This is a genomic window from Nocardia sp. BSTN01, assembly GCF_015354405.1.
Taxonomy (GTDB): Bacteria; Actinomycetota; Actinomycetes; order Mycobacteriales; family Mycobacteriaceae; genus Nocardia.
On the sequence record NZ_JADKYP010000025.1, the window covers coordinates 1 to 57,671 of the forward strand.

The window sequence follows — 57,671 nt, forward strand, 5'->3', positions numbered from 1 at the left end:
ATACGCCCGTTGTGCTCGGCTCCCGTCGCCGCACCGTAGAAGTCACGACTGTTCGTCGTAGGGCGATTCGCGATGCGCACCCGGGCCGGGCAAGTTCGGACGCGTTCGTGTCGCGTGATTGAATTTATGGTGGTAGCAGATAGGTGCCGGCGGACGGCGCACGGTTTGCATGTCGTCACCGGCTGCTCGTGCCGGATCAGAGAAAGGTAACGCTGTGTCGGAGCATGACGACGGTAGGAGACCCTTCCGCCGTGGCAGTACCGGTCCGGACTCGGCCGGCTCCGGCACACCTGCCCACGACCGCGGAGAAGGAGAGCGTCGCTCCGGAGGCTTCCGGCGCAGCGACGATACGCGCCGCTCCGGTGGCTACGGTGCGCGTGACGACGACCGGCGCGGTTCCGGACGCGGCGACGACCGTCGTGGATCCGATCGCGGTACCGGCGGTTACAGCCGCGGTGGAGACGATCGCCGCTCCGGTGGCTTCAAGCGTGGCGACGATGACCGCCGCTCCGGCGGATACGGCCGCGGCGGCGACGACCGGCGCTCCGGCAGTTACGGCCGCGGTGGCGACGACCGTCGATCGGGCGGATACGAACGCAGTGGTGATGACCGTCGTTCGAGTGGATTCCGACGTGACAGCGACGACCGGCGCTCTGGTGGTTACAGCCGCGGTAATGACGATCGCCGCTCGGGCGGTTACGGACGCGGAGACGACGATCGCCGCTCGGGTGGGCACCCGCGCGGTGGTGATGATCGCCGATCCGGCGGTTACGAGCGCGGGCGCGATGACCGGCACTCCGGCGGTTCCGGCCGTGGTGGTGATGACCGGCGTTCCGGCGGTTACAGCCGTGGTGGCGACGACCGTCGTTCCGGCGGTTCCGGCCGTGGTGACGACCGGCGTTCCGGTGGTTTCGGGCGCGGCGGGGACGATCGTCGTTCCGGTGGTTACGAGCGTGGTGGCGACGACCGGCGCTCGGGTGGATTCCGGCGTGACGAAGGAGATCGGCGCTCGGGTGGTTACGGGCGCGGCACGGATGATCGCCGTGGCGGCTTCCGGCGCGACGAAGGCGGCCGGCGTCCGGGAGGCGCGGGCGGTCGTGACGACCGTCCGGGCGGTTACGGCCGGGGCGAGGGCGATCGGCGCGGCGGGTTCCGGCGTAGTGGCGCGGACTCCGAGCGTCGGTTCGGGTCGGCCGACGAAGCCGATACCACCGCGCACACCGGGGAAGCGGCAGAGACCGGCGCGAACTTCGAGGACCGCGAGCCGCGGCGACGGGGCGGCGAAGGGGCCCGTGTCGGCGGCGAGAACCGGGCCGGGCGGCCCGACGAGCCCGCGTTGCCGGACGATGTGCAGGCGAGCGATCTGGACGGCGCGGTGCGCCGCGATCTGCTGAGCCTCGACAAGAACAACGCCGAGGCGGTCGCCCGGCATCTGGTGATGGCCGCCCGGCTTCTCGACGAGGATCCGGAGCAGGCACTCGAACATGCGCGCGCCGCCCGGCGCCGTGCCGGACGCATCGCGGTGGTCCGCGAAACGGCCGGTGTCACCGCCTATCACGCCGGCGAGTGGGCCGAAGCTTTGTCCGAGTTGCGCACCGCGCGCCGGATGTCCGGCGGCTCGGGTCTGCTTGCGGTCATGGCCGATTGCGAACGCGGGCTGGGACGGCCCGAACGCGCGATCGAACTCGGCCGCAGCGACGAGGCACGTGCGCTGTCGGGCGACGAGGCGACCGAGCTGCGGATCGTCGTCGCCGGTGCGCGAATGGATTTGGGCCAATACGATCAGGCCGTGGTCACCTTGCAGACGCCGGAACTGGATCCCTCGCGCTCCGGTCCCGCCTCGGCACGGTTGTTCTACGCCTACGCGGAGGCGCTGCTCGCCGCCGGCCGGTCCGACGAGGCACTGCAGTGGTTCCTCAATGCGGCCGCGGCCGATGTCGACGGTGATACCGACGCCGAGGAGCGTGCCGACGAACTCGCGGGCGCACAGGTCGACGACGACGTGGAGTAACCAGTGGCAGCATCGCTTCGGGAGGGCTTCGAGGCTCTCCTGCTGGATTTGGACGGCACGCTGTATCGGGGCGCGGAGGTGATCTCCGGCGCACCGGCCGCCCTGGAGGCCGGCGGCGCGCAGAAGCTGATGTTCGTCACCAACAACGCCAGCCGGTCGGCCGGTGTGGTGGCCGCGCATCTGCGCGAATTGGGTTTCGGCGCAACCGAAACCGACGTCGTCACCAGTGCTCAGGCGGCCGCGCACGTGCTCGCCTCCCGGCTGGCCGCCGGATCCACCGTGCTGATCGTCGGCACCGACGATCTCGCGGCGGAGATCGAACAGGTGGGACTGCAACCGATTCGGCGTTTCAACGGCGTGGCCCCGGCCGCCGTCGTACAGGGACACTCCCCGCAGACCGGATGGCCGGACCTCGCCGAAGCGGCCTACGCGGTGCGTGCCGGGGCGCTGTGGGTGGCCGCGAACGCGGACGCCACGTTGCCGAACGAGCGCGGCCTGGCACCGGGCAACGGTGCGATGGTCGCGGCATTGCGCGCCGCGACCGACCAGGAACCCGTGGTAGCCGGTAAACCCTATGCGCCACTGCTCGAGGATGCGCTGGTCCGCGCGGAAACCCGCGACGCACTCGTGGTGGGGGACCGGCTCGACACCGATATCGACGGCGCCCGGTGCGTCGGCCTGCCGTCGTTGATGGTGCTCACCGGCGTCAGTACCCTGGACGACCTGCGAGCCCGTCCCACCGACCACCGCCCCACCTACATCTCCCGAACCCTCGACGCGCTGAATCACCCTGTGATCCGGCAGGAAACGCGCGAGGGCGACGCGATCGACCACCTGGCGAGTTTGTTGGACGAAAACCCCGGCCGCGCAATCGAATTGGCGCGGTAACGGTTCGGCTGACGGTGATGGTCGAGTCGCTGCGGTGACCGCGGCCGAAATGACGGCTCGGCCTCTACCACGCCTTCAAGGCTGCGACACGCCGTCGGGCCTCCTCAGCAATGGAGGGCGGCAATACAGCGGCGGAAGGCTTCGCGTTGAGCTGTACCGGGAGGCGACATCGCTGCCGAGTGTCATCGGTACTGCATGCCTGAGGCGCGGGCACCTGCTCCATCGCGGCGGCGCGCACGATACGCCGGCCGCGGCTTGGAGACGGCGACTCCGACCAAGAGGCCGACAACGTACAAAAAGCAGCCCGCTGACCATGTCGAGGATGCGGCGCGTTCGTTCGCTGCCCGACCCAGGCCCGGTTCGCCGGTCAATCGTCGCGGTCTTCGGCAGCCATGGATGCCGCCGCGGTCTCCGAAATCAGGCCCAGGCGGCGTAGGAGCGGGATGGCGGCGGCTCCGGCGCGGCGTCGGCTGATCGCCGCGGATTCGTGTGCGGCAGTGGGGATTTTGAGCCACCAGCGTTCCAGCGGCCGGTAGTCGGCGGCGGGGACCAGGCGCGCGGCGAGGTCCGGTCGCTGCGCCCACAGGTAGCGGCGGGCACGGGCGGCGTGCATGGGGTCGGAGGCGATCATGATGCGGTCGGCGCGTTCCAGGGCGGGGACGGTGAATTCGATGTTCTGCCACGTGGTTTCGGCGGATGTTTCGGTGCGGACGCGCTCGGGCGGGACGCCGAGGTGAGTGCGGGTGTAGTCGGCCATGACCGTCGCTTCGACCCAGGGACCGTGCACGGCGCCGCCGCTGAAGATCAGGAATCCGTCGCGGTCGGGCGGCAGCGAGCGGGCGCCGATGCGGCAGCGCCAGCGCTGCAGCGCACGCGTCCGGCCGTCGGCGGCGGCCGGGTAGCCCAGCACGACCACCGCGTCGGTGTCGCCGGCTCGAGCTTCGCGCCGCGGTCCGAACAGTTGCCGGGATGCGCGCCAGTGGGCGTATTCGGCGGCGGCGACCACCGCGGTCGCCGTCCATGCCGCCGCGAGTGCGACGAACCGGGCGGATCCATGTCGTCGCTTACCTCCCACGCCGCCATTGTGCCAACATCTGCGGCACACCACCGGTCCTGGGGCTTCGGCTGTCGACGCCGAGCGGGCGGCGCCCGGGCCGGGTCGACTGTCATGCCCACCTCACCGACGCCGGAATCGACGCGACACGCCCGGCGGAGGGAGGTCGTGGTCGATTTCCCGGAAACGCACCAGCGACTCGTCTCCCAGGGAAGAGAGCTACGACTCGTCTGAGTCAGCCACCCACGACCGATTCCGGTGGGTCCGCTGCGCTGCGGCCATCGAGATATTTGGTCGGGCCGCTGCGCTACGGCCATTGAGATATTCGGTGGGTCCGCTGCGCTCCGGTCATCGAGTTATTCGGTCGGGCCGGAGCGCTCCGGCGATCGGTGTATCAGGTTTCGTTTCGGCCGCGCTGGGGAGGCCATCTGGTGCCGAACAGTCCTCGGATGGTGTGGCTGATCCCGCCTTTCATGGTCCGGCGTTTCCGGCCATGGCGGGGCCCACTCGGCCGGTCACGCGTTGGCGCCCTTTCCTGTGGGGTCTGGGGCATTCACGTGGCTGCCTCGGGCGGCTCGCCTAGAGCGGCTGTGGGCCACAGGGACGCGGCCGGCAGGCGGCCCGCTGGGCGCCACCGTGACCTCCGTTTCACCCGTGCCGCCGCTTGCCGGGATGTCGGTGAGCTCCGGTAGCGTTGTCGGCACCATGACTACGCCCATTCCGCGTCCGCATCCGTCCGGTTCCTCCGGTCCTCGTCCGGGAGTTCCGCTGCCCGGGCAGCATCTCGCGGGAGGGACGGCGGAGTTCGCCGACCCGGAGAAGGTGCGGGCCGAGGTGGCGGCGCTGCTCGCGGAGTTGCCCGGGGGCCGGCGCCAGAGCAGTGACGATGCCGAGGGGGTGGACCGCGCGGGAACCGATATCACCCGGCGGGCGCGCATTCTCGAACAGGCACACGAGGTGCTGGTCGGCGCCCTGGCGACGGTGGACAAGATCTGAGGTGGCCAGGCGCGCGCGAGTGGACGCCGAACTGGTTCGCCGCGGATTGGCACGATCGCGAGAACACGCGGTCGAGCTGATCGGTGCGGGCCGCGTCCTGATCAACGGTGCGGTCGCGTCGAAACCGGCGACCGCGGTCGAGCCGAATACTCCCTTGCTGGTTCGCGAGGAACCCGACGAGGTCCAGTGGGCCTCGCGCGGTGCGCACAAGGTGCTGGGCGCGCTGGAGGCGTTCGAGCCGCTCGGGGTGAGCGTCGCCGGGAAGCGCTGCCTCGACGCCGGCGCCTCGACCGGCGGATTCACCGATGTGCTGCTCGCCCGCGGCGCCCGCGAGGTGGTCGCCGTCGATGTCGGTTACGGCCAGTTGGTGTGGCGGCTGCGCAACGACGAGCGGGTCCGGGTGTTCGACCGCACCAATGTGCGCGCGCTGACGCCGGAGGCGATCGACGGCCCCGTCGAGTTGGTGGTCGCCGATCTGTCGTTCATCTCGCTCGCGCTGGTGCTGCCGGCGCTGGCCGCCTGCTGTGCACCGGGTGCGGATCTGCTGCCCATGGTGAAACCACAGTTCGAGGTCGGAAAACAGCGAGTAGGCTCCGGCGGTGTGGTGCGTGATCCGGCTCTGCGCGCCGAGGCGGTGACCGAGGTGGCCGCCGCGGCCGCCGAACTGGGCCTGCGCACCCGCGGTGTGGTCGCCAGCCCGTTGCCCGGCCCGTCCGGCAATGTCGAGTATTTCCTGTGGCTGCGCAAGGAAATCCGGGGCGAGGACACACCGGACACCGACTCGGCCGAACCCGATTCGGAGCCCGATATCAGCGAATTGGTGCAGCGTGCGGTCGAGGAGGGGCCACAGTGAAGCGGGAGATCCTGCTCGTCGCCCATCCGGGCCGTTCCGAACTGCTCGAGACCGCGCATCGGGTCGCGAAGATCTTCGCCGATGCCGGAATCGGGCTGCGGGTCCTCGAGGACGAGGCCTACAGCACCAAACTGGATTTCGACGACACCGGCGAACCCGACGGCTATCCGGTGCGGGTGATGCCGCACGGCCCCGACGCCGCGGTCGGCTGTGAGATGGTGCTCGCGCTCGGCGGCGACGGCACCTTCCTGCGCGGCGCGGAGATGGCGCATCCGGCCCGGGTTCCGGTGCTGGGAATCAATCTGGGCCGCATCGGTTTTCTCACCGAGGCCGAGGCCGAACATCTCGACGACGCACTGGCCCAAGTGGTGCGCGGCGATTACCGCATCGAGCAGCGGATGACCGTAGATGTCAGTGTCCGCGTCGATGATGTCGTGGTGGAACGCGGATGGGCCCTCAACGAGGCCAGTATCGAGAATGCCGCCCGCATGGGCGTGCTGGAGGTCGTCCTCGAGGTCGACGGCCGCCCGGTATCGCAATTCGGTTGTGACGGTGTGCTGATCGCGACACCCACCGGCTCCACCGCCTACGCCTTCTCCGCGGGTGGTCCCGTGGTGTGGCCCGAACTCGAGGCGCTGTTGGTGATCCCCAGCAACGCGCACGCACTGTTCGCGCGGCCGCTGGTGACCAGCCCGGAGTCGCGGATCGCGGTGGAAACCGTTGCGACAGGCCATGATGCGATCGTCTTCCTGGACGGCCGGCGTACGCTGGCATTGCCGCGGGGTGGGCGATTCGAAGCGGTGCGTGGCGCCGAACCGGTGCGCTGGGTGCGGCTGGATTCCGCCCCCTTCGCCGACCGGATGGTGCGCAAGTTCCGCTTACCCGTGACAGGCTGGCGAGGCCGGCGGCCGGAACGGCCGTGCGCGCCGGAGCCGGCCCGCACCCCCACCGAGCAACCCGGCTCAGGCGATAGCGAACACCGCCGAACGGAGAGCACACGTGCTGACAGAGATCAGGATTGACGGCCTCGGTGTCATATCCACCGCCACCGCGCAGTTCCACGAGGGACTGACCTGTGTGACCGGTGAGACGGGTGCCGGCAAGACCATGGTGGTCACCGGACTGCATCTGCTCGGCGGCGCCCGCGCGGATGCCGGGCGGGTGCGTCAGGGCGCGCAGCGGGCCGTGGTCGAGGGCCGGTTCACCGTCGAGGATGTGCACGACAGCGCCCGCGACGAGGTCGAGAAGGTGCTGGAATCCTCCGGCGCGCAACGCGACGACGACGATAGCGTCATCGCCGTACGCACCGTCGGCAGCGACGGGCGATCCCGGGCCCATCTCGGCGGCCGCAGTGTGCCGGCCGCGGTGCTGTCGGATTTCACGGCACCGCTGCTGACCGTGCACGGGCAGAACGACCAGCTACGGCTGCAGCGTCCCGATCAGCAGTTGCAGGCGCTGGACCGCTTCGCCGGTGACGCGGTGGCCGGGCTGCTGCGCAAATATCAGCTGGCTCGCCGCACCTGGCTGCAGGCGCGCACCGAATTGCTGGAACGCACCGCGCGCAGCCGTGAACTCGCACTCGAGGCCGATCGGCTGCAGCATTCGCTGAACGAAATCGACACGGTCGCACCGGAACCCGGTGAGGACGAGCGCATCGTCGCCGAGGTGCTGCGGCTCGGCGATCTCGATTCGCTGCGGGAAGCCGCCGGCGCCGCCCATGCGGCCCTGGCGGGCTCCGGAGACGGTGAGGGAGCCGGTGCGCTGGACGCGCTCGGTGGTGCGCGGGCCCGGCTGGAATCCAGTGACGATCCGGCGCTGACCGCGTTGGCGCCGCGGCTGGGTGAGGCGATCGCGGTGGTGGTCGATGTGACCACCGAATTAAGTTCGTATCTGTCGGATCTGCCGTCGGATCCGGCGGCGCTGGACAGCCTGCTCACCCGCCAGGCGGAGCTGAAATCGCTGACCCGCAAATACGCGCCCGATATCGACGCGGTGATCGCCTGGGCCGACGAGGCACGCACCCGCCTGGCCTCGCTCGACGTATCGGAGGAGGCGCTGGCGGCGCTGGCCGCCGAGGTCGAGACCGCGGCCGTTCAGGTGCGGGAGACGTCGAAGAAGCTGACCGCGGCCCGGCGCAAGGCGGCCCGCAAACTCGCGACCGCGGTGAGCGCCGAATTGAGCGGTCTGGCGATGGGCCGCGCGAAACTCGAGGTGGAGGTGCGGCCGCTGGCGGCATCGGCGCAGGACAGCGCGCCCATCACCGTCGAGGGCGCGGAACTGCATGCGGGCGCGTCCGGTGTGGACGAAGTGGAATTCCGGCTGTCGGCCCACTCGGGCGCGCAGTCGCTGCCGTTGAGCCGCAGTGCATCCGGTGGTGAACTCTCGCGCGTGATGCTGGCGCTGGAAGTGGTGCTCGCGGCCTCCGAATACGGCTCGACCATGGTGTTCGACGAGGTCGACGCCGGTGTCGGCGGTCGCGCCGCGGTAGAGATCGGGCGGCGGCTGGCGCGGCTGGCCCGCACCCATCAGGTCATCGTGGTGACCCATCTGCCGCAGGTGGCCGCCTTCGCCGACACCCATCTCGTGGTGGACAAGGTCGACGACGGTAAGGGCGTCAACAGCGGGGTGCGGGCGCTGACCACCGACGAGCGGGTCGTCGAATTGGCCCGCATGCTGGCCGGCCTCGACGACACCGAGACCGGCCGCGCCCATGCCGAGGAGCTGCTGGCCACCGCGCGGGCGGAGAAGGCCGACACCACCTCGGCGGCGGGCTGACTGCGCGCGGGTCCTACTTGGCGACGGCCTTCTTGGCGGCCTTGAGGAACGGCGCGATCAGGCCGCGCAGAAACAGTTCCGTCGCCTTGTCCGGCACGGGCAGCTTGGGCTCGGATTCCATCCGGTACGACACCAGGGTCCCGCCCGGGGCGTCGGCGAAGGTGATGGTGCCGACGTGCCGCTTCACCGGCGCACCGGCGATGATCCGGTATTCCATGCGCTCACCGGGAACCAGTTCGGTGGTTTCCTCGGTCACGCCGACGCCGCCGACGCCGACGAGGTAGCGCGCGCCGACGCCGGAGGCCTCGGGGGCGCCGGGCTGACGCAGCGTAATGCGCACGGGCAGATAGCCGTTGAGACTGTCGCGCTCGGCGAACAGCTTGTAGACGACGTCGCGCGGTGCGGGAATGACCGTGTCGACGGTGGTACTGGCCATGGCGTTCTCCTTCGGATGCAGTGAGCCGAAGCATATCGGTACCAGCGGTACCACTCGGCACGCCAGTCGACGTCGCGGAGGCGCGAGTTTGCTGGCCTCATGCCAGGGGATGTGATACGACGTCGGCGCGCCTCCACCACAGGTTGAGAGTCGGCGGCCATCATCGGATGCCATGAAGATGCTGGCGCTGTTGTCCCGCAACACCGAAACGCTTCCCGGCGTCACCGGGATGGCCCGGGTGGACCGCAATACCCGGCGTCTGCTCAAGCGGGTCGGCTCGGGCGATGTGGTGGTCCTCGACGAGATGGACATCGATCGCCTCACCGCTGACCGGCTCGTCGAGGCCGGCGTGGCGGCGGTGATCAATGCCTCGCCCTCGATATCCGGCCGCTATCCGAACCTCGGCCCGGAAGTGCTGGCCGCCAACGGAATCGTGTTGCTGGATGCTGTCTCCGCCGACGTCTTCGGCAAGATCAAGGACGGCGGCAAGGTCCGCATCGATGCCGGTGTGGTGTATGCCGACAAGTTGACCAAGAAGGAACCGGAGGTTCTGGTCGAGGCCATCGAGCTCACCGACCAGGTCATCGCCGAGCGGATGATCGCGGCGCGCAACGGGCTGGCCGATCATCTGGAGGCCTTCGCCGGCAACACGACCGAATACATCCGGACCGAAAGCGCGATGCTGATCGACGGTCTCGGAGTTCCGTCCCTGGATCTGTCGATGCGCGGCCGCCACGTCGTGGTGGTCGCCGACGGGGTGGACAGTCGCGACGATCTCAAGGCGATCAAGCCGTTCGTCAAGGAATACGCGCCGATTCTGGTGGGCGTCGGCCGCGGCGCCGACATCCTGACCAAGGCCGGATACCGCCCCGATCTGATCGTCGGCGACCCGGAGGAGATCACCGCGAGCGCGCTGAAATGCGGTGCCGAGCTGATCCTTCCGGCCGATACCGACGGACATGCCAAGGGGCTGGAGCGAATTCAGGACCTGGGCATCGGCGCCACCACCTTCCCGTCCTCGGGATCGGCGGCGGATCTGGCGCTGCTGCTGGCCGATCATCACGGGGCCGCGCTGATCATCACCTGCGGGGCGCCGGCCTCGCTCGACGACTTCTTCGATCGCAGCCGCCGCGAATCGGCGCCCGCGATGTTCCTGACCCGGCTCAAGGCCGGGCCGAAACTGATGGACGCCAAGGCCGTGGCCACCCTCTACCGGCAGGGCAACTCCGGATGGGCGACCGCGCTGGTGGTGCTGGCCGCGCTGATCGCGCTGATCGTCGGACTGCTCGTGTCCTCGCATCTGGGCAGCGATGTGCTGGATTGGCTGGATTCGGCGTGGCGGCAGTCGCAGGACTGGCTGCATCGACTATCGGACCGTCGGGGGTAGAGAAAGCAGTGGGTTCCATGCGTCGGCTCGTCGTCTCCCTGACCGCGATCTTTCTGGCATTGGCGGTGGGTGCGGCGCTCGGCGCCGTCGTCCGTCACGGTGGTTCGGGTGGCGGTGACGATCTGGCCCGGCGCAACGACGCGCTCGCCGCGGCCAACGGGCAACTCGAACGGCAGGTCGGTGCGGCCAACGACTTCATCGCCCGCTCGGCGGGGCGCATCCTGAACGGAACCCTCGCCGATCACACCGTGCTCGTCTTCACCACACCGGATGCCGACGGCGGCGATGTCGACGCGGTGACGGCGGCGCTGACCACCGCCGGGGCGACGATCACCGGGCGGGTGGCGCTCACCGACGCCTTCGTCGACGCGTCGCAGGGGGACCGGTTGCGGACCGCGGTGACGAATATGATCCCGGCCGGGGCCCAGTTGCAGACCGAGGCGGTCGATCAGGGCAGCCTCGCCGGTGATCTGCTCGGCCTGGCATTTCTCACCGACCCGGCCAACGGCGCCGACCGTGCCACCGGGCAGGAGCGCGGACTGATCGCCGACACGTTGCGCAACGGTGGTTTCCTCGGCGCCGGCGATTTCGCGCCCGCGCAGCTGGCGGTGGTGGTGACGGGGGCGGGCGTGCGGGCCGACCACGACGGGCAGGGTTCGATCACCGCGCATTTCGCCGGGGCGCTGCGCGGACGCGGGGCGGGGCTGGTGCTGGCGGGGCGGGCCGGCTCCTCGGGCGGATCGGGTCCGATCGCCGAGGTGCGCCGCGACAACCGCCTCGACGCGGCGGTGTCCACGGTCGACAACGTGGACCGCGAGACGGGCCGGGTGACAACGGCTCTCGGCCTCGCCGAGCAACTGGGCGGCAAAACCGGTCACTACGGCACCGGGCCGGAGGCGACGTCGCTGTCGGTGACCGCTTCACCCGGCTGAGCGTGCCCACCGTCATCGACCGCGATCGGATGATCGGTCACGTCGGAGCGAGTGCCGGGCGATCGGCGCGTCCGGGGCGCTGCGTCATGGGGTTGCTGCGCTGAATGAGACGCAAGTGACAAACCGGTACGACGACCTCCGGTGTTCCCCGCGTGGCATTCGTTTCGCAACCGTTTTTCGTGTTAGCGTGGAGTTCCGTGAGTCAATCGCGGATTCCGGCGCGTTCCCCCCATCAGACGGCCACCAAACACATCTTCGTGAGTGGCGGTGTCGCCTCCTCCCTCGGTAAGGGACTGACCGCCTCCAGCCTCGGCCAGCTGCTGACCGCCCGCGGATTGCGGGTCACCATGCAGAAGCTGGACCCGTATCTGAACGTCGACCCCGGCACCATGAACCCCTTCCAGCACGGCGAGGTGTTCGTGACCGAGGACGGCGCCGAAACCGACCTCGACGTCGGCCACTACGAGCGGTTCCTCGATCGAGATCTGTCGGGTTATGCGAACGTCACCACCGGGCAGGTCTACTCGACCGTGATCGCCAAGGAACGCCGCGGTGAGTACCTCGGCGACACCGTGCAGGTCATCCCGCACATCACCGACGAGATCAAGAACCGCATCCTCGCGATGAGCGGTCCGGATCTGCAGGGGCAGACCCCGGACGTGGTGATCACCGAGATCGGCGGCACCGTCGGCGATATCGAATCCCAGCCGTTCCTCGAGGCCGCCCGCCAGATCCGGCACGAGGTCGGCCGGGACAACTGCTTCTTCCTGCACGTGACACTGGTGCCGTATCTGGCGCCCTCCGGCGAGCTGAAGACCAAGCCCACGCAGCATTCGGTGGCGGCGCTGCGCAACATCGGTATCCAGCCCGACGCGCTGATCCTGCGCTGCGACCGGGAGGTGCCGCAGGGGCTGAAGAACAAGATCGCGCTGATGTGCGACGTCGACGTCGACGCCTGCATCTCCACGCCCGACGCGCCGTCGATCTACGACATCCCGAAGGTGCTGCACCGCGAGGGGCTCGACGCCTACGTGGTGCGCAAACTGGGGCTGCCGTTCCGCGATGTCGACTGGACCGTCTGGGGCGATCTGCTCGACCGGGTGCACAACCCGCGCGAGGAGGTGACCGTCGCGCTGGTCGGTAAGTACGTCGACCTGCCGGACGCGTATCTGTCGGTGACCGAGGCGCTGCGGGCCGGCGGTTTCGCGGCCAAGGCCAAGGTGAACATCCGCTGGGTGCAGTCCGACGAATGCGAGACCCAGGAGGGTGCGCAGCATCACCTCGGTGATGTCGACGCGGTGCTGATCCCCGGCGGCTTCGGCATTCGCGGTATCGAGGGCAAGGTCGGCGCGATCCGGTTCGCGCGCACCCGCTCCATTCCGCTGCTGGGGCTGTGCCTGGGCCTGCAGTGCGTGGTGATCGAGGCCGCCCGCTCGGTGGGGCTCGAGGACGCCAACTCCGCCGAATTCGAGCCGGAGACAACGCATCCGGTGATCTCCACGATGGCCGATCAGGCGCAGGCGGTCGCCGGTGAGGCCGACCTCGGCGGCACCATGCGGCTGGGCGCCTACCCGGCCGTGCTGGAGAAGGGTTCGGTCGTGGCGCAGGCCTACGGCAGCACCGAGGTGTCGGAGCGGCATCGGCACCGGTACGAGGTCAACAACGCCTACCGCGACAAGATCGGCCAGAGCGGACTGCGGTTCTCGGGTACTTCGCCGGACGGACATCTGGTCGAATTCGTGGAGCTGCCGGCGAACGTGCATCCGTATTTCGTGGCCACCCAGGCGCATCCGGAGCTCAAGAGCCGGCCGACCCGGCCGCATCCGCTGTTCGCCGGACTGGTCGACGCGGCGCTGAAATACAAGGGCGCCGAACGACTTCCGGTGGAGATCTACGGCGAGGAGGCCGACGAGGCCGAGCGGGTCGGGCAGTGAGCGAACCCGGAAGCCACGATTTCCGCACCGTCGGCTCCGAAACCGTGTATTCCGGGGCGATCGTCGCGCTGCGCCGGGATCAGGTCGAGATGCCCGGCGGGCGGGTCGCCGAACGTGAGGTGGTCGAGCATCACGGCGCGGTCGCGATCGTCGCGCTCGACGACGACGGTGCCGTGGTGCTGATCAATCAGTACCGGCATCCGGTCGGGCGGCGGCTGCTGGAATTGCCCGCCGGTCTGCTCGATCAGGCCGGTGAGGATCCGCTGGCGGCCGCGCGACGCGAACTCGCCGAGGAGACCGGGCTGGCGGCACGGGAATGGTCCACGCTGGTGGATGTGGTGCTGTCGCCGGGATTCACCGATGAGGCACTGCGCATCTATCTCGCGACCGGGCTGTCGGACACCGATCGGCCGGATCCGGAGCACGAGGAGGCCGACCTGGCCATCGTGCGGATGCCGCTGCAGGACGCGGTGACCGCCGCGCTGTCGGGCCGGATCGAGAACGCGACCGCGGTGGCCGGCGTGCTGGCGGCCTCGGCCGCGCGGGCGAACGACACCACGCTGCGGCCCGCCGCCGCGCCGTGGCCGGGTATGCCGACGCAACTGCTCGAGCGTAAGGCCGCCGAACGCGCACAGGCCTGAGCGGAACCGGCCGGGTGCGGCACCCGGCCGGGCACCTCGGGCGCACGAACTGTGTTTCGTGCGAACGAATGTCGTCGGCTGCTGTCATGATGACACCGTGAATGTCGCTGTTCCCGCCGCTCCGGCGGTCGTCGCGCCGCTACCGGGCGGGTGAACCCGTGGTGGAGCGGCAGATCCAGGCCTATCTCGACCATCTGACGGTCGAGCGCGGCGCGGCGAGCAATACGCTCAGCGCCTACCGCCGTGATCTGCAGCGATACCGGGAGTTTCTGCGACAGCAGGATATCGGTGATCTGGACCGGGTGACCGAGAACCAGATCGCCGATTTCGTCGTCTCGCTGCGGGCGGGCGGCGAGGGCTATCCGGCGCTGGCCGCCAGTTCGGCCGCCCGCGCTCTGGTCGCGGTGCGCGGCCTGCACCGGTTCGCGGCCGCCGAGGGATTGACCACCGGAGATGTCGCGCACGGGGTGAAGCCGCCGACACCGGCGCGGCGATTGCCGAAAGCGCTTCCGTACGAAGATATTTCCCGGCTGCTCGAGGCGGCGGGCGGCGGAGACGACGCGGGATCGGGAGGCGGGCCGCGCGGGCTGCGGGACCGCGCCATGCTGGAGTTGCTGTACTCCACCGGCGCCCGGATCTCGGAGGTGGTCGGACTCGACGTCGACGATATCGACACCACCGGTCGCGCGGTCGTCCTGCACGGCAAGGGCGGTAAACAGCGCATGGTCCCGATCGGGCGGCCGGCGCTGGCGGCGGTCGACGCCTATCTGGTCCGCGGCCGGCCCGCGCTCGGCGCCCGCGGCAAGGGCACTCCCGCCCTGTTCCTCAACGCTCGCGGCGGCCGGCTCTCGCGGCAGAGTGCCTGGCAGGTTCTGCAGGACGCGGCCGATCGGGCCGGGATCGGCGCCGCGGTGTCGCCGCACACGCTGCGGCACTCGTTCGCTACCCATCTGCTCGACGGGGGCGCCGACGTGCGGGTCGTGCAGGAGTTGCTGGGGCACGCCTCGGTGACGACCACGCAGATCTACACCCTGGTCACGGTCAATACGCTGCACGAGGTGTGGGCCACCGCGCATCCGCGGGCGCGGTAACGCGCCGGCCGCGGCGGCGCGATATCGGGTGCGGATTGCCGCAAAGGGTTTCCCAACACCCCCTCGAGGCGACAGAATGCGGTTGGTGCCGTGAGGACACGGTGTTGTGGCACGGGCAATGACACAAGTGCGCAACGATCGGGGGCGTTCCCCAAGCGTGTCCGATCGGGGGTCTTGCGCTCGGAGGCGGTAGCGTCTATTGCGGCGGTCCGGTACATCGGCGTCCGGTGTAGCGATCGCCCGCTGTTCCGCAGCGCGCGGCGGGGCAATGAGCAGGAAAACTGAAGGAGCAGCGGACATGACGACAGCCGGCCCGGCCGAGCCGCCGAACAGCGCTGCGGCAGAACCGCTTTCGAATATCCGAACCGGCCTCCGAATCGAACAGGCGGCCCGCAGACTCTGGGAGGCGAACGACATCGTGGCGGACGGTACCGAACTCGGCCCGACCGGACGCCCGCTGCGCGACATTCCCGAACCACCCCCGTCGTCGCGCAACGGTGACGCCCTGATCGTCGCCATGTGCAATCAGAAGGGCGGCGTCGGCAAGACCACCTCCACCATCAATCTCGGTGCGGCGCTGGCCGAGTACGGCCGCCGGGTGTTGCTGGTCGACCTCGACCCGCAGGGCGCGCTGTCGGCCGGGCTGGGCGTGGCCCACCACGACCTGGACCTGACCGTGCACAATCTGCTCGTCGGCGGCCGGGCGAGCGTCGACGACGTGCTGCTCAACACCAAGGTCGACGGGATGGATCTGCTGCCGAGCAACATCGATCTCTCGGCGGCCGAAATTCAGCTCGTCAACGAGGTCGGGCGGGAACAGACCCTCGGCCGCGCGCTGGCCCCGCTGCGCGATCGCTACGACTACATCCTCATCGACTGCCAGCCGTCGCTGGGTCTGCTCACCGTCAACGCGCTGGCCTGCGCCGACGGCGTGATCATTCCGATGGAATGCGAATACTTCTCGCTGCGCGGGCTCGCGCTGCTGACCGACACCGTCGAGAAGGTGCGGGACCGGCTCAACCCGCGGCTGGCGCTGTCGGGCATCGTTGTCACCATGTTCGATGCGCGATTGCTGCACTCCCGGCAGGTGATGGCCCGGGTGGTGGAGGTGTTCGGCGATCTGGTGTACGACACCGTGATCAACCGGACCGTCCGTTTCCCCGATGCCAGTGTCGCCGGTGAGCCGATCACCACCTGGGCGCCGAAATCCGGTGGCGCGGAAGCGTATCGGGCGATGGCACGGGAAGTCATCCACCGGTCGGGCCGGTGAGCGAGGCCGGACCACCGGCTGCCGAGGTCGTACCGGAGAACAAGCCCGACGGGTTCCACCTGCGGCTGAGCAATTTTCAGGGTCCGTTCGACCTGTTGTTGCAGCTGATCAGCCAGCGGCGGCTCGATGTGACCGAGGTGGCGCTGCACAAGGTCACCGACGAGTTCATCGCCTACACCAAAGAGCTCACCGCGAGCCTGGAACGCGATCCGACGCTGCGGGCGGATCGGATTCTCGATCAGACCACCGAATTTCTGGTGGTCGCCGCGACCCTGCTCGATCTGAAGGCCGCCCGGCTGCTGCCCTCCGGTGAGGTCACCGATGCCGACGACCTGGAACTGCTCGAAGCGCGCGATCTGCTGTTCGCGCGGCTGCTGCAGTATCGGGCGTTCAAACAGGTCGCCGAACTGCTCGGTGAGCTCGAGGCCGCCGCGTTGCGCCGGTATCCGCGGGCGGTATCGCTGGAGGAACGCTTCCTGGATTTGCTGCCGGAGGTGAGTCTCGGCGTCGACGCGGCGGGTTTCGCCGATATCGCCGCGGCCGCGTTCCGGCCCCGGCCGCGGCCGACGGTCGGGCTGGACCACCTGCACGCTCATTCCATCTCCGTCGCCGAACAGGCCGCGCTGGTTCTGGAGATGCTGAAGAAGCGCGGGGTGGGGGAGTGGTCGACGTTCCACGATCTGTGCGCCGACTGCGAGATGCCGATCCAGATCGTCGCGCGCTTCCTCGCGCTGCTCGAGCTGTACCGCGGCAAGACGATCGAATTCGACCAACCCGACCCGCTCGGCCCGCTGGCGGTGCGCTGGATCGGCGACGAGGCCGAGGGTGCGCCCGCCGAGCCCGTGACAATCGATGAGGACTACGGATGATGCCGCACGGTGAGCAGCCCAGTGAACGCGCGGAGGCCGAAGGCCGCGAGACCGCGGTGGGGGCCGCGGGTACGCCGGAGCAGGCCCGAACCGAGGCCGCCGCCCCGGCAGACGATGTCGCAACCGAAACTGTGGCGGAGAACGCAGACATCGTGCCGGACGAGCAAGCGCCGCATACCGGCACCGTGGCATCACCGGCCGAACCGAGCGGGCTCGACGTCGATGACACGCGTATCGACGACGCTGGGAGACGAGCCCCGGCGATCGACGCAGCGCCCACCGACGATGCAGGGACCGGTGCGGCGGTCGCGGGCGCGGGGGTTGCGCCCGCAGGTGGTGTGCCGGAGATCGTTGCCCCGTCCGGAGTTCCGCAGAACGGAGTCGCGCGGGCCGGGCGTACTCGACCATCCGCCGGTGCAGCCGGGTCTCCCGGCGAGGCGCGAACCGCGGCAGGGAACGACGCGGACGACGAGGAGGCTGCCCGTCCGCTCGACGATCAGGAGTTGCGGTCGGCGCTCGAGGCGATGCTGCTGGTGGTGGATGCGCCGGCGCCGGTGGAACTGCTCGCGGCGGCGGTCGACGACGCACCCGCGCGGGTCGAGCGGGCGTTGCGGGAGATGTCGGCGGAATGGACTGCGCGGGGCAGCGGAATCGACCTGCGCTACGTGGGCGACGGGTGGCGTCTGTACACCCGCACCGAGTACGCGCCCTACGTCGAACGTATGCTGTTGGATGGGGCGCGGTCCAAGCTCACCAGGGCCGCTTTGGAAACATTGGCGGTTATCGCCTATCGTCAACCGGTTACGCGAGCACGAGTGAGTGCCGTGCGCGGGGTGAACGTCGACGGCGTGATCCGCACCCTGGTGGCGCGGGGACTGATCGCCGAGGCGGGCGCCGACGTCGACACCAACGGCACCCTCTACGTCACCACCGAACTGTTCCTGGAACGGATCGGGCTCGCGTCGCTGGCGGAACTTCCGTCGCTGGCGCCCCTGCTACCGGGCGTCGACCTGATCGACGAGATCAACGAGAGCCTGGAGACCGACCCCCGGTACACCAGGCTGAAGAAACCCGCCGAATCGGATATCGATCTCGGCACCGAGGATTGACCGGATCCGCAGCGGATCCTGTCGACTGATCAGAGGACCACGTGAATACACCCGCTCGCCGAGATGGCACACCGGACCGTAGGAAAAGACAGAGCGACCCGCCCCGCGGCGGCGGACGCACGGCACGAGGGGCGGCCGGCCGCTCCGACCGCGCCGACGACGGCCGCGGCGGATCGCGCGGCGACCGGTACGGACGCCGGGAGGACAGCTACAGCCGCGGCGGCGACAACCGCGGAGCACGCTCCGGCCGCGGGGACGACCGTTACAGCCGCGGGGGCGACAGCGGCTACAGCCGGGGTGGTGACCGCCCAGGGCGAGGCGACGATCGTTACGGGCGTGGTGGTGACCGCTCCGGTCGTGGGGACGACCGTTACGGTCGTGGAGGGGACAGCTACGGACGTGGTGGTGACCGTTCAGCCCGAGGAGATGACCGTTACGGCCGCGGGGGCGACAGCGGCTACAGCCGGGGTGGTGACCGCCCGGGCCGAGGGGACGATCGTTACGGCCGCGGGGGCGACAGTTACGGGCGTGGTGGTGACCGGTCCGGTCGCGGAGACGACCGCTACCACCGTGGCGGCGAGAGCTATGGCCGCGGTGGCGACAGCGCCGGACGCGGTTCGCGGTCCGAAGGCGGCTACGGCCGCGGTGATCGGTTCGCTCGCGGCCAAGCGGCCGGTGACTCGCGGTACGGCCGCGGCGATGCCCGCCCGTCGCGCGGCGATTCGCCCGCCGGATCGCGGGACCGCGGCGCCGCCGCCGGTCGCCCACGCGCGGCCGCCCCGAAGCCGAAGAAGCGCAAGACTCCGCCGACCGTGCTGAGCTTCGCCAAACCCGCCCGTCACCAGCATGTCGAGGCCGCGGAATCCGGTCCGAAGAAGTTGCCGTGGGGTGAGGGCGAGCGGCTGCAGAAGGTGCTCGCCAAGGCGGGCGTGGCCTCGCGCCGCGCGGCCGAAGAGCTCATCGAACAGGGCCGCGTCGAGGTCGACGGTGCGGTCGTGCGCGAACAGGGCCTGCGCATCGATCCCGATACCGCCGTGGTGCGGGTCGACGGGGTCCGGGTCGTGGTTCGCGACGAGCAGGTCTACCTGGCGCTGAACAAGCCCAAGGGCTTCCAGTCGACGATGTCGGACGAAATGGGCCGCCCCTGTGTCGGCGATATCGTCGCCGAGCGGGTCATGGCCGGTCAGCGGCTGTTCCACGTCGGCCGCCTCGACGCCGACACCGAGGGTCTGCTGCTGCTCACCAACGACGGCGACCTCGCGCATCGGCTGATGCACCCGTCGTTCCAGGTGTCGAAGACCTATCTCGCGACGGTGCAGGGTGAAATGCAGCGTGGCGTCGGCAAGCAGCTGCGCGACGGTGTCGAACTCGAGGACGGCCCGGCGAAGGTCGACAAATTCCAGGTGCTCGAGGTCGCCGAGGGCAAAACGCTGGTCCGTGTGATCCTGCACGAGGGCCGTAAGCACATCGTGCGGCGGTTGCTCGCGGAGGTCGGGTATCCGGTGATCGCGCTGGTTCGCACGCATATCGGGCCGGTCGCGCTGGGTGATCAACGGTCGGGCACCCTGCGGGTGCTGGGCCGCGACGAAATCGGGAAGTTGTACGAGGCGGTGGAGTTGTGAGTGGTGTGGACATGCTGGACGATCGGATCCGAGGAGGCCGTGACGTGGTGGAATCCGGCATCGGCGACGGCATCCCCGGCGCGGAACTCGTCGTCGCCATGGACGGGCCTTCGGGCACCGGCAAGTCGAGTGTGTCGCGCCGTCTCGCGGCGCGGCTCGACGCACGCTATCTCGACACCGGCGCGATGTACCGCGTCGCGACGCTGCGGGTGCTGCGCAGCGGTGTCGAGCTGACCGATCCGGCCGAGATCGCGGCCGCCGTCAAGGATCTGCCACTCACCATCGGCACCGATCCCGGCCACGAGCTGATCGAACTCGACGGCGAGGACGTCTCGTCCGAGATTCGAGGCGACGCCGTGACCAAGGCGGTCTCCGCCGTCTCCGCCGTGGCCGAGGTACGGACGCAGCTCGTCGCGTTGCAGCGCGAGCTCGCGGCCGCGGCCGGGCGCATCGTGGTCGAAGGCCGCGACATCGGCACGGTCGTGCTGCCCGACGCCGATGCCAAGATCTATCTGACCGCCTCGGCGCAGGCCCGCGCGGCGCGGCGCAATCAGCAGAACATCGTCGAGGGCCGCGGCGACGATTACGAGGCGGTGCTGGCCGATGTGCAGCGCCGCGACAATCTGGATTCCACCCGCGCGGTCTCGCCGCTGCGCCCGGCCGCGGACGCGGTGCAGGTCGACACCAGCGAGCTGAGCATGGACCAGGTCATCGACGAGCTGTACCGGGTTGTGGCGCAGCAGATTACGGTGGGAGAGCGTAGATGAGCCCGAGTGTGACACCGAGTTCGAACTCCGACACCCTCGCCGGCGACGGCATCTGGACCGACGAAACCGAGTGGGAGATCGCCGATTTCGAGGGTGACGCGGATGCCCACGAGCATGTGCCGATGCCCACCCTGGCCGTCGTCGGCCGGCCGAACGTCGGCAAATCGACGCTGGTGAATCGGATTCTGGGCCGCCGCGAGGCCGTCGTGGAGGATATCCCGGGCGTCACCCGTGACCGGGTGTCCTACGAGGCGAGCTGGGCCGGACGCCGATTCCTGGTGCAGGACACCGGCGGCTGGGAGCCCGACGCCAAGGGGCTGCAGCAGGCGGTGGCCCGGCAGGCCGAACTGGCGATGCAGACCGCCGATGCGATCCTGCTGGTCGTGGACGCCACCGTCGGTGCGACCGCGACCGACGAAGCGGCGGTGAAGGCGTTGCGGCGCTCCAAGACTCCGGTGATCCTGGTCGCCAACAAGGTCGACGGCGAGAAGGCCGAGGCCGATGCGGCGGTGCTGTGGTCGCTCGGTCTCGGAGAGCCGCGGATGGTGTCGGCGACGCACGGCCGCGGTACCGGCGATCTGCTCGACGATGTCCTGGCGGTGCTGCCGGAGACTCCGCGCGAGGGTTCCGGGGGAGGCGGCCCGCGCCGCGTGGCGTTGGTCGGCAAGCCGAATGTCGGAAAGTCGAGCCTGCTGAACAAGCTGTCCGGTGACGAGCGCTCGGTGGTGCACGATGTCGCCGGAACGACGGTCGATCCGGTCGACTCGCTGGTCGAATTGGGCGGCAAGACATGGCGTTTCGTCGACACCGCGGGTCTGCGCCGCAAGGTCGGCACCGCCGACGGAACCGAGTTCTACGCCTCGTTGCGCACCAAGGCCGCCATCGAGGCCGCCGAGGTCGCGATCATGCTGATCGACGCCTCCGAACCGATCACCGAGCAGGATCTGCGGGTGATCGGCATGGTCGCCGATGCCGGTCGCGCGCTGGTGCTCGCGTTCAACAAGTGGGATCTGGTCGATGAGGATCGCCGCTACCAGCTCGAGCGTGAGGTCGAGCGCGAATTGGTGCGGGTGCCGTGGGCGCAGCGGGTGAACATCTCCGCCCACACCGGCCGCGCGGTCCAGAAGCTCGTTCCGGCAATGGAAACCGCACTCGAGTCCTGGGACCAGCGGATCCCCACGGGCCGGCTCAACACCTGGCTCAAGGAGGTCATCGCGGCGACGCCGCCGCCGATGCGGGGCGGGCGCTTGCCGCGCGTGCTGTTCGCGACCCAGGCGACCACCCGGCCGCCGACGTTCGTGCTGTTCACCACCGGGTTCCTGGAGGCCGGCTACCGCCGTTTCCTGGAGCGCCGCCTGCGTGAGGAATTCGGTTTCGACGGTTCGCCGGTACGTATCTCGGTGCGGGTGCGCGAGAAGCGGGATCGGTCGAAGAAGTAGTGGAAAGTGCCGGTGCGGGCGGGTTTTCCGTCCGCACCGGACATTCTGCGGGCCGGGTCGATGGAAGTCCCTCGTGCCGATCTGCCGCTCAGTTCGCTCATTGTCTCACGGGCATATGCGCATCAAAACATGTGTATGCGGCATTTCGGGGGCGAGCCCGACTTCGCCGGTAGCGGCAACTTTCACAAGAAATGCATCGACAGGGCTGACTCAAAGCACAGCACTCCGTACCGCACGGGGAGGTGCAGCGAATTGCCTTCGGGGCGGTGCGGACTCGGGGAGGGCGCGTCGACGTTGTCGAATGCGTCCGTTTCGGTCACCATGTGAACCGCATCACGCTACGGTGAATCCGCTTGGCCCACAATCGAAGAGGTTTGCCATGTGGAGCATCGCCGTTCTGTCGGTCATCGCCGCCGCGCTCATCGCCGCCGGATTTTCCGCCGGGTTCCCGGACAAGTAGTCCGCAGGATATTGCGGGTTCGCATCGGGCGCTGAGGATTTCGGCCTCGGGAACCGAAGCGAGCTCACCCTGAATGGCCGCGCGGGTGCGGAGGGCGGGGGAGTGTGACACCGACGCCCCGATACTGTGCGGCCGGTTGAGTATCTATCCGTGGATACGAATCATTCGATGGTGCAGGGAAATACGCGGATCCTGCCCTGGGTGATCATGCGGAGTCCTCAGTCTCGAGCCGGTCGGCGACGAAGCGGATCGCTCGGGCGAGATCACGTCCGCGCGGCGTGCTTTCCGCGTCGATCAGCTGGTGCGCCGCCAATCCAGTGAGCAGTACCTGATACAGCGCGCCGACCGCTTCGGTATCGGTGGTCGGAGGTGTGGCGCGCGCGGCTCCCTCGGGGGGTTCATCGAATCCCTCGATCAGTCGTGCGAGGCCTGCGCGTGCCTCGCCGAGGTTCTCGGCCAGCCGGTCTCGGATCTCCGGGTGGGCCAGAGCGTCGAAGGTGGCCGACCAGAGGCCGCGGTGGGTGGCGAGGCTGTCGATCACCGCGTCCCACCGAGCCTCGAATCGCCCTGTCGACGGCGATGTCGCCGGTGGTGAATCCGCCACGGCGCCGGCCAATTCCGTTCCCCAGTCGCGGGTGGCCTGGGCCAGCGCCTCACCGAGCAGCGCCTCCTTGGATCCGAAGTGGTAGCCGATCGCGGCCATGCTCACACCGGCCGCGGTGGAGATATCGCGCACCGTCGTCCGGTCGTATCCCTTGTCGAACAGGCATTGCCGGGCGCCGGCCAGCAGATCCTCACGATTTCCCATGTCCGACAGAGTAGCGCATTCGCCTTAGACAAACGTCTTGCGCGTTTGCGCAAATTCGCTGTACGGTTCTGCCATGCAGCAGACGAGCAACACCACAATCCTGATCAGCGGCGCGAGCATCGCGGGCCCGGCTCTCGCGTTCTGGCTGGCCCGGTACGGTTTCGAGCCGACGATCGTGGAGAAGGCCCCGGCGTTGCGGGCCGGCGGCCAGGCCATCGACGTGCTGGGCACGGCCACCGAGGTGGTTCGACGGATGGGTCTGCTGGACCGGGTGCACGAACGCGGCACCGGCAAGCGCGGCACCTCCTATGTCGACGCCGGCGGGCGGGTGCGCGCCAGTATCGACAGCGAGACCTTCAACGGTGTCGGCGCGGACGGCGACACCGAGATCCAGCGCGGCGATCTGGCGGAGGTGCTGTACGAGGCGACGCGCGACGACGTCGAGTATCTGTTCGGCGATTCGATCACCGCGCTCACTCAGGACGAGGGCGGCGTGCGCGTGAACTTCGAGAATGCGGCACCGCGCACATTCGACCTGGTGATCGGCGCCGACGGCGTGCATTCGAACACGCGCAAGCTGGTGTTCGGGCCGGAGTCGCGGTTCCTGCGCCACATGGGTTACTACATCTCGATCTACACGATCCCCAATGTGCTGGACCTGGACCATTGGGAACTCGACTACAACTCGCCCGGCAAGATCGCCGGCAGCTACAGCGCACGATCGAACACCGAGGCGAAGGCGATCTTCGCGTGGGCCTCGGACCGGCTCGACTACGACTACCGCGACACCGCCCGCCAGCGCGAAATTCTCACCGAGACCTTCGCCGGTGAGGGCTGGGAGGTGCCGACGCTGCTCGAGCATCTGCCCGCGGCGCCGGACTTCTACTTCGATGCGATGGCTCAGATCCGGATGCAGACATGGTCGTCGGGCCGGGTCGCGCTGGTCGGCGACGCCGGTTACTGCGCGTCGCCACTGTCAGGGCAGGGCGCGGATCTGTCGCTGGTCGGCGCCTATGTACTGGCTGCCGAACTGGCCGCGGCTCGTGGTGATCACCGCGCGGCGTTCGCGCGCTACGAGGAACGGATGCGACCGATGGCCGACGCCTGTCAGAAGTTCGCCGAGGGTGTCGGCGCGTGGTACGCGCCCAGCAGCAAGGCGATGATCGGGTTCCGCAACCTCAACGTGCGGATGCTGCGCTACCTGCCGTGGCGCGGACTGATCGGCGGAGCGCCGCAGAAGGTCGCGCGCACGATCTCGCTGGACGATCCCGAAACGCGGACGCCGGACACCTCCGCCGCGTGACCGTTCGGCAGGTATGTCTGTTATGCGAAACCGATCGGTCGGAAATAAACATCACATTTCAGTAACGGTGCCGGACGGGGGGTCGATACGGGCGTGACACGCGCAGTGTGGCGGACACCGGCGAGGCGGGGGTTCGGGGCGGCGGCACTGGGCACCGTCGCGGCCGGGCGGGGGCACGGCCCGCCGCGTTCGATCACGAAAGGTTGCTGTGACATGCGACGATTGCGTCGGCAGAGATCCGGCCGCTCCGGTGCGACGCCGGGGCGGACCCTGCTCGCCTTGGCCCTGGCTCTGTTCGTACCGCTGACCGCGGCGGTATCGGGCCAGCTCCCGCGGGCCACGGCGGCCTTCGACCCTTCCGGCTTCGACTTCTGGGTCGATTCGAGTATGGGGCCGGTCAAATCGCGCGTCTTCCGCGCCGCCGACGGCAATACCGACCGCGTCGTCTACGCCCTCGACGGCATGCGCGCTCGCGAGGACCTCAACGGCTGGGAGATCGAGACCGATATCGCCCGCCTGCTGACCTCGTGGAATATCAACGTGGTGATGCCGGTCGGCGGTCAGTCCAGCTTCTACGCGGACTGGAACGCGCCCTCCAGCTTCCTCGGCGTCGCGCCGGGCTCGGGCTCCTCGTCCGGTTCGACATCGGGATCTGGTGCGCTGCAGGCGTTTTCGGCCGGGCCGGGCAAGTCCTACACCTACAAGTGGGAAACCTTCCTGACGCAGAACCTGCGCGACGCGCTGCGCGACCGCCTGGGATTCCGGGCCGACCGCAACGGCGTCTTCGGCCTGTCGATGGGCGGTAGTGCCGCGCTGACCCTGGCCGCCTACCATCCCGACCAGTTCAGCTTCGCCGGCTCCTTCTCCGGGTACCTCAACATCTCGGCGCCGGGTATGCGCGAGGCGATCCGTGTCGCGATGCTCGATGCCGGCGGCTACAACGTCGATGCGATGGCTCCGCCGTGGGGCCCGCAGTGGCTGCGGATGGACCCGTTCGTCTTCGCGCCCAGGCTGATTCAGAACCACACGCGACTGTGGATCTCGGCCGGCAGCGGCATCCCCACCGCCACCGACGGGCCGAATATGGGCACCGTCAACGGCATGGGACTCGAGGCCCTGGCGCTGGTGAACACCCGCGCATTCCAGGTACGGATGGCGTCCCTGGGCGCGCAGAACATCGCCTACGACTTCCCGGCCGCGGGCATCCACGCCTGGAACAACTGGCGTGACGAGGTGTACCGGATGGCTCCGGACCTGTCGGCGAACATCGGCTGACACGGGTTCGCCGACGTTTTCCTCTGCGGATCGTCGGCAATCCGGGTCGGGACCGCCACCCGGTGGCGATGTCGGGAGGCAAAGGCCCATGACGGGAGCGCAGCGGTGGTCATGGTCGAAGATACTGGGCCCCGGTGGCCCGCCGGCCGTGATCTTCCCGCTCGCTGCTGGACGACCTGCTCGCGACCACCTGGCGAATACCCTCATATTCCAGCTCTTTTCGCCCACCTCGACACCGGGCGGCTATTTCCGGGTGCTGCCGGCGTCGACGGTGAGTGGCAGACCGGTGATGTGGCGCGCCTCGAGCTTGCCGCGAATCCTGGTGATGCAGAACAACTTCGGCTTCACACCGGGGCGTGCGGACCGGAGCCGGCGGCATCGAAACCTGCCGGCGGGTGAGGACCGACCGGTGTGACGGCGTGCCGGTCGAACCCTTTCATCCGCATGGATTTCCGGAGTTGAGCGCGACTCCGAAGATGTGGCCCAGCCGCTCTCCTTCGAACAAGAGCAGGAACAAGCCGTAGTACACATCGAGCATCAGAGCATTGTGCACCGCCGCGGTGTCGTACGGCGTCGAGATGCGCGAGTTCGGTCCCACTGAGCGGGTTCGGTGATATTCGGACCACCCGGGATGTGACACGGTTCACGCCATCTTGTTCACCTGTTACTCCGGAGGGCACATGTCCACCTCCCTCGAAGCGACGACACCGTCGGAGCCGGTCGATACGACCGGCCGACTCGACGGTGCGTCCAAGCTGCGTATCTTTACCGTGCTCGCGGTGATCGTGCTGTTCACCGAGGTCGCCCCCATGCAATTCGTCATGGTGTCGGCGGCACTGCGCCAGATCGCGCCGACCTTCCCCGACCAGGGCGCGAACATCAACTGGGCGATCATCATCTTCGGCGTCATCGGCGCCGCGGCCTCACCGCTCATCGGCAAGATGAGCGACATCTGGGGCAAGAAGCGGATGTTCATGCTCTGCGGGGTGTTGTTCCTGATCGGCTGCGCGCTGTGCGCGATCACCAGCAACTGGATACTGTTCCTGCTCGGCCGAGGTCTGCAGGCCACCGCGATCGCCACCGCGGTGATCTCCTACGGCCTGATCCGCGACCTCATGCCGCGCAAATATGTGCCGATCGGGCTGGGTGTGGCCTCCACCGGCCTGGGCGTTTCGGCCGTGGCCGGACCGCTGATCGGCGGCTACATCGTCGATCACCACAGCTGGCGGGCGATCTTCTGGTTCCTGTTCGTCTTCACCGTGATCATGCTGCCGCTGGTCGCGCTGATCGTGCCGGAGTCGCGGCTGCGCACGCCGCAGCGGCTGGACTTCATCGGTGCGGTGCTGCTGGCCGCGGGCGCGGTGCTGACGCTGATCTACCTGGACAAGGGTCAGGATTGGGGGTGGGCGAAGCCGTCCACACTCGCCTGGCTGGTCGGCGGGCTGGTGCTGCTGGCCGCTTTCCCGATCGTGGAAATGCGTGTGCGGCAACCGATCATGGATATGAAGCTGCTGTTCCACCCGCGGGTGAGTGTGGTGCTGTTCGTCGCGCTGCTGGCGTCGTTCACGATCGGATACCAGGGTTATGCGGTGGGGTACATGACCCAGTCACCGCCCGCCGCGGACGTCACCGCCGGTGTCGTGCAGGGCACGCTCGCCGAGATCCACGCCCAGACCGGGCAGATGTTGCCGGCGCAGGCCGTTCAGGTGAGCCTGAATCCGGGCTACACCTACGGCGACAATCTGACGCTGCTCGGATATGCGGTGCACGTGGCCCTGGCGCAGGCGGTGATCGGCATGATCGCCGGACTGATCGGCGGCTTCTGGATTCGCCGCTCCGGTGCCCGGATGCCGCTGATGTCGGCGCTGGTGGTGATGGTGCTCAGCGGGCTGGCCTATGCGGTCCTCGATCACGGCTGGAGTGTGATCGCGCTGATCAGCGCCGTGTACGGCCTCGCCTTCGGCTTGTACTACGCCTCGACGCCGAACCTCATCGTGGAGGGCGTCCCGGCCGAACAGCAGGGCATCAGCGCGGGCATGCTCGGGGTGATGCAGTCGATGGGCGCCGCGATCGGCATCGCGGTGGCGACCGCCTTCCTCAACGCCAATCCGGTGCGCGCCGATATCTCGGTGGCGGGAAATCATGTGGCCACCAAGGAGATTCCGCTGTTGTTCGCCGACCGCGGATACGAGCTGGGTTTCTACTTCGTGGCCGTATCCGCGGCGATCGCGCTCGTGGGTGTCGTGTTCATGAAGCACGGTCGCAGCGCGGCCACCGGTGGTACCGCGTACTGATTCCGGGCTGAACGCGGGCGGTGCGGTGACCGGCGACGGCCACCGCACCGCCCGCGTGCGTAAAGATCAGCGGCCGTGCGGATTCGGCAGCGAGCCCGGCAGCTCGAGCGGCAGCGACCCGGGCTCGACGAGTTCGCGCGCGAGCAGATCCGCGATCACGTCGGCGTGCACCGGATGGTGGAAGTACCAGCCCTGGGCGGTATCGCACTGCAGTCCGAGCAGCCGATCGGCCTGATGCCGGGTCTCCACACATTCGGCGGTCACGCTCAGACCCAGATCGTGGCTGAGGTCGATGATCGTCTCCAGGATCAGCAGATCGCTGCGGCCGACCGTGCCGGCATTGCGGATGCGGTGGATGAACGGCCCGGCCAGTTTCACCACGTGCAGCGGAAGCTGGCCCAGATAGGCGAGATTGGAATAGCCGGTACCGAAATCGTCGATGGCGATGCGGATTCCGGATTCGGCGAGGGTGTGCAGCGCCTGCAGGGGCCGCCCGATCGCATGCATGAAGGTGCGCTCGGTGAGTTCCAATTGCAGCCGGTCCGGCGGTATTCCGGTGTCGGCCACGATCTTCTGCACCCGCTCCAGCCAGGCCGGATCGGCGACCTCTTCGGCCGAGACGTTCACACTGACCACCGGCGCCTGGTCGCCGAAGCGGTCACACCAGCGCCGTCCCTCCCGGCACGCCTGCTCGAGCACCACCGTGCCGAGCGCGATGATGTGGCCGCCGCCCTCGGCCAGGTCGATGAACCGTGCGGGACTGAGGATTCCCAGCTGGGGGTGGTGCCAGCGCACCAGCGCCTCCACCGCGACCGGCCGATGGTCGCCGAGATCCACGATCGGCTGGTAGTCGAGGAAGAATTCGCCGCGGGCCAGCGCGCCCGGGAGGTCGGCGAGCAGTTCGGCGCGGGTGTGCTCGCGGCGGCGCCGGCTGGGATCGAAGACCGCGTAGCGGCCGCGGCCGTCGGTCTTGGCCCAGTACATCGTGGAATCGGCGGCCTGCAGTAGCTCTTCGGTGGTGGTTTCGGCGGCCTGTTCGGAGATGACGCCGATACTGACCCCGATCCGCAACCGGTGCCCGTCGATGTCGAACGGGACGGTGAACGCGTCGAGCACCGTGCGGGCCAGATCGATCAGTTCGCGCCGGCGGCGGGTGCGGGGTACCAGGATGACGAATTCGTCGCCGCCCATGCGGGCCACCAGATTGTTCTCCCCGACCGCGCAGGCGCACAGCCGGGCCGCCGCGCGGGTGAGCAGTTCGTCGCCGATGGAATGGCCGAAGGTGTCGTTGACGGCCTTGAAATGGTCGAGGTCGACGTAGCACAGGCCGACGCGGGCGTCCGGGTCGGCGAAGGCTTCGGTGAGGGCGTCGAAGAACCGGGACCGGTTGGCCAGCCCGGTGAGCGGATCGTGGTGGGCGCGGTAGCTCAGTCGCTCGCGCAGCTCGCGCTGTTCGGAGATGTCCTCGACCAGCACCAGCGTGTACTGCGGCCGGCCGTGATCGTCGCGGATCAGTGAGACGTTGATATTGGTCCACACGGTGTGCCCGTCGCGATGGCGATACGCCTTCTCCATCTGCGCATGCTCGTGATCGCCGCGCAGCACACCCGCGTACAGCTCCCACATGCCCGGCGGATCGTCGGGGTGGGTGAGGTCGGTGACCTCGAGTTCGTACATCTGTTCCGGTTCGTAGCCGAGCATGGCGGCGAACGCGTTGTTGACTTCGATGATCCGGCCGGTCATATCCGACAGCCCCGTGCCGATCCCGGCCTGGGAGAACACGGCCCGCAATCGGGCCTCACTGGCACGCAACTGTTCCTCCACCACACTGCGCGCCGCGATATCGGCGGTGCGCACACTTTCCTGTTCGCTGAGCAGCCAGGTCCGGAACGCTCGCACGTAACCGCCGGCGAAGGCGCCGATCAATTCCGCGGCCCGGCCGGAGGCGATGTCGAGTTCGGCGAAGTAGGTGGCCAGCACCGTCATGGTGCGGCCGAGAACCTCGTCGCCGACGAAATGAGCGCGGGCCAGATCGCCGCCCAGTTCGGCGACCCGCGCGGTACCGCCGGAGTCGGCGGCGTCGATCAACCCCCGGGCGAGGGTGAGCAGCAACTGGTGGGCCTCGGAAACGCTCATGGGTACGACGTGATCGCGGACCCCGCCGCCGAGCGCCGCTGCCCATCGGTGCGCCAGGTCGGCGTGCGGACCGTGGTGTTCGGACCCATCCCACGCCATGTCGATGATGGTAGCCGGGGCGTGGACTTCGTGTGAACCGCGGGAGTTTCGCACGTGCGTCGAATACGATTGCGTGGCTTCGCCTTCCGGCGGGGTTCAATTCCTGAGAGGTTGCGATGACCAGACCTAGTTGGGCGCCGGAAGGTATCGACCTGGATCGGCCCAGCGCATCCCGGGTCTACGACTTTTTCGTCGGCGGGATGCACAATTTCGAGATCGATCGCACACTGGCACGCCAGATCGAATCGTTCACTCCGAATGTCGCCGAAACCATGCGCGCCAATCGAGATCTGTTGCGTCGCTGCGTGCGTCATCTGGTCGACGCCGGTATCACGCAATTCCTGGATCTGGGCTCGGGTATTCCGACCGTCGGCAATGTGCACGAGGTGGCGCAGGCGCGCAATCCGCAGGCGCGGGTCGTCTACGTCGATATCGATCCGGTGGCGGTGGCGCACAGCCGGGCGATTCTGGACGGCAACCCGCATGCGGCGGTCGTGCAGGCCGATGTCGCCGAGCCGGACACGATTCTGAACGATCCGCTGGTGCGGGAGGTGCTGGACTTCGAGCGGCCGATCGCCGTATTGCTCCTGGGAGTACTGCATTTCGTCCCGGACGAGGCCGATCCGGCGGGATGTGTGGCACGGCTGCAGCAGGCCGTCGCCCCGGGCAGCTATCTGGCGATCACCCATGCCACCGCCGACGGGCAGCCGGTCGAAGTGCTGGAGGCGCAGAAGCTCTCGGGGCGCACCTCGACCGAGATCGTGCTGCGCGACAGAAACCATATCGCGGGATTCTTCCACGACTGGCCGTTGCTGGAACCAGGACTGGTGCATCTGCCGTTGTGGCGGCCGGACAATCCGGCGGACGTGGGGGAGCATCCCGAATTCTCCGGGGCCTATGGCGGTTTGGCGTTGCTGAGCTGAGCACGACTGTAGGGTGTGGACGCCCGTTTGAATATGGAAGGAATGCGGTGCGTACACCTTTGCTGATGGTTGTGTTCGGTCTGGCGCTGACGGCCGGTGGGGCGAATGCGGTTGCCGGGGCCGACCCGATTCCCGCGGTGCCCGGTGCCGTGCAGGCGGTATCGGAGCCGATCATCGTCGGTACCGACGGCGACGGCGGGACCACGACCCTCGACGTCGGTCAGGAACTGGCGGTGGCCCTGCCCGACAACCCGACGACCGGTTACGTCTGGCAGATCGGTGAAGTCGACCGCGGGGTGCTCGCTCAGGAGGGTGATCCGGTATTCCGGCCGGGCAGCTCGATGCCGGGCGCGCCGGGTACCAGCGTGTGGACCTTCACCGCTGCTCGCGCCGGCAGCACCCGGCTGAGCCTGGTGTCGGTGCGGCCGTGGGATCAGGCCAACCCGGGCCAGCGGTTCTCGATGACCGTCACCGTGCGGTAATACCCCCGGTATCGATACGGCCCGTACCGGAAGGGACGGGCCGTTCGTGTGTCCGGGGACGCCGTACCCGGCCGCGGACACGTATCACCGGTGCGGCGGTTCGTGTCCTGGTGTCGCGGCGGCGTTGTCGTCGAGCAGGCGGCCGTCGGCGAGTCGCAACCGCCGGCTCACCCGCACCTCGGCGAGGAACCGTTCGTCGTGACTGACGACCACGATCGCCCCCCGATAGGACTCCAGGGCGCCGACCAGCTGCCCGACGCTCACCAGATCGAGGTTGTTGGTGGGTTCGTCGAGCAGCAACAGCTGCGGCGGCGGTTCGGCGAACAGCACGCAGGCCAGGGTGGCTCGCAGTCGTTCCCCGCCGGAGAGGACACCGACCGGCAGGTGGGCGCGGGAGCCGCGGAACAGGAAGCGCGCCAACAGGTTCATCCGCTGCGCGGCGGGCAGGTGCGGGGCGGCGGCGGCCAGATTCTCCGCCACGGTCCGGTCGGGGTCGAGCAGGTCCAGCCGCTGGGACAGGTAGGCGATGCGACCGTCGGCGCGGGTGACGGTCCCGCTGTCGGGGGTGAGATCGCCGTGCACGATGCGCAGCAGCGTGGATTTGCCCACGCCGTTGGGGCCGGTCAAGGCGATGCGCTCGGGTCCGCGGATGGCGAGATCGGCGCCCTCGCCGGCGAACACTTCGCGGTCGCCGAAGCGGAACCGGAGGTGCTCGGCGGCGAACAGGGTGCGCCCGGCCGGGACCTCGGTATCGGGCAGATTCAGCACGATGCGCTGTTCCTCGCGCAACGCCCGCCCGGCTTCGTCGAGCCGGTTCTTCGCGGCGTCGAGTCGGGCGCCGTGGGTTTCGTTCGCGCGTCCCGCCGACTGCTGGGCGTTGCGTTTCATGGTGCCGGCGAAGATCTTCGGCAGTCCGGCGTTGCCGAGGTTGCGCTGCGCGTTACTCGCCCGGCGCGCGGCGCGTTCGCGGGCTTGTTGCAATTCCCGCTTCTCGCGTTTGACCTCCTGTTCGGCGGTGCGGATGTTCTTCTCCGCGACCGCCTGCTCGGCCTGCACCGCCTGCTCGTAGTCGGTGAAACTGCCTCCGTAATAACGGATTTCGCCGTCGTGGAGTTCGGCGATGCGATCGGTGCGGTCGAGCAGGGCGCGGTCGTGGCTGACCAGCAGCAGGCAGCCGCTCCAGTCGGTGAGCACGTCGTAGAGCTGGTGGCGGGCCTCGAGATCGAGATTGTTGGTCGGTTCGTCGAGCAGCAGTACGTCCGGTCGCCGCAGCAGCTGGGCGGCGAGTCCGAGTGAGACGATCTGCCCGCCGCTGAGGGTGTGCAGCCGCCGCTCGAACGGCAGCTCGCCGAGCCCGAGCCGGTCGAGTTGGGCGCGGGTGCGTTCCTCGATGTCCCAGTCGGTGCCGATGGTGGTGAAGTGCCGCTCGTCGGTGTCGCCGGATTCGACGGCGGCCAGCGCGGCCAGCACCGGTGCGATGCCGAGGACTTCGGCGACGGTCAACTCTCCGGTGAGCGGCAGATTCTGCGGTAGGTATCCGAGGACGCCGTCGACGGTGATACTGCCCGCCGAGGGGGTCAGCTCACCGGCGATCAGCCGCAGCAGGGTGGTCTTTCCGGCGCCGTTGGGGGCGACCAGGCCGGTCCGTCCGCCCGGCACACTGAAGGACAGATCCCCGAACACCGGGGTGTCGTCGGGCCAGGTGAACGACAGATTCGAACAGACGATGAAGGCATCGGACATGAGTGAGACCTCGAAAGTCGTTGCGGCACGGTGCGACCGCGCCACAGGGTGATCGGGTGAACGACGACATGGCCACGTCGGCGGCGCCGCGTGCGCCTACCGGTGGCCGTGACTTCCGGGTCTATCCGGAGATGTCGAGTTCACCAACCATGTCTGGTCTCCTTGATCTACCGACTCCGCCCGACGATAACAGCCGGACCGTATCTCGCGGAAAAAGCCGAGGTCGGATTGCTCTCGTGCGTTGACAGGCCGCCGCGGCAGCTCTAATCTTGACACTGTCAAGATGGACCGATCCGGAGGGTGTCTCATGGCCCCGCTCGTCGTACTCGTCGTCGTCACCGCACTGGCCCGGCTCGCCGGTGTGATCGACCTCGCGGACTGGCTCGACTCGTGGCCGCACGCCCTGCGCGTGGGGCTGGCCGCGATGTTCCTGCTGACCGCGTCGGCGCACTTCCAGCAGCCGCGGCGCGACGCGCTGATCGCGATGGTCCCGCCCGGGCTGCCGTCCGCTGCGGGGCTGGTGACGCTGACCGGTATCCTCGAGGCGGCGGGTGCGGTGGGACTGCTGATACCGCCGGTCGCGCCCGTCGCCGCCGCCGGTCTGGTCGCGTTGATGATCGCGATGTTCCCGGCGAATGTGCGGGCCGCCCGGGCCGATCTGGGAATCAAGACCATGCCGCTGCCATTGCGCACGGCCGTGCAGGTGGTGTTCATCGCCGCTGCCGTCGCGGCGGCGTTCTGATCCGTCCCGGCTGGTGATCGCGCACCGGAGTCCGCTCGACCGTCGGGAGAACCGATAGTGTCGACGGCGCCGAGGTCGCTCGGCGTGTTGCTATCGCCCCGCGGTGGCCGGCGTCGCCGGGCGCCGGGACCGGACAGGAGTGTGCGCGGATGTCGCTGGTCGGCCGGGAATCGGAACTCAAATATCTGGACGAAGCGATCGCCGGCATCGAGGAGCGCGGCGGCGCCGTCGTCGTCGTGGGCGAAGCGGGGATAGGTAAAACCGCACTGCTGCAGGAAGTTTCGGCGATGGCCACACTGGCCGGTGTCCGGACGGTGGCCGTGACCGCCGGCGAGGCCGAACAACAGCTGCCGTATGCGGGGTTGCACCAGATCGTCTTCCCGCTGCGGTCCGGTCTCGATGCGCTGCCGCCCACCCACGCCGCGGCCCTGAACGCCGCGCTCGGATTCGTGGACGCGGCCGCACCGAACGAATATCTGATCGGTTCGGCGCTGTTGACCCTGCTGAGCGATCGGGCGGCCGAACAACCGCTGCTGCTGGTGGTGGAGGACCTGCACTGGCTCGATGCCGCTACCGCCGGGGTGCTCGCCTTTCTCGCGCGCCGCCTGGAATCCGAGCCGATTCTGCTGGTCGCCGCCACCCGGGACGCGGATACGGCGCTGACGCCGGGACATGCGACGCTGGCGCTGTCACGGCTGGCAGAGGAGGAGGCGCGGCAGCTGCTCGACACCGTCGCCCCCGGCCTCGACGATCGCCGGCGGGCACGGGTGCTGGCGGCAGCGGCCGGAAACCCCTTGGCGCTGAAGGAATTACCATCGGCCGCCGACCGGCCGGACGCTCCGCTGCCGCTCACCGCGCGCCTGGAACGCGCCTTCGGTCTGCGGGCCGATCAGTTGCCCGAGACGACCCGCACCGCCCTCCTGCTCGCCGCGCTCGACGAACTCTCGGTAGCGGAGACGCTGGCGGCCGCCGCACTGCTGACCGACGGTCCGGTCGAGGACGTGGAGCTGACCCCCGCGATCGCCGCCGGGTTGATCGAGATAGATTCGGGCGCAGTGCGATTCCGTCATCCGCTGATGCGTTCCGCGATCCCCGCGGCGGCGCCACCGGCCGCCCGCCGCGCCGCCCACCGTGCCCTGGCCTCGACCCTGCGCGATCAACCGGATCGCGCCGCGCGCCATCACGCGGCCGCCGTCGTCGGACCGGACGACACCGCCGCCGCGGAACTCGAGGCCGCGGCCGAGCGGGCGTTGCGCCGGGGCGGAGTCGCGGCGGCGATCACGACCCTGGAATATGCCGCGCGCCTGACCGAAACACCGGCAGTGCGGGTGGGGCGACTGTTGCGCGCCGCCGAACTGGCCGTGGAATCCGGCGGGCGCGACACCGTCGATCGGCTGCTGCGGGAAGCCGGACGCCAGGATCTCGACTCGCGCCAGCGCGCCTTGGCGACATGGCTGGTGAGTGGATTCGACGACGGCGTCGGCGAGGATCCGGCCCGCACCACCGAGCTCGCGACCCTGGCCGAAACCATTGCGGCAGAAGGGGATCGGGACCTCGCCATGCGCATTCTGTGGGGGACCGCCATGCGTTGCTTCTGGTCCGAGCCCGGTCCGGACGCGCGCCGCGCACTGCTGGCGGCCGCCGACGGCATGGGCCTGCCCGCCGGTGATCCGCGGCTCGTGGCGATCACCGCCTATGTGGCCCCGTTCGAGCGCGGCGCGACGGTCTCCGACGAACTGCGCGCACTGGCCGGGCGAACCGGCGCCGATCCGGAGGTCGACCGCTACCTCGGCAGCGCGGCGCTGCAGATCGGCGCCTTCGCGCTGGCCGGGCGCTTCTCGGCCACGGCGATCACCGGTCTGCGGGAACAGGGCAGGCTCGGCCTGCTGACCAGGGCGCTGGCGGTGCGGGCCTGGAGTTGTGCCCGCACCGGCGATCTGGCGGGCGGTGCGGCGGCCGCGGCCGAGGCCGGACGCCTCGGACCGGAAACCGGACAGCACTTCATGTACGGTCTCGCCGTCGCCGTCGCGGCCGAAATCGCCGCGCTGCGAGGCGATTTCGACGAGGCGATGCAACAGGCGGCGGAGGCCGGACGGATCGGCGCGGCCGCCGGCGCGCGACCGGTGCTGGCGACCGTGCAACGGGCCCGCGCTCTCGTCGCACTCGGACAGGGCCGCTACGACGACGCGCTCGCCGATCTGCGCCGGATTCTCGACCCCGCCGACCCGGCCTACCAGCTCGCCCTGCGCGCCTACATCGTCGGCGACCTGGTCGAAGCCGCGGTGCGCGCCGGGCGCGTCGAGGAGGCGGAGGACATCGTGCGCGAATTCGAGCAGCAGGCGACGCGCACTCCGTCGCCGGCCCTGCACGCCGGCCTGCGCTACGCCCGCGCCCTGCTCGCCTCGGCCGAGTCCGCGGAGGAACTGTTCACCGCCGCACTCGACGCCGATCCGGACGGGTGGCCGCTCGAACGCGCCCGCGTCCAGCTCGCCTTCGGGGAGTGGTTGCGCCGGCAGCGACGCATCGTCGAGTCGCGCGCCCATCTGCGCGCGGCCCGCGACACCTTCGACGCCCTGGGCGCGCGGCCGTGGGGTGATCGGGCGCGCCGCGAACTGCGGGGCGCGGGGGAGACCAGCCCGCGCCGCGACCCCGACGCGCGCGACAGCCTGACCCCGCACGAACTGGGTATCGCGCAGCTGGCCGCCGAAGGGCTCACCAATCGGGAGATCGGGCAGCGACTGTATCTGTCGCATCGCACCGTCAGCACCCACCTGCACCGCATCTTCCCGAAACTCGGCGTCACCTCCCGCGCCGAACTGGCCGGCGCGCTGCGCACCGCAGCGGATCCGGTGACATAGTCCGGGCGCCGATGACGTACGCACATACCGTCATCCGACGGGCGCGTCCGCACACCGGTGCCGCCTACCGTTCGTCCTATCGAAGCCGTGGCAGTGGGCGCGGCGGACGAGGACACGGGAGATGAGCAGATGTTCACCAAGAAGCGGTTCGCGCAGATCATCGCGGCGACGGCGGTAGTCGCGTCACTGGCGGCGTGCTCGTCGGGGACGGATGCGCAGGCTCCCGCCGCTCCGGCGAGCGCCGCGGGCGTCGGCGCCGGTGAACACACCGCCCTCGGCCCGATCAAGCACATCGACGCCGGTGTCCTCGATACCGCCTACGTCGAATACGGTCCGGAGAACGGGCCGGCGGTCGTGCTGATCCACGGCTGGCCTTACGATCCGGCGAGCTACATCGACGTCGGCCCGCGGCTGGCCGCCCAGGGCTACCGGGTGATCGTGCCGTATCTGCGCGGCTACGGTCCGACGCGATTCCTGTCTCCGGACACCGCGCGCAACGGCGAGCAGGCGGCGGTCGCGCACGACGTCATCGCGCTCATGGACGCCCTGCACATCGACAAGGCGGTCTTCGGTGGATATGACTGGGGCGCAAGGACTGCCGACGTGATCGCGGCGCTGTGGCCGCAGCGGGTGAAGGCGCTGGTGGCCGTGAGTGGCTATCTGATCACCGATGTCGCGGCCAATCAGCAGCCGCTCGCGCCGGCCGCGGAGGCCGGCTGGTGGTATCAGTACTACTTCGCCACCGACCGCGGCGTGCTCGGCTACCGCCGCAACGTCCACGATTTCGACAAGTACATCTGGAAGACCGCCTCGCCGAAGTGGAACTTCGACGACGCCACCTACGATCGCAGCGCCGCCTCGTTCGGCAATCCCGACCATGTCGACGTCGTGATCTCCAACTACCGCTGGCGCCTGGGCTTGGTCCCCGGCGAACCGCAGTACGCGGCGGAGGAGACCACGCTGGCTCAGGGCCCGGCGATCACCGTCCCGACCATCACCATCGGCAGCGATTTCGACGGCGCCAACGCCGACGGCAAGAGCTACCGCGCGAAGTTCACCGGCAAGTACGAGCACCGCACGCTGCCCGGGGTCGGCCACGACGTCCCGCAGGAAGCGCCCGCGGCCTTCGCGCAGGCCGTGATCGACGCCGATCATCTCTGAAACCCGCTCGCAGACAGCAGAACACCCGCGCCGCGATGATGCGGCGCGGGTGTTCGAGCGTTGGGTCAGGGCAGCGGGATCCACTGGCCGAACAGCCAGAAGCCGTGCTGGGCCGGCTGCGGGTTCGGCTGCTGATTCTGATGCTGCTGCGTCGGCTGATGCTGTTCGGGAGCCGGTTGCTGCTGCTGGTGGCCGGGGTCCGCGCTGGCGACACCGGCGCCGATACCGACCGTTCCCAGTACGACGCCACCGGCCACCGCCGCCTTCGCGAGCTTCGACTTCATCATCTTCACCGTGAATTCTCCTTCGGCACATTCCGTTCGGGTACGCACCGATCCTGTGTGGTGCGGATGTGTGCGCCCGCGGTCTGGCCTGTGCGGCGGCTATGACTGTGCCGCGAGGGGCCGCAGACGGGTGAGGACCTCACGGTCGCCGCGCGCGGTGAGCCCGATCCGCCGCGCCACCTCGAGATCGATCACGCCGGTGAGCAGGCCGAGGACCGCATTGGCGGGTCCGTCGAGGACCAGATCGGCGGCGTCGGTGCTGCCGACGCGGGTCTCGACGCGGCCCGCATCGACGTCGACGACAGCGTGCACGTCGTCGACGACGAGCTGAATCACCACCGGCGCGGCCGAGGGGTCGGCGTCGGCGGTGAACCAGGTGGGTACGTAGGCCAGCCACTGCGGAAGGAACGTGTCCGTCGGGGTGACCGTCTCCATGTACCGCAGTCCCCAGCGCCCGAGTGCGCGCAAGGCGGGTTCCAGTTCCCGCCCGGATTCGGTGAGCCGATAGAGCGCCGTCGCGACGGGCGGCGGCGCATCCTCGCGGTCGATCAATCCGGCGTCCTCCAGTTCGCGGAGGCGGGTGGACAGCAGATTCGCGGCGATGCCGGGCAGCCCGTTCTTCAGGTCGGTGAATCGGCACGGCCCCTGGATCAGCAGTTCGCGCACGATCAGCAGGGTCCAGCGATCGCCGACCACATCCAGGGCGCGAGCGATCGAACAGTACTGGCCGTAGCTTCGCATGCGTCCACTATATCGGTTCAAGTAGAGTTTCCGTATTTATTAGTTGAAAATCTCTACTTTGCGGCTCTAGCATGAAAAGGAAAGGTCGGTCGCCGAGTGGCCGGGCATTCCTCTGTATCGGAGTAAGCGCATGACTCGCACCCAGATCCCCGCCCAGTACGCCACCGGCGCGGCCCGAACCGATATCGAACGCGCGCTGCTCGCCGCCGGCAAGGATCTCGACCGCCTGCGGCTCGCCGATCTGGCGATGCTCGAGGACTTTCACACCAGCGGCCGCATCGCGACCGGCGAACTGGCCGACCTTGTCGAAATAACTTCTGCCACAGAGGTTCTCGACGCCGGCACCGGCATCGGCGGCACCGCCCGGTACCTGGCCGACCGATTCGGATGCCGGGTCACCGGCGTCGACATGGTGCAGGAGTACTGCGAGATCGCCCGCTGGCTCGACGAACTCGTCGGCCTGGGCGATCGAATCGCCGTGCGGTGCGCCGATGTCACCGCACTGCCGTTCCCGGACGGCGCCTTCGGCGTCGTATTCAGTCAGCACGTCCAGATGAATATCGCCGACAAGGACGGCCTCTACCGCGAAATGCGCCGGGTGCTGGCGCGTGGGGGACGGCTCGCACTCTGGGACATCACCACCTCCGGCGCCGGTGAACCCGACTATCCGCTCCCGTGGGCCGACAGTCCCGGCTTCGGGCACCTCGTCACCCCCGCCGCCCTGCGCGCGACGATCGAGGCGTCCGGATTCGCCGTCGAGCGGTGGGACGACCGCACCGACGAGGCCGTGGCCGTGATGCGCATGGTGCGGGGGCTGCCGCCCAACCCACTCGGCCTGCACGCCTTCGTGCCCGACTTCGCCACGCGCGCAGCACATCTCACCGACGCGCTGGCCGACGGACGACTGCGGGCGATACGGGCGGTGGCGCGGGCGCGGTGACCGGTCAGCGCGTCAGCGCTGCGCTCCGGGTGGCCAGGTAGTCGCGTTCGCGCTGGTTTTCGGTGAGGCGGGCGGCGGTGTCGAAGCTGCGTCTCGCCTCTTCGGCCCGGCCCAGGCGGGCGAGCAGATCCGCGCGGACGGCATGGAACAAATAGTGCTCGGTCAGGTCCACAGCGTCCACGAGAGTCAGTGCCGCGGCCGGTCCGTCGACCTCGGCCACCGCCACCGCTCGATGAAGTGCCACAACCGGATTCGGGTCGAGGCGCGTCAACCGGTCGTAGAGCGCGAGGATCTGCGTCCAGTCGGTGACCGCATCGGTGTGCGCGGCGTTGATCGCGGCGAGCAGCTGGTAGCGGCCGGGGCGGTTGCGGCGCAGGCAGGCGCGCACGATGGCCCGGCCCTCCGGGACCAGTGCGGCATCCCAGCGGCCGCGGTCCTGGTCGCCGAGGCGGACGAAAGCGCCGGACGCGTCGGTGCGGGCGTCGCGGCGAGCGTGGGCGAGCAGCATGAGGGCGAGCAGGCCCGCCGCCTCCGGCTCGTCGGGCATCGAGGCGACCAGCGCACGAGTGAGCCGGACGGCCTCCTCGCACAGGTCCGTGCGCAGCAGTTCCGCGCCCGACGAGGCGACATATCCCTCGTTGAAGATCAGAAACAGGGTGGCGAGAACGGAGTCGAGCCGTTCGGGCAGATCGGTCTCGCCGGGCACCCGGTAGGGGATGCGGGCGTCGCGAATCTTGGCCTTCGCGCGGGCCAGCCGCTGCGCCATCGTCGTCTCCCGGACCAGGAACGCGCGAGCGATTTCGGGGGTCGTCAGTCCGCCCAGCAGCCGCAGGGTGAGCGCGACCTGCGCGAGCCGGTTCAGCGCCGGGTGGCAGCAGGTGAAGATCAGCCGGAGTTGCTCGTCGGGCACGGCGCTGTCCTCGATGTCGTCGGACGGGGCGTGCGCGATCGCCGCCTCGGCGTACTTGCCGGCCCGGGCCGATTCGCGACGCAGCTGGTCGATGGCTCGGCGCCGGGCGGTGGTGATGATCCAGCCGGCCGGACTCGGCGGCGGCCCGTCCTGCGGCCAGCGACGCGACGCGATGGCGAAGGCGTCGGCGACCGCGTCCTCGGCCAGGTCGATATCGCCGAGCATACGAATCAGCACGGCGACGGCCCGGCCGTATTCGGCGCGGAAGACGGCGGCGATCTGCTCCGGTGTCATCGCGTCAGAACGGTGGAACGTCTCGGAACGGGCGGATTTCGATCGGTAACGTGGTGGCCGCCGCCGCCTTGCGTCCCCATGCCAGCGCCGCATCCAGATCGGGCGCGGTGATCACCCAGATCCCACCGATATGTTCCTTGCCCTCCAGATAGGGCCCGTCGGTGAGCAACCCGTCGGCTCGCACCACGGTCGCACTGTCGGGCCCGTGCAGGCCGCCGGTGAACACCCACGACCCGCTGTCGCGCAGTTCTTCGTTGAGCCGGTGCAGGTCGGCCACGATCCGGTCCATGGTCTCGGCATCGGGCGCACCGCTGTCGGGTTGGTAGATCGAGAGCAGATATTCGGGCACGGCCCTCTCCTCAGCGCCGGGCGTAGCGGGCGATGATCACGCCCGTGGTGGTCGCGACGCTACCGAGGAGGCGAAATTCGGTCAACGGCGCGGCATCTTCGAACAACCTGGTCCCCGCACCGAGGGTGAGCGGGTGGATCACCAGCGTGTACCGATCGATCAACCCGGCGCCGTGCAGGCTGCGCACCAGGGCCGCGCTGCCGATGATCGACAGATTCTTCCCGGGACGCGACTTCACTTCGCGCACGGTCCGAGTCGCGTCGCCGCGCAGCAGGATCGAGTTCTGCCACGCGTCGACGTCGTCCAGGCCGGTCGACGCGACGTACTTCGTCGCCGCGTTCATATGTCTGCTGTACGGATTGTCGTCGGCCCGTCCCCACACGGTGGTGAAGTCCTCCCAGGTGCGCCGCCCGAACAGCATGTCGCCGGGCTCGGCCATATCTTTGCCCATCTCCCGGACGAGCACGTCGTCGTGGAATCGCTGCCCCCACCCGCCGAACGGGAAACCGCCGCGGGTGTCCTCGTCCGCGCGGCCCAGTCCCTGTACGACACCGTCGAGCGTGACATTCATCGTCACCGTGATCGTTCGCATCGCGCTGCTCCTCTCGATTCCGGGGACGCGCACGATCGCGACCCTTACCTCCCATACGAACGGCCGCCGCCGAAATCGACATCGGGCGGAAAAGTCGAACCAATGCCGACCATCCGCCGGCTGTCACCGGGTTCGCCCGAGGCAGATCTCGTCGGCGGGAAGATCCGCCAGACCCAGGACCGCGGGCAACGCGTGCACACCCGGCGAGGTGTCCGGTGCGCGCGCGGCGGCTGCCGCGGCGATCACGCCGGTGGCACGGGACTGGCCGTGCCCGTGCGCCCACCGCGTGCCGCCGTGACGATCGCGGGCGAGCACGATCCACCGGTCGCTTCCCGGAAAATGCAGTCCGCGCGGGACTCTCGAGGCGCCCGGCAGCCAGGTCGCGGCGGCCAGGGCGGCGGTGGCGGTCCGGGAATCCAGTCCGAAGAAGGTGCGGACGGGAACTCGCAGTTCGTCGCTCAGGGTGTGCTGGTCGGCGAAGTCGGCGCGGTACAGCAGACGCGGCCGGCGATGCCCCGGGAAACGGAATGACTTCGGCCGGGTGTAGTTGCGAACGCGTTGGCCGTGCGCGTGGAAGTGCCTGCCCAGCAGCCGATACGACCACTCCGTGGCTGCCGCGCCGTGGTGCTCGCCCGCGCCGAGCAGCACCGCCAGATCGATCGGCCCGGGGGCGTCCCGGTGGACCGCGTGCGCCAGCAGATCGGTCAGTCCCGGAGCGAGGCCGACATCGACCAGAATCGGTGCGGCCGTCGGCAGCCGGCGAAGCGCCTCGATATAGGCGGAGGTGGCGGTGATGTCGACGAACGCGCAGCGGGCGGCGCCGGCCACCGCGGCCAGTGCCGGATTTTCGGCGCCCGAGGCATTGACGACGACATCGGTTCCCGCCAGCGCCGCTCGATATCCGGTGAGCAGCGGATCGCCGAGGTCGACGGGCGTATCGGCGCGGGCGGGATTCCGTCCGGCCGCTACCGCCGTGACACCGGTTCGACGAAGTTCGGTGACCACATGTGTGCCGACGGCGCCGTATCCACCGAGTACGAGGACCTTCACCGCGCGGGATCCGATGCGGTGGCCGTCCGCTGCCGGTCGTGGCGGGCCCACCGGTCGCGCGGTTCGCCCACGCGCCGCCCTTCGCCCGCGTCCAGGCGACGGTGCGCCTCGGCCATCGACTCGCCGATCGATCGATGCCGGCCCCACCAGTGGATGTGGCGCAGATAGCCGCGGGAGCGGTAGGTGTTCATCACCGTGACGTGGTCCGGGCTGCCGGTGAACTCCTCCAGCGCGTCGGCATCGGCCCACAGCGACAGCGAATAGGTGATCCGTCCCCACGGCTGATAGCTGGTGACGATGCCCAGCGCGCCGTCGGTCCGCAGCACCTGCTTCTCCAGCCGTGCCGAGATCGTGGCGACCGGGACCAGGTCGGACAGCCGGTGCGGGCGGAATTCGTTGACGCTCAACAGTATCCGCTCGGGCCAGGCGGTGGTGGCGGTCGGATACCACGGGCGGTACAGGCGGAAATCCGAGGCGCCGAAGCCCGACTGCGCATGTGCCCGCAGCGTTGTCGCCGCCGACAGCCGGAAAGCATCCGCGGTGGCGGAGATGCCGAGTGGGGACATGGTGGTCACTCTTTCTCGAAGGGGTCGACGCGTAGCCGTCGTGGCGCTAGCGTCGCAGGTGTGCGCACCGCGGGACTTCCGAAAACGTGCGGTGACCAACCGCCGCTGGTGTGGATCAGGCCCGATCACGCCGGGTATCTCGGTCCCAACATCGGGGTGAGGCCGCACGCCGCGGCGGTCGACGTGCTCAATGTGGGTGTGGACGGGCCGCTGATCTTCGACTCTCCGGCAGTGGGCTCGATGCGCCCGGGCAGTGTCTACGCGCCTGCGCGCGTTCCCCATCGGGTACTGGTTCCCGAGGGGCGAGTGTTGCTGTTGTTCGCCGATCCGGCGCGCCGGCCGGTATCCGATGCGTCGGGCACGGTGCGAGAGTCCTTCGGTCCCTTCGGTTTCGGTTATCGGTCCGAGGCCGGGATCGCCGCGGCCTGCCGCGACGGTGCCGCGCCCGACGTGATCGCCGGCTACACCGGGCTGCGGGCCGCGGGGCCGACGACCGGCTCGGCCGCCGATCCGCGGATCACCAGGCTCGCCGAGACCATCCGGAACGCGCCCGATCGGGTGTACCGCGCCCCGGAGGTCGCGGCCCGGCTCGGAATGTCGACCTCGTATTTCCTGCGTCTGTTCGCCCGGGACACCGGCACCACCTTCCGCCGATACCAGCAGTGGGCGCGTCTGCTCCGGGTCGTGCACGGCCTCGCTTCCGGATACGACCTGACCCGCAGCGCGGTCGATGCCGGTTTCGCCTCATCGTCGCATTTCAGTGACACCTTCCGGCACACCTTCGGGCTCTCCGCGACCGACCTGCTGCGAACCGGGGTGCGGTTCGACGTCTCGGATTCCGAACCGCACCTACCGATCTGAGCACCGCCCAGCGGTCACGGTGCCGGATTCGATGCGGGCGTGGACTGTCGTGGTCGAGTGGCGAGCGCTGCGCGTTCCGCCGAGATCTGGGTGTGCAGGGCGTGGCATCGGCGCAGGACATCGGCGCGGTCGGGTTCCTCCGGTATGAGCGGCACCGCGTGCTCGATCATCGTCGCCTGTTCGAGGATCACCCGGAGCCGGTCGGGATCGGTGACGCGGTCGGCGATCTGCGCCAGGGCGTCGAGCTGGCGGATCATCACCGCCGGTTGCCCGGCACCGGCTTGGCGGATCTTCTCGAAGGCGCGCTGAACCAGCCGCTCGTAGCTGACCTGTGCGGCGAGCACCCGGATGTGACCGTCCTTGTCGCGGCGCACCGGATTCGGTTCCCAGGTGACCGCGATGCGCGACAGGCAGTCGCCGAGCCAGTCGATACACGTCAGCACCGTGAACGTGTCGTTGGTCGCGGAGGCGAGCGCGCGCAGGGCGATCTCGACGATCTGATCGACACCGAAGGACACGTCCTGCACCAGGCTGCGCATCGAGCCGGTGACGTGGCCGCGGGAGAACTTCTTCTCGATCCCCTTCGCGGCCTGCGCCGGCCACACTCGCGCGATCACCTGCCCCTCGGTCACGAAATGCCCTGGGCGATAAGGCAAATGGATGACCGCATCCGCCTCGGCGGCCAGCCGGACCAGCCGCTCGTAACGGATGTACTGGAGATATCCGCTGTTGGAGGTGCGCACCTCGCCGCCGGACCGGGCCAGCAGATCGCGTAGTTCACGTGCCGACGGACCGTGTTTCGCCCCGCTCGCGGTGGTGTCGGCGTTGGCGTCGACCGCGGTGCGCACTTCGCGCGCGATGTCGGCGACCACATTAGGCAATTGGATCTGCCCGCCGATGTGATTGATGAAGTAGATGAGCACCGCCAGATCGACCACCAGCGAACCGATCGACACCGTGGCGCTGATGTGCGGGACGAAATCCTCGCCGACCGACACCAGCGCCGCGATCGCGTACACGAAGGTCGCGACGAAGGTGCCGAGGGTCAGCTGGGTGCCGCGGTCGCGGATGAAATTGCGCAGCATGCGCGGCCCGAACTGAGTGGAGGCCAGCGTCAGCGCGAGGATCGTGATCGAGAAGACGACACCGACCACGGTGATGATCGCGGCGGCGATGGAGGTCAGTACCTGGCGTGCAGCATCGGGCGTGCCGCCCAGCACCCAGGTGGGCAGGCTCGTTCCGCTGTGGTAGGCCGTGCGGTCGAGGGTGAAGGTCAGTGCGAACAGCGCTACCGCGGCCAGGACTTCCAGGGTCGGGACGAACCACAGATTGGTGCGTAGCCGTTCCCGCCAGCGGTCCGCCTCCAGCGAGATCCCGTGCACGCTGGACCTCCTTGCGCTCTCGCCGACGGCGACTCTCGGCCTGTCGTCCCGAACCTACCTCCACTTCTCGGCGGAGATCGAATTGTGGCGCGGTGCCATCGAACCGGTCGAGACGACAATAGGTTCACAATTGCGCACCTATTGTCTTAAACTGGCGGTGTTCGATGCGTTCCGCGGATTCCGGAGGTCCCGACGTGCTGGAGGTCTTGCGGCACGACCGTTTCCGGCGCTTGTTCACCGCGCAGGTGGTGGCTCTGGTCGGGACCGGTCTGCTGACCGTCGCGCTGGGTTTGGCGGCCTACGATCTGGCCGGAACCGATGCCGGTGCGGTGCTGGGTACCGCGCTGGCGATCAAGATGGTCGCCTACGTCTTCGTGGCGCCGGTGATCTCGGCGCTGACCGACCGGGTGCCGCGGCGGGTGCTGCTGGTATCGGCCGATGTGGTCCGGCTGGTCATCGCATTGCTGTTGCCGCTGGTCACGCACGTCTGGCAGATCTATGTCCTGATCTTCGTACTGCAGGCGGCCTCGGCCACGTTCACCCCGGCCTTCCAGGCGGTCATCCCGTCGATCCTGCCGGACGAGGAGGACTACACCCGCGGGCTGTCGCTCTCGCGGCTGGCCTACGACCTGGAATCGCTGCTCAGTCCCGTCGTGGCGGCGGCATTGCTGACCGTGGTCGGCTATCACCTGCTGTTCGTCGGCACCGCAGCGGGTTTCGCGACCTCCGCGATCATGGTGGTGCGCACCACGCTGCCTCGATCGGTGCCCGCCGACCGGACCGGTTCGCTGCCGGCCCGGATCACCTCGGGCGCACGCCTGATGGCGGCGAGTCCGGTGCTGCGCGGGCTGCTGGCGATGAACGTCGCCGTCGCCGCGGCGACCGCGCTGGTCGTCGTCAACACCGTGGTCTACGTGCGCGACCTGCTGCACGGGCCGGCGTCCGCGGTCGCGGTGGCGCTGGGCTGCTTCGGCGGTGGTTCGATGATCGTCGCGCTCGCGATTCCGCGGCTGCTCACCGGCATTCCCGATCGCCGCCTCATGCTGATCGGGTGTGCGATCCTGCCCGCCGGTCTCGCCGGCGCCGCGATGCTCGCCGCCCTCGAGCCCGGACCGCGGGCGGGCTGGACGCTGCTGGTGGTGGCGTGGTCGGATATGGGCGCGGGTACCTCGCTGATCAACACACCCTCGGCGCGGCTGTTGCGCGCCCAATCCGACGGCGGCACTCGCACCGCCGTGTTCACCGCGCAGTTCTCGCTCTCGCACGCCTGTTTCCTGGTGACCTATCCGATCGCCGGCTGGCTGGGCGCCACCGCCGGACAAGCCTGGGCGGCGGTGGTTTCGGCGGTCCTGGCCGCTGCCGCCGCCGTGATCGCCGCGCGGATGTGGCCGGTCCACGTATCGTCGGGTGCGCAGATGGCCACAGCAGGAAGTCGGTGAACCAACCCATGACAGGTGAGGAAACCCCCGCAGTTGACGCCCTGCCGCCCAGCCTGGTGCACCGCGTCGCACCAGACCCGGCCCGTCTCGACGCCGCCACCTCGGTGTTCCGGATGCTCGCCGATCCGACCCGGCTGCACATCCTCTGGGTCCTCGCCGAGGGCGAGGCCGACGTCACCGCCCTCACCGAAGCCTGCGGCGGCTCCCGCACCTCGGTCAGCCAGCACCTGGCGAAATTGCGCTTCACCGGCATGGTCGAGACCCGCCGCGAAGGCCGCCGCATCATCTACCGCATCCGCGACGGCCACCTCGCCCGCCTCGCCCGCGAAGGTCTCAACCTCGCCGACCACATCGTCACCGGCGAACTGCCGCACGAATAGCAAGGTCCGGGAAGCGCTTCTCGCATCGGTTCGCCGGCGACCGGCCCGGTGCCCTAGCGGACAACGATCGGTCACGGAGTGGGATCGATCCGGGGACGGCGGTGAATGCGTTGTCCTTTCGAGGGCAACGGCGCCGAATCAGTTCTGGGCCGTGCCGATCGGCCCGGAAGGGTATGAGCCGTCATGTCCGCCGATGATCGAGATGCCCGCCCACCGCAGTCGGATGCGGAACTGTCCGCCGACGATCGTGCCGAACTCGAGCGCTTGCGCGCCTATGTCGCGGCGCATCCACCGCACCCGACCCGCCGGCACGCGTGGCGCTGGACCGGGGTCGTGCTGCTGCTGATCCTGACCGCGGTGCTGATCATCGGATCGGTGACGACGCGGTTCGTGCGCAGCCAGATCTTCGACACCGACCGCTACGTCACGACCGTCGCACCGCTGGCGACCGATCCGGCGATCCAGAAGGAGTTGGCCGACAAGATCACCGACGCGATCGTCACCCGCGTCGACATCAAGGCGTACACGGCCGACGCGGTCAACGCGCTCACTCAGAACGTCGGGCAATTGTCGGATCGGCCCCGTGCGGTCGCGGCCTTGAACAGTCTGCCCGCGCTGGTGGCCGACCAGGCCGAGAACTACATCCACCAGGCCGCGACGGCAGTGGTGACCAGCGATCAATTCCGCGAGGCGTGGGACACGGCCAACCGCCGCGCGCACGACGCGCTGGTCCACGTCGTCAAGGGGGAGACCAGACCCGGGATCGAGGTCAGCGACGACGGCACCGTGAGCATTTCGCTGAAGCCGATCCTGGCGACGGTGCGCGAACGGCTCGACGCACGTGGAATCAGCTTGGCGGACAAGATTCCTGATGTCGACGCGCAATTCGTCATCTTCCACGCCACCGAACTGCCCAAGTACCAGTCGTGGCTGCGTACGCTCGATCGGTCGGCGAACATCCTGCCGTGGGTGGCATTGGCCACCGCGGCGGGCGCGGTGTGGCTGGCTCCCCGCGGGCGGCGGCTGCGGACCCTCGCCTTGGCCGGCGTCGCCGGCGCGGTCGCGATGGTGCTGCTGGCCATCGGGGTGGTGATCGCTCGCAGTATCTACCTGGATGCCGTTCCGCCCGATGCTTTGTCACCGCCGGCCGCCACCGCATTGTTCGACACCGTGATCCACCCGCTGCGGGTGTCGCTGCGCGCGGTCGCGGTGGTGAGCCTGGTCGTGGCCGCGGTGGGGTATCTGGCCGGGTCGTCCCATTCGGCGCAGTCGGTGCGTTCCGGTTTCGGGCGGCTCATGGTCGCCGTCCGCGGCCGGCGTCGGCGCCCGCCCACTGTGGTCGAGACGTTCGCCGCGCACTATCGGACGCCGCTGCGCCTCGCGGTGCTGGCCGGCGCCGTGCTCGTCCTGGTGTTGTGGCCCTACGCCACCGGCTTGGTCGTGGTGGGCATCGTGCTGGTCGCGGGTGCGCTGCTGCTGATCATCGAAATTCTCGCGCGGCCCGCGGCCGCACCGGAAACCCCTGCCGGGCCGCAGCCCTCGTCGACTGCCGGGTGACGCCGGAACCGGCAATTCGGTTACGTTTCGGGGTCGATCGACCGGTCCACCGGTTCGTGATAATCCGCGACGTTTTCCGCGACGAATCGTTAGATGCCCGGTTGGCTCGCCGAATTCGTCCATCGAGGGATGTACCAGGTCGACGAGCGAACCGGGACCATCATCCGCCGCGGCGGCTGGTCAGGAGGCAGCGCAGGGCCGCATGTCACAACCCACCAGGACCGACGCATGTCGGTGCACGCCGGCGGACGGCCCGCCGGCGAGGTTCACGAAAAGGGGTGAGCCGTCGTGACGGCTACGCAACACGGAACACCGAACGGGCGATCCGACACCCGGCATGCGGTAGCAGCCGGTACGTCGCTGGCCGCGGCGGCCCTGCTGGCCGTCACCGGAGTCGTGTCCATCCTGCAGGGCGTTTCGGCCATCGCGAAGGACGACGTCTACGTCTCGGGGCCGGACTACATCTACAAGTTCGACATCAGCGGATGGGGATGGATCCACCTCATCCTCGGCGTCCTGATGGTGGCGGCCGCCGCCGGTCTGTTCACCCGTTCGACGTGGGGACAGATGCTGGCGATCGCGCTACTGGGCTTGTCCATCATCGCCAATTTCCTGTGGCTGCCGCACTATCCGTGGTGGTCGATCCTGGTCATCGCCCTCGACATCGTGGTGATCTGGGCGATCGCCACGTGGGATCCGCACCGAGTCTGACAGCTCGACCCGGCCGGACCGCGTCTCGGGGACACGGTCCGGCCGCCGTGCTGTCATCTGCAGCCACCGCATCGGCGCGCCGAATTCGCCGCGCCCGAATCGGCCGCGCAGTGCCTCGGCCGCGATCGCGGTAGCGGACTCGATATCGAGCGACGAGTGTCGTTCGATCTCGCCGCGCAGCGGGGTGCCCTGGCAAAGGGCCACCGCAGCGGTCTCGGCAGTCGCCCGGCTCGACCCGTCGAGGTACTCACCGGTGATCTGTTCGAAGCCGGCTTCTGCGAGTTCGCCGCGAATCCGGTCGAGGTCGAAGTATCCGTGCGGTGTGCGGCGGAAGAACTCGAGCGGTTCGCCGGGTGCCGCCGCGCACAGCGCCTCGGTGACGACCAGGGCCAAGGCATTGGTCTCGAGCCGGTCCCAGACGTTGAAGGCGAACACGCCGCCCGGGCGCAACACCCGCAGGGTTTCGGCGTATCCGGCGACCTTGTCGGGCAGAAACATGGCGCCGAACTGGCAGGCCACCACGTCGAACGAACATGCGGCGAACGGCAGATGCCCGGCGTCGGCCACCTGCCACCGCACCCGATCCGACGCCGAGCGGTTCGCTGCGGTCGTCAGCATGGGTTCGTTCAGGTCGGTCGCCACGATGTCGCGGCCCTCCAGCCGTGCCAGCTCTCTGGTCAGCACCCCGGTCCCCGCCGCGGTTTCGAGAATGTCGACCGCGGCGGTCGCGGCCACCGCCTGCGCGAGCAGCCGAGCGGGCTCGGCGAAGATCATCGGAACCAGCAGCGTGTCGTAGATCTGCGGGATCGATCCGGTGAACGACGTGTCCCCGCCTCCGGCCGGTGGGCCCGGCCTCGGATCACCACTCACGGCAGCGATGCTACGCGCGCCCTCCCGCTGCCGGGCGAGATCACCGCAGCGCCGGGACGTTTCGGCTCGCGGCGATCACAGGGCGCGTGCGTACGCCAGGGCGTCGGGCGTCTGCTCGAAGATCTGCGTCTCGCCGCCCGCGGGCAGCGCTCCGAGCATCGCGAGCCGGCGGCGGTGGTCTTCGCGCAGCCCCGACATCAGGACCGTGATGTGGCGGTGCTGCAGTTTCGTGACGGCGTCCTTGAGGACCAGTGCCCCGGTGGTGTCGAGTGCGGTGACATGTGACATGCGCAGCACCACCACGTGGACGTCGGCGACCTCGGTCAGCTCCAGCAGGAAGCGGTGCGCGGCGGCGAAGAACAGCGGCCCGTCGATGCGGTAGGCGACGATGCGGTCGTGCAAGAGGCCGTGTTCCTCGGCGAGGTGGTCGGCCTCGTCGAGCGGAACCTGATGCAGCCGAGCCTCTTTCGCCACCGAACGCAGGGCGAGCACGACGGCGATCGCGACGCCGGCACCGACCGCGGTCACCAGGTCCAGGGCGACCGTGACCAGGAATGTCGCGGCCATGATGAGTGCGTCGCCGCGCGACGCGCGCGCGATGGCGGTCACAGACGCGGTTTCCACCATCCGAACCGTCGTGGCCAGCAGCACACCGGCCAGCGCGGCAACCGGAATATCGGCGACCAGTGGTGCGGCCAGGTAGATGATCGCGGCCAGGACCACCGCATGCGTCAGCGCGGCCAGCCGGGTGCGGGCGCCGGAGCGGACGTTGACGGCGGTGCGTGCGATCGCGCCGGTTGCGGGCACCCCGCCGAACAGTGGTGCGGCGATATTGGCCAAACCCTGTCCGAACAGTTCGCGATCGGGATCGTGACGGGTGCCGACGGCCATGGCGTCCGCGGCGGTCGCCGACAGCAGTGATTCGAGGGCGCCCAGTGCGGCGACCGCCAGCGCCGGCGCCACCAGTGATCCGAGGCTGCCCCAATCGAGGAAGTCCAGGGTCGGTGCGCTCAGCCCTGAAGGCAGGGCGCCGATGGCCGCGGTGTGGATGTCGAAGACCGCGACCACGACGGTCGCGCCGGCGACGGCCAGCAGAGCGAACGGCAGCTTCGGCAGGAACCGACCGCCCACCAGCATCATCGCGGCCACCGCCAGGGCGATCACGACCGGCGCGAGATGCGGATGCGAAATATATTGGCGCACAGCGTCGTAGGCCGACTGCCAGACCTTGTCCCCGTGCGCGTGTGCGATTCCCAGGGCGTTGGGGAACTGCTGCAGCGCGATCACCACGGCGATGCCGGCGGTGAAGCCCTCGATCACCGGGGCCGGCATGTAGCGCACCGCACGCCCGGCCCCGGCGACCGCGAGCGCCACCAGCACGATGCCGGCCATCAGGCCCACGGCCAGCACCCCGCCCCCGCCGTGCTGGTGGACGATCGGAACCAGCACGACGGTCATCGCCCCGGTCGGCCCCGACACCTGGAAACGGGAGCCGCCGAATATCGCGGCCACGATGCCCGCCACGACCGCGGTGGTCAGTCCGGCCGCGGCGCCGAGCCCGGAGCTGATGCCGAAGCCCAGTGCCAGTGGCAGCGCCACCAGGGCGACGATCAGCCCCGACAGCAGATCGGGGCCCGGGGCGCGCACAGCCGGACGCCAATCGGACCAGCGGGGGAGTAGTGCGGCGATGTTCACAACCGGGCTGCCAGACGCAGTTTCAGCGCGGCGAGCTGTTCCCGCAACGGTTCGGGCAGCCGATTGCCGCCGATGGTGGCGTACCAGTGGTCGATATCGGACACCTCGGCCACCCACTCGTCGATGTCGACCGCGAGCGAGGCTGCGGCCCCGGCGCGCTGCCGGTCGTCGAGTCCGGTGAGGTCGAGCGCCTCGACTGGCGGCACGTAGCCGATCGGCGTCTCGACCGCCTCTGCGATGCCGTCGAGACGGTCCAGTGCCCACTTCAGCACGCGCACGTTGTCGCCGAAGCCGGGCCACAGGAATTTACCTTCCGGACCGCGGCGAAACCAGTTGACCTGGAAGATCTTCGGCAGTTTCGCCGGGTCGACGGCGGCGCCGAGCCGGAGCCAGTGGGCGAAGTAGTCACCGACGTGATAGCCGAGGAACGGCAGCATCGCCATCGGATCGCGCCGCACGACGCCGACTGTCCCGGCCGCGGCGGCGGTGGTCTCCGAGGACAACACCGAGGCGGTGAACACTCCGTGCGCCCAGTCGAAGGACTCGGCGACCAGTGGGACGGTGGTCGCGCGGCGGCCGCCGAAGAAGATCGCCGAAATCGGCACGCCGGCCGGATCGTCCCATTCCGGAGCCACCGACGGGCACTGGCGAATCGGCGTGCAGTATCGCGAATTCGGGTGCGCGGCAAGCGTTCCCGATGCGGGCGTCCAATCGTTGCCGTGCCAGTCGACGAGATGGGCGGGCGGCTCGGCGGTCAATCCCTCCCACCACACGTCCCCGTCGTCGGTGCGGGCGGTGTTGGTGAAGATCGAATCGCCCTTCGCGATGGTGGCGATGGCGTTGGTGTTGGTCGTGGCGCCGGTGCCGGGGGCGACACCGAAGAATCCGGCCTCGGGATTGACCGCGTAGAGCCGGCCGTCGGCGCCGAAGCGCAGCCACGCGATATCGTCGCCGACCGTCTCGGCGGTCCAGCCGTCGAGCGCGGGCTCGAGCATGGCCAGATTCGTCTTGCCGCACGACGACGGGAACGCCGCGGCGACATAGTGTGTCTTCCCTTGCGGGGAAGTCAATTTCAGGATCAGCATGTGCTCGGCCAGCCATCCTTCGTCGCGGCCGAGCACCGAGGCGATGCGCAGCGCGAAACACTTCTTGCCCAGCAGAGCATTGCCGCCGTAGCCGGATCCGTAGCTCCAGATCTCGCGTCGCTCGGGGAAGTGGGAGATGTATTTGGTGGTATCGCACGGCCACGCGGCATCCGGCTCACCGGCGCCCAGCGGTGCCCCGACCGAATGCAGGCATTTGACGAATTCCGTTCCGGCCGTGAACTTTTTCCACACGGCGTCACCGGACCGCGTCATGATCTGCATCGACACCGCCACGTACTCCGAATCGGTAATCTGCACACCGAATTTCGGATCCTCCGCATCCAGCGGCCCCATGCAGAACGCGATGACATACATCGTCCGACCGGCCATCGCGCCGCGATAGTGTTCGGTCATCACCGTGCGCATATCCACCGGGTCGACCCAGTTGTTGGTCGGACCGGCGTCGGTCTCACGTTCGGAGCAGATGAACGTGCGATCCTCCACCCGCGCGACGTCCTCCGGATCGGAGACGCACCAGAACGAGTTCGGCTTGCCGGTCAGCGGAACGAAGGTTCCCTTCTCGACCAACCGTGCGGTCAGCCGATCCCACTCCGCGCGGGAGCCGTCGCACAGGACGATGTGCTCGGGCGCCGTCAGCTCGGCCACTTCGGCGATCCACGCCAGAACGCTCTCGTGAGCCACCGGAACCTCGTCGAGCCGTGCGATGACACGTGAACTATCGGACACGAGACCTGCCTCCTTGATAAAGCTGCAATGTAGTTAGTTTAGAAAAGCTGCAATCAGACATGTATTCGGCCCCCCGGCGCCGATAGTTCCGGCCGCTACCGCCGGATCGTCAGGCGGGCTCTTCCAGTGCCTCCGCTTGGCCCGCGACCACGCCGGTCAGGATCGCTCGTGCCACCGTCAGCAATTCCGCGACCTGCGGTGAGGTGAGCTCGTAGGTGACCGATAGCCCCTCGCGCCGGGCCGCGACCAAACCGGCTCGGCGCAGAATCGCGAGCTGCTGCGACAGATTCGCCGGTTCGATACCGATTTCGGTCAGCATCTCGGAGACGGCGTGTTCGCGCTCGCTGAGCAGTTCGAGCACGCGAATCCGGATCGGATGCCCCAGTGTTTTGAAGAACTCCGCTTTCATCTGATAGAGCGGCCTGCTCAGTCCGGGCACGCAATCACTCCCTTTGGTCCACGGCTCTCGGCCTGCCCCGCCGCTCTTGATTGCAAAGTTTAGCAAGCAAGGAAAGTGCCGCGCTGCTCGCGCCCGCCGATCAGCCGGGCAGCCGCCACGGCGGATCGCGCCTGTTGCCGGCGGCATGGAACAGGCACAGCCGGTGGCCGTCGGGGTCACGCAACCGGGCTTCGCGCCACAGCCAGGGCATATCGGCGGGGGACTGGTCGAATGCGATGCCGGCGTCGGACAGGCGCCGATACTCGCCGTCGAGGTCGTCGGTCTCGAAATACAGGGTGATTTCCTCGCCGGCCGGCACCGCGTCGACACGGTCGACCGAAAAGGTGCTCTCACCGGCGGGACATTCGAACCGCAGATAGTGATCGTTCTTGACGATCAGGCGCAGGCCGAGCAGCCGGTAGAAACGCTCGGAGCGATCGAGGTCCGTGCTGCCGACGGTGACCTGGTTCAAACGCATACCGTCCAGTGTCGTCGTCGGGGTGCCGGATCGGCCAGCCCCTCGGCAGGCGTCGGTGAGGCGGTGATCGCCGCCGGGCGGTCACCTCGCCGCCACGGAAGAGTCGGACTCCATCCTCGACTACTGCGCGCCGCATGTCGTGAACACCGGGTGTGGGGAAACGGCGACCGGCTGCTCGAAACAGTTTGTCATGCAAACCTTTCCGGCTCGATGTGGAAAGCGATTGTTTCCGAGCGGTTTTGTCGGCTACCTTGCCGTGTCCTCGGCGGTCGGCAGGGATGCTGGCGATCGAATGTCCAACTGCCACCTGGTCGTTTCCGCGATGCTGCGTGAACCTGCCGTGAGCGGGACGGACAGAAGACGTTAATTCCCCGACCTCCCGGGTATGACGAAATACGCAGTCCGCAAATGTTACCGAAAGGAGGAACCCGATGATTATCGGTGATTTGTCTCAGGTCGTGAACATGGTCGTGGACTGGTTCGATCAGATGCGAAGCGTGATCGGCATCTGACTCCGGTCCCTCACCCACCCGCCGAACCGCATCGGATGCGGTTGGGCGGGTGGTTCTCTGTTCGAAAAGCCAGCTGGCACATCGCTTGTCGAATGCGGCGATATCTTCCCCACGGGCCCAACGCTTTCCGTTTCTCGCAGAGGGTGTCACAGATGCCCGACGGCGAAGTCCGCCGCCTCGCCGGCCTCCACGGTGTGGCTGGTCCGGTGCACTTTCCAACTCGTGCCCTTCGGATCGCAGACCGGGTCGTTCGCGGTGCAGGTGTCGAGGTGCGGCTCCCGTAAGGGCCGGTGACGCTGTGACCGATACCGCGAATGGGTTGCCGAACAACAGAATCGCGGCGATCTTCGGCGCCCACCGACACGGGCAGGGTGGCGAGGATCGGCCCGCCGACCTTCGCGCCCACACTGCTGATACCGATCGAATTGTCGACCACGTTCGCCCGTTGCGAATACCCGACCAGGACGAAGCGCTGGTTCGGGCACGCCTTCGCCGCGCCGGTCACATGGTTCAGCAGGTCGCGGTTACCCTGCTGCACCGACCACGGTTGGGCCAGGCCGGCCGGGTACCGAACGCGATAGGCGCTGTGCGAGATCGACAAGCGCTGTGCGAGTGCGTGATACACCGGATCGCCGACGACAGCGCCGAGACCGGGGCCGTCGCCGAGCGGTTCGCCGGTGCCGCGAGCGACGACGACGTCGACATCGGCACACGTCGTCTGCGCCGCCGCGGGCGTGGCTGCCGAGATGCCGACCACGGCCGGCGTGACAGCGATCGACGCGACCGCCGAGGCCCCAGCCATCCCGCGGACATGGCGCGGCCTCTCCCTGTCGAACAGTGCCATCTGCGCAGTCTCCTCTGCCGATCGAGCCGGTACCGATGCTGATCGGACGTTAGAACCGCGACCGGGGTCAGGAGAGCCGAGGCGTCGGACTTCAAGATTTCCACCAAGCCCCTCCGGCGGCGCTGGTCGGGCGCACAGCGTCTCCAATTCGCCGGGTTCGATATCCGACCCACCCCATCCGGGGGCGAGGTATCCGACTGGGCCGGGGCGCTCTGGCCGACACGCCCGTGAGCGCGCCCATCTCGGCCGCCAGCTCCAGCAGGTGAAACCTTGTCGTGTGGAGCGGTTTTCAGATGCTCCAACCCGGCGAGACCTGCGACACATGGCCTTCCGAGAGTAGGTACCGGAAAGCCGTTGCCAGAACATCACCGAACAGCATGGTGGGACGGGTTAACGTGGCGACCATGCCCAAGTTCGCGGTCGGGTCCACGGTGCAGCGCCGCGAGGCCCTGCACGGAGAAGTGTGGATGACGATGTCGGTCCAGGTAGTCGCCGACGACGACGTACTCGCTGTATGGATCGATGAAGGCGCCCCGTTCGAATTTCCGCCGCATCCATTCGGCCCACATCCCTGGTCGAGCAGGGAC

General features: G+C 68.9%; 50 protein-coding genes and 3 pseudogenes (1 of these 53 running past the window's edge). 32 read left to right on the forward strand and 21 right to left on the reverse strand.

The genetic code is table 11. From position 1 onward, the window contains the following. Positions 1–991: 991 nt before the first annotated feature. Positions 992–2,011: pseudogene (locus IRT45_RS20445) on the forward strand (hypothetical protein); the annotation flags it as partial. A 3-nt stretch (positions 2,012–2,014) separates the two neighbouring features. Continuing rightward, on the forward strand, positions 2,015–2,899 hold the full coding sequence (locus tag IRT45_RS20450) for an HAD-IIA family hydrolase (RefSeq protein WP_194807449.1): 885 nt from the start codon (positions 2,015–2,017) through the stop codon (positions 2,897–2,899). 367 nt (positions 2,900–3,266) lie between these two features. Here IRT45_RS20450 and IRT45_RS20455 read toward each other — a convergent pair whose 3' ends face one another. Continuing rightward, on the reverse strand, positions 3,267–3,974 hold the full coding sequence (locus tag IRT45_RS20455; RefSeq protein ID WP_194807450.1) for a YdcF family protein: 708 nt from the start codon (positions 3,972–3,974) through the stop codon (positions 3,267–3,269). Between the two features lie 684 nt (positions 3,975–4,658). Here IRT45_RS20455 and IRT45_RS20460 point away from each other — a divergent pair. The 4 genes from IRT45_RS20460 to recN are packed head-to-tail and all read left to right on the forward strand — an operon-like array spanning position 4,659 to position 8,577. Beyond that, positions 4,659–4,949, forward strand: coding sequence for a hypothetical protein (locus tag IRT45_RS20460; RefSeq protein ID WP_194807451.1), 291 nt, complete (start codon positions 4,659–4,661; stop codon positions 4,947–4,949). A gap of 1 nt (position 4,950) precedes the next feature. Further along, positions 4,951–5,802, forward strand: coding sequence for a TlyA family RNA methyltransferase (locus tag IRT45_RS20465; protein WP_194807452.1), 852 nt, complete (start codon positions 4,951–4,953; stop codon positions 5,800–5,802). After that, positions 5,799–6,824, forward strand: a complete 1,026-nt coding sequence (locus tag IRT45_RS20470; protein ID WP_194807453.1) for an NAD kinase — start codon at positions 5,799–5,801, stop codon at positions 6,822–6,824. Before IRT45_RS20465 ends, IRT45_RS20470 begins: the two co-directional genes overlap by 4 nt. Continuing rightward, a complete protein-coding gene (recN, locus tag IRT45_RS20475) occupies positions 6,802–8,577 on the forward strand; it encodes a DNA repair protein RecN (protein WP_194807454.1) in 1,776 nt (591 codons plus the stop codon). Before IRT45_RS20470 ends, recN begins: the two co-directional genes overlap by 23 nt. A 13-nt stretch (positions 8,578–8,590) precedes the next feature. Here recN and IRT45_RS20480 read toward each other — a convergent pair whose 3' ends face one another. Then, positions 8,591–9,013: an SRPBCC family protein gene (locus IRT45_RS20480; RefSeq protein WP_194807455.1), complete on the reverse strand. Its 423-nt coding sequence runs from the start codon at positions 9,011–9,013 to the stop codon at positions 8,591–8,593. A gap of 172 nt (positions 9,014–9,185) precedes the next feature. Here IRT45_RS20480 and steA point away from each other — a divergent pair, with 172 nt between their 5' ends. The 8 genes from steA to scpB all read left to right on the forward strand — a co-directional run bounded on the left by steA (position 9,186) and on the right by scpB (position 18,246). Then, positions 9,186–10,400 carry a putative cytokinetic ring protein SteA gene (steA, locus tag IRT45_RS20485; protein ID WP_194807456.1) on the forward strand — a complete coding sequence of 405 codons (1,215 nt, stop codon included), beginning with the start codon at positions 9,186–9,188 and terminating at the stop codon, positions 10,398–10,400. A gap of 17 nt (positions 10,401–10,417) precedes the next feature. Continuing rightward, positions 10,418–11,332 (forward strand): copper transporter, encoded by a 915-nt coding sequence (locus tag IRT45_RS20490; protein WP_228534686.1) that lies wholly within the window; start codon positions 10,418–10,420, stop codon positions 11,330–11,332. Positions 11,333–11,529: 197 nt separating this feature from the next. Continuing rightward, positions 11,530–13,266 carry a CTP synthase gene (locus tag IRT45_RS20495; RefSeq protein ID WP_194807458.1) on the forward strand — a complete coding sequence of 579 codons (1,737 nt, stop codon included), beginning with the start codon at positions 11,530–11,532 and terminating at the stop codon, positions 13,264–13,266. Further along, positions 13,263–13,907 carry an NUDIX hydrolase gene (locus IRT45_RS20500; protein ID WP_194807459.1) on the forward strand — a complete coding sequence of 215 codons (645 nt, stop codon included), beginning with the start codon at positions 13,263–13,265 and terminating at the stop codon, positions 13,905–13,907. Before IRT45_RS20495 ends, IRT45_RS20500 begins: the two co-directional genes overlap by 4 nt. 101 nt (positions 13,908–14,008) lie before the next feature. Next, the gene (gene xerD / locus IRT45_RS20505; protein WP_194807460.1) at positions 14,009–14,998 is read left to right on the forward strand and encodes a site-specific tyrosine recombinase XerD; all 990 of its coding nucleotides are present in this window, start codon (positions 14,009–14,011) and stop codon (positions 14,996–14,998) included. 298 nt (positions 14,999–15,296) lie between these two features. Beyond that, positions 15,297–16,268, forward strand: a complete 972-nt coding sequence (locus IRT45_RS20510; protein WP_083903817.1) for a ParA family protein — start codon at positions 15,297–15,299, stop codon at positions 16,266–16,268. Then, positions 16,265–17,137 (forward strand): ScpA family protein, encoded by an 873-nt coding sequence (locus IRT45_RS20515; protein WP_063066521.1) that lies wholly within the window; start codon positions 16,265–16,267, stop codon positions 17,135–17,137. Before IRT45_RS20510 ends, IRT45_RS20515 begins: the two co-directional genes overlap by 4 nt. Positions 17,138–17,640: 503 nt before the next feature. Continuing rightward, entirely contained in the window at positions 17,641–18,246 is a 606-nt protein-coding gene (scpB, locus tag IRT45_RS20520) for an SMC-Scp complex subunit ScpB (protein ID WP_228534689.1), read from the forward strand. Between the two features lie 413 nt (positions 18,247–18,659). On the opposite strand, the gene IRT45_RS37055 is transcribed toward scpB, so the two are convergent. Then, a complete protein-coding gene (locus tag IRT45_RS37055) occupies positions 18,660–18,914 on the reverse strand; it encodes a hypothetical protein (RefSeq protein WP_228534700.1) in 255 nt (84 codons plus the stop codon). On the opposite strand from IRT45_RS37055, the pseudogene IRT45_RS37060 reads away from it, so the two are divergent. The 3 genes and pseudogenes from IRT45_RS37060 to der all read left to right on the forward strand — a co-directional run. After that, positions 18,858–19,868 (forward strand): annotated as a pseudogene (locus IRT45_RS37060) (pseudouridine synthase); the annotation flags it as partial. The gene IRT45_RS37055 and the pseudogene IRT45_RS37060 overlap by 57 nt on opposite strands. A 98-nt stretch (positions 19,869–19,966) precedes the next feature. Further along, entirely contained in the window at positions 19,967–20,635 is a 669-nt protein-coding gene (gene cmk / locus IRT45_RS20530) for a (d)CMP kinase (RefSeq protein ID WP_228534690.1), read from the forward strand. Beyond that, positions 20,632–22,074 carry a ribosome biogenesis GTPase Der gene (der, locus tag IRT45_RS20535; protein WP_194807462.1) on the forward strand — a complete coding sequence of 481 codons (1,443 nt, stop codon included), beginning with the start codon at positions 20,632–20,634 and terminating at the stop codon, positions 22,072–22,074. Before cmk ends, der begins: the two co-directional genes overlap by 4 nt. Positions 22,075–22,739: 665 nt before the next feature. Here the strand turns inward: der and IRT45_RS20540 are convergent. Next, positions 22,740–23,342, reverse strand: coding sequence for a TetR/AcrR family transcriptional regulator (locus tag IRT45_RS20540; RefSeq protein ID WP_194807463.1), 603 nt, complete (start codon positions 23,340–23,342; stop codon positions 22,740–22,742). Positions 23,343–23,415: 73 nt separating this feature from the next. On the opposite strand from IRT45_RS20540, the gene IRT45_RS20545 reads away from it, so the two are divergent. Both IRT45_RS20545 and IRT45_RS20550 read left to right on the forward strand, forming a co-directional pair. Further along, complete coding sequence (locus IRT45_RS20545; RefSeq protein ID WP_194807464.1) at positions 23,416–24,645, forward strand: FAD-dependent monooxygenase; 1,230 nt, start codon at positions 23,416–23,418, stop codon at positions 24,643–24,645. 213 nt (positions 24,646–24,858) lie between these two features. Continuing rightward, positions 24,859–25,920 carry an alpha/beta hydrolase family protein gene (locus IRT45_RS20550; RefSeq protein WP_194807465.1) on the forward strand — a complete coding sequence of 354 codons (1,062 nt, stop codon included), beginning with the start codon at positions 24,859–24,861 and terminating at the stop codon, positions 25,918–25,920. A 436-nt stretch (positions 25,921–26,356) separates the two neighbouring features. Here IRT45_RS20550 and IRT45_RS20555 read toward each other — a convergent pair whose 3' ends face one another. After that, positions 26,357–26,518 (reverse strand): hypothetical protein, encoded by a 162-nt coding sequence (locus IRT45_RS20555; protein WP_194807466.1) that lies wholly within the window; start codon positions 26,516–26,518, stop codon positions 26,357–26,359. A 55-nt stretch (positions 26,519–26,573) separates the two neighbouring features. Here IRT45_RS20555 and IRT45_RS20560 point away from each other — a divergent pair, with 55 nt between their 5' ends. After that, a complete protein-coding gene (locus tag IRT45_RS20560; RefSeq protein ID WP_228534676.1) occupies positions 26,574–28,214 on the forward strand; it encodes an MFS transporter in 1,641 nt (546 codons plus the stop codon). A 66-nt stretch (positions 28,215–28,280) separates the two neighbouring features. On the opposite strand, the gene IRT45_RS20565 is transcribed toward IRT45_RS20560, so the two are convergent. Further along, positions 28,281–30,449, reverse strand: coding sequence for a bifunctional diguanylate cyclase/phosphodiesterase (locus tag IRT45_RS20565; protein WP_194807468.1), 2,169 nt, complete (start codon positions 30,447–30,449; stop codon positions 28,281–28,283). 116 nt (positions 30,450–30,565) lie between these two features. Here IRT45_RS20565 and IRT45_RS20570 point away from each other — a divergent pair, with 116 nt between their 5' ends. Then, positions 30,566–31,372 (forward strand): SAM-dependent methyltransferase, encoded by an 807-nt coding sequence (locus tag IRT45_RS20570; protein WP_194807469.1) that lies wholly within the window; start codon positions 30,566–30,568, stop codon positions 31,370–31,372. Between the two features lie 47 nt (positions 31,373–31,419). Next, positions 31,420–31,854: a protease inhibitor I42 family protein gene (locus tag IRT45_RS20575; RefSeq protein WP_146098785.1), complete on the forward strand. Its 435-nt coding sequence runs from the start codon at positions 31,420–31,422 to the stop codon at positions 31,852–31,854. 84 nt (positions 31,855–31,938) lie between these two features. Here IRT45_RS20575 and abc-f read toward each other — a convergent pair whose 3' ends face one another. Then, entirely contained in the window at positions 31,939–33,597 is a 1,659-nt protein-coding gene (abc-f, locus tag IRT45_RS20580) for a ribosomal protection-like ABC-F family protein (protein WP_194807470.1), read from the reverse strand. Positions 33,598–33,904: 307 nt separating this feature from the next. On the opposite strand from abc-f, the gene IRT45_RS20585 reads away from it, so the two are divergent. The 3 genes from IRT45_RS20585 (at position 33,905) to IRT45_RS20595 (ending at position 38,358) form a co-directional block, all read left to right on the forward strand. Continuing rightward, positions 33,905–34,339, forward strand: a complete 435-nt coding sequence (locus tag IRT45_RS20585; protein ID WP_194807471.1) for a DoxX family protein — start codon at positions 33,905–33,907, stop codon at positions 34,337–34,339. 149 nt (positions 34,340–34,488) lie between these two features. Further along, positions 34,489–37,197, forward strand: a complete 2,709-nt coding sequence (locus IRT45_RS20590; protein WP_194807472.1) for an AAA family ATPase — start codon at positions 34,489–34,491, stop codon at positions 37,195–37,197. Positions 37,198–37,326: 129 nt separating this feature from the next. Beyond that, positions 37,327–38,358, forward strand: a complete 1,032-nt coding sequence (locus IRT45_RS20595; RefSeq protein WP_194807497.1) for an alpha/beta fold hydrolase — start codon at positions 37,327–37,329, stop codon at positions 38,356–38,358. Between the two features lie 65 nt (positions 38,359–38,423). On the opposite strand, the gene IRT45_RS20600 is transcribed toward IRT45_RS20595, so the two are convergent. Together IRT45_RS20600 and IRT45_RS20605 are read right to left on the reverse strand one after the other, a co-directional pair. Next, the gene (locus IRT45_RS20600; RefSeq protein ID WP_039782650.1) at positions 38,424–38,642 is read right to left on the reverse strand and encodes a hypothetical protein; all 219 of its coding nucleotides are present in this window, start codon (positions 38,640–38,642) and stop codon (positions 38,424–38,426) included. A 99-nt stretch (positions 38,643–38,741) separates the two neighbouring features. Beyond that, positions 38,742–39,383 carry a helix-turn-helix domain-containing protein gene (locus IRT45_RS20605; RefSeq protein WP_194807473.1) on the reverse strand — a complete coding sequence of 214 codons (642 nt, stop codon included), beginning with the start codon at positions 39,381–39,383 and terminating at the stop codon, positions 38,742–38,744. A 130-nt stretch (positions 39,384–39,513) separates the two neighbouring features. Between IRT45_RS20605 and IRT45_RS20610 the strand changes: the two genes are divergently transcribed. Then, positions 39,514–40,323, forward strand: coding sequence for a class I SAM-dependent methyltransferase (locus IRT45_RS20610; protein WP_194807474.1), 810 nt, complete (start codon positions 39,514–39,516; stop codon positions 40,321–40,323). Between the two features lie 4 nt (positions 40,324–40,327). Here the strand turns inward: IRT45_RS20610 and IRT45_RS20615 are convergent, their stop codons facing one another. From IRT45_RS20615 to IRT45_RS20635, 5 genes are all read right to left on the reverse strand, one after another. Then, a complete protein-coding gene (locus IRT45_RS20615; RefSeq protein WP_194807475.1) occupies positions 40,328–41,527 on the reverse strand; it encodes an RNA polymerase sigma factor in 1,200 nt (399 codons plus the stop codon). Positions 41,528–41,531: 4 nt separating this feature from the next. After that, the gene (locus tag IRT45_RS20620) at positions 41,532–41,876 is read right to left on the reverse strand and encodes a YciI family protein (protein WP_194807476.1); all 345 of its coding nucleotides are present in this window, start codon (positions 41,874–41,876) and stop codon (positions 41,532–41,534) included. 10 nt (positions 41,877–41,886) lie between these two features. Beyond that, positions 41,887–42,468, reverse strand: a complete 582-nt coding sequence (locus tag IRT45_RS20625) for a dihydrofolate reductase family protein (protein WP_194807477.1) — start codon at positions 42,466–42,468, stop codon at positions 41,887–41,889. Between the two features lie 123 nt (positions 42,469–42,591). Further along, on the reverse strand, positions 42,592–43,518 hold the full coding sequence (locus IRT45_RS20630) for a saccharopine dehydrogenase (RefSeq protein ID WP_194807478.1): 927 nt from the start codon (positions 43,516–43,518) through the stop codon (positions 42,592–42,594). Continuing rightward, positions 43,515–44,084, reverse strand: a complete 570-nt coding sequence (locus IRT45_RS20635; RefSeq protein WP_194807479.1) for a hypothetical protein — start codon at positions 44,082–44,084, stop codon at positions 43,515–43,517. Before IRT45_RS20635 ends, IRT45_RS20630 begins: the two co-directional genes overlap by 4 nt. A 60-nt stretch (positions 44,085–44,144) precedes the next feature. On the opposite strand from IRT45_RS20635, the gene IRT45_RS20640 reads away from it, so the two are divergent. Beyond that, positions 44,145–44,945 carry an AraC family transcriptional regulator gene (locus IRT45_RS20640; RefSeq protein ID WP_194807480.1) on the forward strand — a complete coding sequence of 267 codons (801 nt, stop codon included), beginning with the start codon at positions 44,145–44,147 and terminating at the stop codon, positions 44,943–44,945. 14 nt (positions 44,946–44,959) lie between these two features. On the opposite strand, the gene IRT45_RS20645 is transcribed toward IRT45_RS20640, so the two are convergent. After that, positions 44,960–46,327: a DUF2254 domain-containing protein gene (locus tag IRT45_RS20645; protein WP_194807481.1), complete on the reverse strand. Its 1,368-nt coding sequence runs from the start codon at positions 46,325–46,327 to the stop codon at positions 44,960–44,962. 164 nt (positions 46,328–46,491) lie between these two features. Here IRT45_RS20645 and IRT45_RS20650 point away from each other — a divergent pair, with 164 nt between their 5' ends. The 4 genes from IRT45_RS20650 to IRT45_RS20665 all read left to right on the forward strand — a co-directional run bounded on the left by IRT45_RS20650 (position 46,492) and on the right by IRT45_RS20665 (position 50,414). Further along, positions 46,492–47,766, forward strand: a complete 1,275-nt coding sequence (locus IRT45_RS20650; protein WP_228534677.1) for an MFS transporter — start codon at positions 46,492–46,494, stop codon at positions 47,764–47,766. Between the two features lie 8 nt (positions 47,767–47,774). After that, positions 47,775–48,146 (forward strand): metalloregulator ArsR/SmtB family transcription factor, encoded by a 372-nt coding sequence (locus IRT45_RS20655; protein WP_194807482.1) that lies wholly within the window; start codon positions 47,775–47,777, stop codon positions 48,144–48,146. A gap of 183 nt (positions 48,147–48,329) precedes the next feature. Next, complete coding sequence (locus IRT45_RS20660; RefSeq protein ID WP_194807483.1) at positions 48,330–49,703, forward strand: hypothetical protein; 1,374 nt, start codon at positions 48,330–48,332, stop codon at positions 49,701–49,703. Positions 49,704–49,991: 288 nt separating this feature from the next. Further along, on the forward strand, positions 49,992–50,414 hold the full coding sequence (locus tag IRT45_RS20665) for a hypothetical protein (protein WP_051043580.1): 423 nt from the start codon (positions 49,992–49,994) through the stop codon (positions 50,412–50,414). A 423-nt stretch (positions 50,415–50,837) separates the two neighbouring features. Here the strand turns inward: IRT45_RS20665 and IRT45_RS37065 are convergent. The 6 genes and pseudogenes from IRT45_RS37065 to IRT45_RS20695 form a co-directional block, all read right to left on the reverse strand. Further along, positions 50,838–51,188 (reverse strand): annotated as a pseudogene (locus IRT45_RS37065) (class I SAM-dependent methyltransferase); the annotation flags it as partial. Between the two features lie 171 nt (positions 51,189–51,359). Beyond that, on the reverse strand, positions 51,360–52,973 hold the full coding sequence (locus IRT45_RS20675; protein WP_194807499.1) for a SulP family inorganic anion transporter: 1,614 nt from the start codon (positions 52,971–52,973) through the stop codon (positions 51,360–51,362). A gap of 2 nt (positions 52,974–52,975) precedes the next feature. After that, on the reverse strand, positions 52,976–54,811 hold the full coding sequence (locus tag IRT45_RS20680; protein ID WP_194807484.1) for a phosphoenolpyruvate carboxykinase (GTP): 1,836 nt from the start codon (positions 54,809–54,811) through the stop codon (positions 52,976–52,978). A 109-nt stretch (positions 54,812–54,920) separates the two neighbouring features. Next, entirely contained in the window at positions 54,921–55,220 is a 300-nt protein-coding gene (locus IRT45_RS20685; protein ID WP_194807500.1) for a metalloregulator ArsR/SmtB family transcription factor, read from the reverse strand. A gap of 130 nt (positions 55,221–55,350) precedes the next feature. Further along, the gene (locus IRT45_RS20690; protein ID WP_194807485.1) at positions 55,351–55,728 is read right to left on the reverse strand and encodes a VOC family protein; all 378 of its coding nucleotides are present in this window, start codon (positions 55,726–55,728) and stop codon (positions 55,351–55,353) included. 522 nt (positions 55,729–56,250) lie between these two features. Beyond that, a complete protein-coding gene (locus tag IRT45_RS20695; RefSeq protein ID WP_228534678.1) occupies positions 56,251–57,231 on the reverse strand; it encodes a cutinase family protein in 981 nt (326 codons plus the stop codon). A 257-nt stretch (positions 57,232–57,488) separates the two neighbouring features. On the opposite strand from IRT45_RS20695, the gene IRT45_RS20700 reads away from it, so the two are divergent. Further along, on the forward strand, positions 57,489–57,671 hold the beginning of the coding sequence (locus tag IRT45_RS20700; RefSeq protein ID WP_194807486.1) for a DUF402 domain-containing protein. Its footprint extends 354 nt past the window's final position; 183 of the gene's 537 nt are visible here — the first part of the coding sequence; its start codon is at positions 57,489–57,491; its stop codon lies beyond the right edge, outside the window.

Bases quoted from the DNA above. Each gene is read 5' to 3' on its own strand.
- IRT45_RS20460 (WP_194807451.1), top strand. From the start codon at position 4,659: ATGACTACGCCCATTCCGCGTCCGCATCCGTCCGGTTCCTCCGGTCCT.
- IRT45_RS20480 (WP_194807455.1), bottom strand. From the start codon at position 9,013: ATGGCCAGTACCACCGTCGACACGGTCATTCCCGCACCGCGCGACGTC.
- steA (WP_194807456.1), top strand. From the start codon at position 9,186: ATGAAGATGCTGGCGCTGTTGTCCCGCAACACCGAAACGCTTCCCGGC.
- IRT45_RS20490 (WP_228534686.1), top strand. From the start codon at position 10,418: ATGCGTCGGCTCGTCGTCTCCCTGACCGCGATCTTTCTGGCATTGGCG.
- xerD (WP_194807460.1), top strand. From the start codon at position 14,009: ATGTCGCTGTTCCCGCCGCTCCGGCGGTCGTCGCGCCGCTACCGGGCG.
- IRT45_RS20510 (WP_083903817.1), top strand. From the start codon at position 15,297: ATGACGACAGCCGGCCCGGCCGAGCCGCCGAACAGCGCTGCGGCAGAA.
- cmk (WP_228534690.1), top strand. From the start codon at position 19,967: ATGGACGGGCCTTCGGGCACCGGCAAGTCGAGTGTGTCGCGCCGTCTC.
- der (WP_194807462.1), top strand. From the start codon at position 20,632: ATGAGCCCGAGTGTGACACCGAGTTCGAACTCCGACACCCTCGCCGGC.
- IRT45_RS20540 (WP_194807463.1), bottom strand. From the start codon at position 23,342: ATGGGAAATCGTGAGGATCTGCTGGCCGGCGCCCGGCAATGCCTGTTC.
- IRT45_RS20545 (WP_194807464.1), top strand. From the start codon at position 23,416: ATGCAGCAGACGAGCAACACCACAATCCTGATCAGCGGCGCGAGCATC.
- IRT45_RS20550 (WP_194807465.1), top strand. From the start codon at position 24,859: ATGCGACGATTGCGTCGGCAGAGATCCGGCCGCTCCGGTGCGACGCCG.
- IRT45_RS20565 (WP_194807468.1), bottom strand. From the start codon at position 30,449: ATGGCGTGGGATGGGTCCGAACACCACGGTCCGCACGCCGACCTGGCG.
- IRT45_RS20570 (WP_194807469.1), top strand. From the start codon at position 30,566: ATGACCAGACCTAGTTGGGCGCCGGAAGGTATCGACCTGGATCGGCCC.
- abc-f (WP_194807470.1), bottom strand. From the start codon at position 33,597: ATGTCCGATGCCTTCATCGTCTGTTCGAATCTGTCGTTCACCTGGCCC.
- IRT45_RS20585 (WP_194807471.1), top strand. From the start codon at position 33,905: ATGGCCCCGCTCGTCGTACTCGTCGTCGTCACCGCACTGGCCCGGCTC.
- IRT45_RS20590 (WP_194807472.1), top strand. From the start codon at position 34,489: ATGTCGCTGGTCGGCCGGGAATCGGAACTCAAATATCTGGACGAAGCG.
- IRT45_RS20595 (WP_194807497.1), top strand. From the start codon at position 37,327: ATGTTCACCAAGAAGCGGTTCGCGCAGATCATCGCGGCGACGGCGGTA.
- IRT45_RS20600 (WP_039782650.1), bottom strand. From the start codon at position 38,642: ATGAAGTCGAAGCTCGCGAAGGCGGCGGTGGCCGGTGGCGTCGTACTG.
- IRT45_RS20605 (WP_194807473.1), bottom strand. From the start codon at position 39,383: ATGCGAAGCTACGGCCAGTACTGTTCGATCGCTCGCGCCCTGGATGTG.
- IRT45_RS20610 (WP_194807474.1), top strand. From the start codon at position 39,514: ATGACTCGCACCCAGATCCCCGCCCAGTACGCCACCGGCGCGGCCCGA.
- IRT45_RS20615 (WP_194807475.1), bottom strand. From the start codon at position 41,527: ATGACACCGGAGCAGATCGCCGCCGTCTTCCGCGCCGAATACGGCCGG.
- IRT45_RS20625 (WP_194807477.1), bottom strand. From the start codon at position 42,468: ATGCGAACGATCACGGTGACGATGAATGTCACGCTCGACGGTGTCGTA.
- IRT45_RS20635 (WP_194807479.1), bottom strand. From the start codon at position 44,084: ATGTCCCCACTCGGCATCTCCGCCACCGCGGATGCTTTCCGGCTGTCG.
- IRT45_RS20650 (WP_228534677.1), top strand. From the start codon at position 46,492: ATGCGTTCCGCGGATTCCGGAGGTCCCGACGTGCTGGAGGTCTTGCGG.
- IRT45_RS20655 (WP_194807482.1), top strand. From the start codon at position 47,775: ATGACAGGTGAGGAAACCCCCGCAGTTGACGCCCTGCCGCCCAGCCTG.
- IRT45_RS20660 (WP_194807483.1), top strand. From the start codon at position 48,330: ATGTCCGCCGATGATCGAGATGCCCGCCCACCGCAGTCGGATGCGGAA.
- IRT45_RS20685 (WP_194807500.1), bottom strand. From the start codon at position 55,220: ATGAAAGCGGAGTTCTTCAAAACACTGGGGCATCCGATCCGGATTCGC.
- IRT45_RS20690 (WP_194807485.1), bottom strand. From the start codon at position 55,728: ATGCGTTTGAACCAGGTCACCGTCGGCAGCACGGACCTCGATCGCTCC.